The organism is Bacillus sp. R45, from assembly GCF_021729365.1.
Taxonomy (GTDB): domain Bacteria; phylum Bacillota; class Bacilli; order Bacillales; family Bacillaceae; genus Bacillus; species Bacillus velezensis.
Window position 1 is genome coordinate 1189301 of the sequence record NZ_CP091421.1, and the last position, 56372, is coordinate 1245672.

Genomic DNA, 56372 nt, shown 5'->3' on the forward strand with positions numbered 1-56372 from the left:
TGAATACGTAAAGACCCTGTCTGAAGAATACCGGGCAAATGAAGCCATTCACTTAAAAATCGGCAGCGGCACTTACGGCATTCCGCGCTGGGTCGGCAATATCGTCAATCTGTACGGCGCCCGGAAAGCGGAAGAACTGAATTTTATGTATTTCAAGCAGGGCCGTCACGTGCCGGCCGCCATTACGGTTGAAAACGGCATGCTGTCAGAAACCTCGTACAAAGAGCTTCAGGATTATATGAATGACCTGGAAGGGGTGGAAAACGCCCACAAATTTCTGCTGATTGAGGCGGAAGGCATTGCGAAGGAAAAAGACCTTCACGGAGGCGAAGACATTACGCCCGTGTCTGTGGAAATTAAATCACTTGCGGAAATTCTGCAGGATGATGCGCTGTTTCTTGAATATGACGACAGAAGCAGAAATAAACTCCGTTCCGCTTTCCGTCTCCCGCCGCTTTATACGGGAGAGGCGCAGGAATACAACAAAGCCACAGCCGATACGGCACGGAAAATAACGGAGGAGCAGGTGTTTCAGCCGGAGCGGAAAACGCTGATTAATAAGCTCAACACGTTATTTTTGCCTGAACTGGGTCTCCACGATGTACAGCTCACATTAAAAGGGCCTGATTTTCGCGATCCGCTTGAAATTGCGAAGGTGCTTACGCCATTTATTTCCGCCGGCGCGGTCTCTCCTAATGACCTCCGTGATCTGGCGGGAAGAGTGCTCGGCAAGACGCTTGAGGAATGGCCTGAAGAGTACTACAGCCGGCCGGTGCTGAAAGGGAAATAGGAGCAATCCTGAAAGGGGGTGAAAACATCTCGTGCCGAGAGAATTGAGAAATGCCGTCATCAGTTTTGTGAGCTATGTCGATAAGGCGGCGAACCAAACGGAATTCTTTTTTACAAAATCAGCCGGAGGCCTTCCGTCATTTGAAAAAAAGGTGCAGGTGTTTACAAAAAACGAATCGGATGAGCAGAAGCTTGTTTACGGCATCGTTTACGAGCCGGATGTCCCCGATGCACATGGCGATTATATGACGGCTGAAGAGATTGAAAAGGCCGCTCACGGTTTTTTGGCGGACGCCCGCAACATCGATACAAATCATAATTTTGAAGGCGGGACCGGCGAGGTGGTGGAGTCGTACGTCGCCCCGGATGACTTTGAAATCGGGAATGCTGTGATCCGGAAAGGATCTTGGGTGCTTGTCACCAAAGCTTCCGATGAAGTATGGGATCAGATTAAAGCCGGTATCATTACGGGCTACAGCATGGCGGGAACCGCTGACGTTTACGAAGAGCCGGCAGAAAAGCAAGCCGGCTTATTCGGCGCAGTCAAGCAATTTCTCGACCGTGACCGCAAATCAAGAAACCGCAAGGGAGAGGACTTGAACAAGATGAGAAAAGAAGACGTAAGAGAATCGATTGAACACGCGCTGCACCCGCTTTTAAAGCGGCTTGACAGTTTGGACCAGAACACGGAAGACAAAGACGGGGCGGCTGCGCCGTCTGATGAAGAAAAGCTGAAAACACTTGTTGAGGACATGCTGGCGCCGATTATTAAACGCATTGAAGCGCTTGAAAAAGTAAGAGGCGCATCAAAGCAGCCGGAAGAAGAGACGGGCGGCCAAGAGCCTGTTAAAAAATCGATTTGGAGCGGACTGCTTTAAGCCCAGTCAGAAGGAGGAACTGTAGAGTGAGAAATCAAGATATCATCAGAAAGGCGGAAATGTCACTTTCCGCTTTAAAAAGCGGCGGTTTAATGAACCCCGCACAAGCTTCAGCATTTATCCGCATGGTGCAGAACACGCCGACCATTTTCAGCGAATCGCGTGTGATTCAAATGGAAAATGACTCGCAGAAATTTGAAAAAATCGGTTTCGGCCAGCGTATTCTGCGTGCCGCTGAGGAAGGAAAAGCCTTAACTGACGATCAGCTGACCGTCCCGTCAACAAGTACGGTGCAGCTGAATACGAAAGAAGTCATTGCGGAAATTAATATCACCTATGACACGCTTGAAAACAATATTGAAAAAGACGGCCTGCAGCAGACGATCATGCAGATTTTGGCGGAGCGGGCGGCAGTCGATATTGAGGAGCTAGTCGTAAACGGCGATACATCTTCTTCTGATCCGTACTTGGCACAGCTTGACGGAATCCGTAAGCAGACTGTATCTCACGTCATTGACGGAAACGGGGAAGAGCTGTCCAGAGCCACATTTAAAAAAGGCTTAAAAGCCATTCCGGCAAAATATTTGCGACTGCCTCAGGAATTCAGATTTTACACATCTCAAGGCATGGAGATTGAATGGAAAGACCGTGTGGCTGACCGTCAGACCAATCTGGGAGATCTTGCGGTGCAGGGCGGTTTGTCTTCAGCATTCGGCGTTCCGGTCAAAGGAGTGTCCAATCTGCAGCCGTACTCAGTCGGAGAAGGTGATTCCCAGTACGATGCGTCTGACATCATTTTGACTCACCCGAAAAATATCATTCTCGGTTTTTCAAGAAATATCCGAATCGAAGTAGATAAAGATATTCGCAGCCGCAAATTTATTATCGTACTGACGGCTAAACTTGACAGCAAATTTGAAGAAGAAGATGCAAGCGCCAAAATCGTAAACGTTAAAGAATAAGACGGGGGTGGCAGTTATGTTAATTCAGCCGTCTGACGTTGTTTCATATTCAGTTTATGATCAAGTCAAAAACAGGCCGGAGCCGCTTCTTATACAGGACATTCTGGAGGCGGAGGCGGAGGCGGCCAGAATGGCGGGGCATTCGTTCACTGACCCTGTTTACTCACCGCTTCCCGAAAAGATTAAGCTTGCGTTATTAAAGCTTTCTCAATATTTTGCGCTGATCAACCAGAATGAAGCAGCCGCTTCCGCCTATCAATCTGAAAAGATAGGCGACTACTCGTATACGGTGGCAGGTGAAGGCGGAATCAGAAAACCGGCGGTGCACCATCTGCTCTGTGAATATATCGCGCCGGGTTATTCTCCGGTTTCTGCACACGCAAAGGTGAGACCTTTATGAGCTACGAACGGCTGCTCACTGACAGATGCGATATTTATCATGAGACGGTGTCAGTTCCGAAGGCCGGACGCTTCGGGATTCCCGCCGAAAAGCTCCAGCCTGTCTTTTCTTATCCGGAAGTGCCCGATTATGAAGACGTGCCGTGTCTGTTTGTTGAAAAACAGCAGCAGCTTATTCAGCTTGAGCCTGATCATAAGGTATATCAGCGGTTTCTCGTTCATTTTCCGAAAGAGGCCGTTGTGCGTGTCAATGACAAAATCATTTGGGAAGGACAGGCGTATATTCTGGAAATGCCGAAGAAAGCAAGACAGCACCATTGGGAGGTTATCGCTGTGAGAGATGACAGACTATGAACATAAAAAACCTTGAACAATGGAATCGGTCGCTGCAAAAGGCATCATCCGGAGAATTTGCCCGTCAGGCAGGCGAATGGCTGGAACAGTCAGGAGAGGATTTTCTCGACTTGGTACGGGAGGAGCTTATTCATTCGGGCGGGATTGATACAGAAAGCCTGCTGTCTTCTTTCCGGAAAGGAGCGCAGGATCACGTATGGATCATTGAAAACGGGGGACTGACCCTTGAAATCGGCACCAATGTAGAGTATGCCTCATTCATAAATGACGGACATTGGACCGTCTCAGATGAAAATGTCAGATGGGTGCCCGGGTATTTTCAAGGCTCCCGGTTCATCTATAATCCGTCAGCTTCAACGGGTATGGCGCTCAAAAAACAGTGGATCAGCGGAAATGGGTTTTGGGACAAAGCCCTTCTTTTGTATGAAACACTCTTCGCCGAATCGCTGGACAAGCGTTTCAATCAGTGGCTTAACACGTTGGGGGGAGATATCCGATGAATCGCGAAACCGGTTCAATCGCCGCTTTTTTGTATCAGCAGTGCGGCGTGCCCGTATATGAAAATGAACTGCCTGAACAATTTCAGGTGCCGTCACTTTACATCCCGCCCCCGTATGCTTTTGACGAGAATGACACAGTCTCCACCTTTAAGAAGACATACAGTCTGAATGTGAAGCTGTTCCATGCCGACTCGGTGCAGGCCCTCTATGCAGCCGACGGGATCGCCGATGCGGTGAGAGAATCAAGACAGCTGATTCCGCTGCTTACGGAATCAGGGGAGGATACCGGTGATTTCGTCCGCATCAGCCGTATCGAAACAAGAGTCGGAGACAAAGGCGAGGCAGTGATCACCATCCGCTGGACGAGCCGCTACTACTATCAAAAACAAACATCTCCCGCACTGCGGGATGTGGACATTAACAGCGGGGTGAAACAAAAGTGAAACAATATAAAAAGAAAAACGCCGCAACGGCGGAACGAGCGGTTCTTTATGACACGGCGGATTTAACAAAGCACGCGAAGGAGCTTTTCGGCGTAAAACCCGAGATTCTCCAGGGTGCTTTATTCGGCGTGAAGCAAAAACAAATGACAAAAGCGCAAGCCAAGTCTTACATTGAAGCATTTTTAACCAAGGAGGTCATGCAATAATGAACGGCGGAACATTTACGCAAGGAAAAGAAAAAGAACGTGCCGGAATCTATTTTAACTTTAAAACAACCGCCCAGGAGCGGGTATCGATCGGTGAACGCGGGATTGTCGCCCTTCCCGTCGCATCCGGCTGGGGGGAAGCGAAAACATTCGTTTCCATTTCAAGCGTTGAGGATTTGAATAAAAAAGTGGGGCTCAGTATTGAAGATCCATCACTGATTCTGCTTCGTGAGGCGAAAAAGAAAGCAAAAACCGTTTTGATGTACCGTCTGACAGAGGGAATCAGAGCGAGCGCAGATCTTTCGCAAGGTGTTAAAGCAACCGCTTTGTACGGGGGTTCAAAAGGAAATGACATCATCATCCGCATCAGTGAAAACGTCCTTGATCAGACCGCTTTCGATGTGACCACTTACATGGATGAAGCGGAAGTTGACAAACAAACGGTGAAAAAAGCCGAAGAATTAAAAGCAAACGGCTATGTCACATTTACGGGAACGGGCGAACTGTCGGCTTCCATCCCGCTGACAGGCACTGAGGAAGAATCCGGGGAAACGTTAAACCCGCAGGCAGGCATCCGTCTCGCGGGAGGAACTGATAAAGCACCGGTCAACTCAGACTATACGGATTTTTTAGCTGCGGCTGAAACGGAGAATTTCGATGTCATCGCTCTTCCTGTCGCGGAAAACGATCAGCTGAAAGCGACATTTGCCGCATTCATTAAACGCCTTCGCGATGCGCAGGGACAGAAAGTGCAAGGGGTGACCGCCCATTACAGCGGGGATTATGAAGGCATTATCAATGTGACTGAAGGTGTGCTGCTGGAAGACGGAACTGAGATTAAAGCTGAAGATGCGACCGCCTGGGTGGCAGGCGCAAGTGCCAGCGCCGCATTTAATCAATCCTTAACATTCGTTGAATACGAAGGCGCCGTCGATGTGCTGCACCGCTTGACTCATGATGAAGTGATCGAACGTCTTTCCAAAGGTGAATTCCTTTTCTCTTATGATGCCCGTGATAAGTCAGTCAGCGTTGAAAAAGATATCAACTCATTGGTGACATTTACGGCAGAGAAAAACAAAAAGTTCGCGAAAAACAAAATCGTCCGTGTGCTTGATGCGGTGAATAACGATTTGACACGTGAACTGAAAGCCTTAATTAAATCGAAAAAAGGCACCGGAAGCGATCTTCCTGCGACAAATGACGGCCTTCAATTCGTCAAAACGATGATTATTCAATATTTGACAACGCTCCAGGATGCGGGCGGCATCGCTAACTTTGATTCAGACAAAGACATTACAATCGGGCTGAATGAAGACCGCGACGGCTTTTTAATCGATCTCGCCGTACAGCCTGTGGATGCGGCAGAAAAATTCTACTTTAATGTGGAGGTAAACTAAGATGGCATTAAAAGCGCAAAACACGATTTCAGGAAAAGAAGGCCGTTTATTTCTCGACGGAGAAGAGATGGCGCATATTAAAACCTTTGAAGCAAACGTGGAAAAAAACAAATCAGAAGTAAACATCATGGGCCGCCGTATGACAGGACATAAAACAACAGGCGCCAACGGAACGGGCACGGCAACATTCTATAAGGTCACATCCAAATTCGCCGTCCTTATGATGGATTACGTCAAAAAAGGCAGCGACCCGTATTTTACGCTGCAAGCCGTTCTTGACGACAAATCATCAGGCCGCGGAACAGAACGCGTCACCCTGTATGACGTCAACTTTGATTCTGCAAAAATCGCCGGACTGGACGTAGACTCAGAAGCCCTCGAAGAAGAAGTGCCGTTTACCTTTGAAGATTTCGATGTGCCGGAAAAGCTTTCTGAAACGTTTTAATCAGAATCATTGTGAGTGAAACAGGCCTTTTACAGGCCTGTTTTTTTATAAAAAAAAGAGTAAGGGAGTTTTCATCATGAGCGAAAAAAACGAACAAGTATATGATCTGTCATTCTTTATGCCGGGTAAAACAGTCGAGGCTGAGGAGATCCGGGTTCCGCTTTCAAAGCGTTTTGTCGATAAAAAAGGAAACATCGTGCCTTTTATTTTTAAAGCCATTACGACTGAGCGCATTGACGAACTGGAGAAGGAAAGCACGACATATAAAAATGTGAAGGGCAGGGGCCGCGTAAAAGACTTAGACAGCCAGCGCTTCTATGCGCGGATCGCGGTTGAATCTACGATTTACCCTGATTTCCGGTCTAAGGAGCTCCGCGACGCTTACAAAACGGCAGATCCGGTCGAGGTGGCAAAACGCGTTCTTTCAGTCGGCGGTGAGTATGCAAATTGGCTGAATAAAGCGATTGAGATCAATGGTTTTGAAGATGAATTAGAAGATCTGGAGCAAGAAGCAAAAAACTGATAAAAGATGGGAATAAGGAAGCCGTGTATCTCTATTACGCGATGCATGAGCTTCATTATTCTCCATCAGAACTGAAAGAGTTATATGAAGCACCGAGACATTTTAAGGCGCTGTTGTACGGTTTAATCGGTTACAAGCTGGACATTCTTGAAAAACAAGCGAAGAAAGGGGGAGCGACATCATGGCAAAGCTGACCGCCCGTTTTGAATTGGAAGATCGGGTTTCAAAGAAAATAAGGAAAATCCAAAATGGCTTCAGAGCGCTTGAGAAATACAGGAAAATGACAAAACGCCAAAGTGAAATTGATATACGCAAAGAGAGTAAATCTGTTTTAAGAACAATTGACCGCATCCAGCGCTCTATGAAAAGAAAGCTGGGCGCACAAATGATCTCTATTTCAGCTGAAGACGGAGCCAGTGCCGTCATTCAAAAGGTGCAAGCCCAATTAGCGGGTCTGCCTGCGTCTTTAACCGTTAAAATAGGAGCAAAAGACAGCGCGACAGCGGCATTTGAGAGATTGCGGGATCTGGCTGCCGGTTTTAAAGGATTTACCGTTTCACTGTATGCGTCAGACGAAGTGACTCCTGCCATGGAACGTATCAAACGCTACATGCAATCTGCGTTAAAGAACGGGTACTCTGTCACTATACGCGTCATAGATCACGTCATGAAAACAGTCGGCCGAATTTCAGCGGGGATTGATTCGCTGACGGGGAAAAACAATGTCATTCAATTATCGTTAAACGAAAAGGTGACAGCACAGCTGGCTGCAATGCAAAAGAATATGCCGGACGTCGGAAAAGCTTCTGCATCTGCTGCTCCTGCTTCGCCGAAAAATGATTTTTCAATGCTTGACTCCATTGCAGACACCTTCATGAAAAAAGTCAATGACATCGCATCCAAATTTTATCCGGAAACAATCATAGCGGAACTGGATAAATTCGCTGCAAGCTTTATGAAGAAAGCGGACGAGATTGCGAGCAAATTCAGCCCGGAGACAATATTAGCAGAGCTGGATAAGTTCACGACCTCATTCATGGGGAAAGTTTATGAAATCGCAAGCAAATTCAGCCCGGAGACGATATTAGCAGAGCTGGACAAGTTCACGACCTCATTCATGGGAAAAGTGGACGAGATTGCAAGCAAATTCAGCCCGCAAACGATATTAGCAGAACTGGACAAGTTCACGACGTCATTCATGGGAAAAGCGGACGAGATTGCAAGCAAATTCAGCCCGGAGACGATATTAGCAGAGCTGGATAAGTTCACGACCTCATTCATGGGAAAAGTGGACGAGATTGCGAGCAAATTCAGCCCGGAGACGATATTAGCCGAGCTGGACAAGTTCACGACGTCATTCATGGGAAAAGTGGACGAGATTGCAAGCAAATTCAGCCCGGAGACGATATTAGCAGAGCTGGAAAAATTCGCTGATTCGTTTATGAAAAAGGTAGACGGGGTCGTGAGTAAATTCAGTCCGGAAGCCATATTGAAAGAACTGGATAAATTCACTGATTCATTTATGAAAAAGGTTGATGACGTTGTCAGCAAATTCAGTCCGGAGACCATATTGAAAGAGCTGGATCATTTTACTGATTCGTTTATGAAGAAAGTCGACGACGTTGTCGGTAAATTCAGTCCTGATAAGCTAATCGACCGCGCCGAACAATTTGTAAATGACACGATTGACCGAATTTCTGAGAAATTCGATTTTCTCAATCCGGATAAGATTCTGGAAAAAGTGGAGCAGTTTACTTCCTCACTGTTCGGAGGCATTGATAAAAAGTTCGGCAAGTTCAGCCCTGATGCGATCATCGAAAAAGCCGAGGCATTTGTTGATAAAATTGTCAGCAAGATTGCCAAGAAATTTGAGAAATTCAGCCCGGACAAAATCATGGAAAAAGCCGGGGAATTAATAGAAAAAATATTTTCAGGAATCGCTGAAAAATTAGGCAAACTCAATATCGGCGGATTATTAGGAGGCGGCACGAAAAAAGAAAAGAGTAAGGGGAGCCTTTCTGCCGGCGGCACCAACAGCCCAAAGCGTCCTGAGCTGACAAAGGGTCCGCAGCGCACGGGACCATCACCGAAATCTTCAGGAAGGTCAGCCAAAAAAACCGGCGGGGCTTTGGGGGGCTGCTGCTGCTGTACCGGAGTGACGAGGGGCAAAAGCAGTAAAGTCGAAGGGCGGAATAAATCTTCGAAAAGAGGTTCCTCCGTAAAGGAAAGCAAACAGGCATCCGTAAACACGCCGAAAACAAAAGGGGCAGGTAAAGGCATCGGCGGGCTTTTGAAAGGCTTAGGAGATTCAAAGGCGCTGAAAGGCGGTATGAAAGGGTTAAAAGGTGCCGCTAAAGGAATTCCCGGCATAGGTGAATTGTTATCACTTACTGATTTAGCCGGCATCAATAAAGATAATGCAGGAGAGAAGGTCGGCTCAGCAGGCGGCGGTCTTGCAGGAGCCGCGGCCGGAGCGGCAATCGGCAGCGTTGTTCCCGGAGTGGGCACATTAATCGGCGGCGCGGTAGGCGGCATCGCCGGCAGTTTAGGCGGTTCCAGCTTGGGAGAGGCCTTTGATTCAGGGGCTTTGAAAGACACATGGAATGATATTTCCGAAGCGGCGCAAAGTGCTTGGACAACAATACAAGATACTTGGGGAAGCGTTTCATCCTGGTTCATGGAAAATGTATGGACGCCGGTTTCATCAGCTGTCGCCGGAGTGGCGACAAGCATCTGGTCAAATATCGTGAATGCGTGGACGACGATTCAAGGGATTTTCAGCACGGTGTCATCCTGGTTCATGGAGAATGTATGGACGCCGGTTTCAACGGCTGTCGTCGGAGTGGCGACAAGCATCTGGTCAAATATCGTGAATGCGTGGACGACGATTCAAGGTGTCTTCAGCACAGTATCCGGCTGGTTTATGAGCACTGTCTGGGAGCCCGTAAAATCGGCTGTCGTCGGAGTAGCGACGTCCATTTGGAGTAAAATCACAGGAGCTTGGGATAAAATTAAATCTGTTTTCAGTACGGTATCCGGCTGGTTCATGGATATTGTCTGGAACCCGGTGAAAAACATGGTGGAAAAAGTCGGAAAAGGAATATCAGACGCTTTCACGACTGCTTTAGATACGGTAAAGGATATATGGAAAGGGTTAAGCGGCTGGTTTGAGAAACATATAAAAGAACCTCTTGTAAAAGTGGGAACAGCCATATCAGATGCTTTTTCTGCAGCATTCGACTGGGTGAAAAAGATTTGGGATAAAACCGGCGGCAAATTGATTTCAGGCGTAATGGACTTTGTCACAGGAGGCGGCGGAGATAAAAAGAAAAAAACGGACAAAAACGCCACGGGCGGCTACATTACAAAGCCGACCATTTCCTGGATCGGTGAAGCCGGTAAAGAATTTGTCATCCCCGTCGACAACAATCGCGGCCGCGGGAAGATGCTGCTTTCACAAGCTGCGTCTAAGCTCGGCATGCGTGTTGTCGATGATATGGGCGCGGCTTCGGCTCAGTCTTCCGCTGTGCCGGCGGGAGCGGGCGGTGTTTCTTCTTCGGCGTCTGTATCGGCCGCTGCGTCTGTGGATGCTTCCGGATTTGCGGGGACGGCTTCATCACTCGGCAAACAGTTTACTGAAGGCTTTGACAGCGGAATCAGCAATAAAGCGGTGGATATGGACGGCTGGAAGGAGAAAAACATCGGAACGCCGTTTAACGCCCTTATTTCGTCTTCGCCCGATTACGGAAAGCAAGTCGTTGCGGGCTATGCCAAAGGTCAGAATACATCGCCGACGGGCACCGATTCGTTTTTAAAAACAAAGGTGAAAACACCTTATCAATCGGCGGTTAATCAATCGTCATCATGGGGCGCCGCCACAGTGAAAGGTTATTCGGCCGGACAGAATGCAAAAGATACGGGAACGTCGCAATACGTAAGCGCACATATCAATAAACCGTTTGTTCAATCAAGAGATTCCGCGAACGGCTGGGGGTCAGGCCTGATCGGACACTTCGTATCAGGGATGACTGCAAAAGGAAGCGAAGTCAAACAGGCGGCCAAAGATATGGCCAAAAAAGTCGAGGACGCATTCAGGGAAGAGCTTGATATTCACTCTCCTTCCCGTGTCATGATGAGTCTCGGACGCTTTGCTTCAGTCGGCGTCGTCAAAGGTCTCAGCTCAGTTGACGTGAAAAAATATGCGGAAAAACAGGCAGGCTCGCTTGCAGCAGCCTTTTCCGGCATGGGTGCAGCGGGAGGAAGCGTCAAAGAATGGCTTTTGGCCGCAATGAAAGCAACCAATACGCCGATCAGCTGGCTTCCGGGATTAATGACGATCGCACAGCATGAGTCAGGCGGCAACCCTAATTCCATTAATCTATGGGACAGCAACGCCAAAGCCGGACACCCGTCACAGGGGCTTATGCAGACGATTCCGAGCACCTTTGAAGATCACAAAGCGCCGGGCATGAATGATATCAGAAATCCAATCCACAACGCCGCTGCCGCTATCGGCTATATTAAAAGCCGATACGGCTCGATCAGCAATGTCCCCGGGATTAAAAGTATGGCTCATGGCGGCCCTTACGTCGGTTATGCCAATGGGGGTCTGATTACCAAGGAGCAGATCGCCCGTGTCGGCGAAGGGAACAAACGGGAGTGGATCATCCCTGAAGAGCGGGGCATCCGCGGCCGTTATCTGCTGCAAAAAGCGGCTCAGGCGCTCGGCATGGAAGTGTCCGATCCGTCCCGGACGGAACCGGGGGCGCTTTCAGCCGGCACGGTTTCCGCAGCCGTTAAAGGCGGCCAAACCGTTCAAAAAACGGGAACAAAAGAAATTAAAATCGAATTCAGCGGCGATCAGCATTTCCATAACGGACAGGACGCCGACAGCCTCGCCGCCAAAATCAAACAGACGCTGATTGATGAACTGCAAAAAGACATTTATACCGGAGCAAAGGGGGCCGTTGCTTTTGACTAAATCTGTTTACGAATTTTGGCTGTCTCAGGGGAAGGACAAGCTCCGGCTTCCCGTTCTCCCTGAAGCGATTGATATCGCAAACAGCGTGCAGAATGATTCCGTGAAAGTCACCGGACTTGGAGAGGTGACGTTTATCGAAGAACCGGGAGCGAAAGAAATTTCGTTCTCTTCTTTTTTTCCGAAACGGTACAGCCCGATTGCCGAATATCAAAGCATTCCTTCACCGGAAAAAGCCATTTCAGCCATTGAAGCATGGATGAAATCGAAAAAACCCGTTCAGTTTTTGATTACAGGGACAAAAATCAATGTCACATGCAGCATTGAAAGCTTTAATTACAGCGAAGGTGACAATGAAATCGGCGACCGGAATTTTGATATCGTACTGAAAGAATATAAAACCGCTTCGCCAAGAAAAATCAAACAAAAGAAAAAAACGAAAGCGAAGCGCCCGTCCAAAGCTTCACCCAAAACATATACCGTCAAAAAAGGGGATACGCTTTGGGACATCGCCGGCAAGTTTTACGGAAAACACACGGAGTGGCGGAAAATCTGGAACGCGAATAAAACCGCCATGATTAAGCGCAGCAAACGGAATATCCGGCAGCCGGGGCATTGGATCTTCCCGGGGCAGAAGCTGAAGATACCGCAATGAAACGGGTGAAAAGATGATTGAACTATTTGTCATAAAAGAAACGGAGTGGCTCGAGCTTGTCACAGAAAGCGTAACGCTGGAAGGACACAGATATCAGGCGCCCCGCTCCATCGAAGCGACGATTGTCGTAAAGCAGGGCAGCCAGACGTATTACGGCGTATCAGAAGGGGATACGGTTTTGTTCAAATGGAACGGAAAAGAGCTGTTCCGCGGCATTGTTTTTGCAAGAACGCCCGATGAGCATACCGTCGCCTTCACCGCATACGATATGCTCCAATACCTTGTGAAAAACCAGGACGTTTACGTGTTTTCCAACAAGCGCGCTGATCAAATATTAAAAAGGATCGCCAGCGATTTTCAAATTCCCGTCACATCCATTGCCAACACAGGCCATACCATTAAATCACTCGTTTTTAAAAATGATACAAGCCTTTACGATATGATGCTAAAAGCGTTAAAGCAGACAAAAAGCCAGACGGGGCGCAATTATCAGCTCTATTCAGAAAAAGGCAGGCTCGGCTTGCGTGAATGGCCGGAGCCGTCTGACATATGGGTGTTGGAAACAGGAGTTAATATTATAGGGTATCAATACAGCACCTCAATTGATGACACCGCAACCCGTGTCGTCATGCGGCTGCAAAAAGACAATAAAACGATAAAGGCTTCCGCCTCAGACAGCGCCGGCATGAAAACATTCGGCGTTTTGCAGTATACCGAAACGGTTTCTGACGACATTAACGAAGCCCAGCTGAAACAGCGCGCAAAAGTGAAGCAGGCTGAGAAAAAAGGCATTAAGAAAGAGCTGAAAAATATACAGGCGATCGGTATTCCTGGGTTGGAAAGCGGATTGCCCGTCTATATTTCAATTCCGGAAATCGGGCTGAAGAAAACCTATTATGTAGATACGGACCGCCATGAATTCCAAGGAACAAAACATACCATGACGATTGACGTCACGGAGAAAAATTCACTTCCGGAGGGGATAGCCTGATGAGATTAAGTGATGCCATTAAACATTTAGCCGTCGGAGCGGTTGACGCTGAAGCGCCGGTGGAGCTGATGCCGGCCGAAGTGACCTCCGTTTCGCCGCTCGAGCTGAAACTGAAAGATCACGACAAACTTTTGATTCCGTCTAATGCACTCATTGTGCCGAAGCGGCTGAGATCCGGGGGAGAGGATCAGCTTCAGGCGGGTGATCGGGTGATGACCGCCGCTTTAACAGGAGGACAGTCTTTCTTTGTACTGGACAAAATTTAACCGGCATCCGGACGGAGATATACGGGAATATCAGCCTATTAAAGCCGCTTCATCTGCCGAAGAGGGCTTTTTTACATGAACAAATCTAAAAGGAGCGGGTGCAATGGCCCTGACACCGGAAATCGAATTTGAAGATTTGGAGGATGCGAGTGAGGCCGTTGAGACTTCACAAACCTACCGAATTGACTTTGAAAACAACCGGATTACCAATGAACTGATAAACGGACTGGACGCAATCAGACAATTCGTCTATATCGCTCTTCACACAGAACGGTATTCATATTCGGTTTTCAGCCATGATATCGGAAACGAACTTCAGGAAGTGCTTTCAGATCAGAACACGACGGATGCTTATAAAAAAATGGAGATTCCAAGACTGATAGAAGAAGCCTTGCTGTATGATGACCGTATTTTGGCCGTTACCAATTTTGAGATTGAGAAAAAAGATGATGCCTTCATCGTCTCTTTTACCGTTGAATCTGATGAGGGCATGCTTGAGATAGAGGAGGTGCTGGGTGAGGATGTTTGAAGCTCAGACGTTTGACGACATTATGGACAGAATGCTGGCGCGCGTTACGGCGGATATTGATACGAGAGAAGGCAGCGTCATTTACAATGCGCTCGCGCCTGCGGCTGCTGAGCTCGCAAAGTCTTATATTTGGCTGGATACCGTGCTGGAGCTCGTGTTTTCCGATACGGCTCAGGGTGAATTTCTGGACAGGCGTGCTGCTGAGGCGGGAATTGAACGAACACCTGCCACTAAAGCGGTCAGAGCCGGAGAATTCACAGCGGGCATCACCATTCCGCCAGGCTCCCGTTTCTTCGTTGATAACCTGTATTTTCAATATACGGGGGATGGAACGCTTGAATGTGAAACAGCCGGTGAAGCGGGCAATGCCGGCATTTCGGGGCAGAACCTGCTGCCGCTTGATACGATACCCGGGCTTGAGAAAGCAGTCATGCGCGATATATTAATTCCCGGCCGTGAGGAAGAAGATGACAACAGCTTAAGGGCGCGCTATTTTACCCGTGTCCGCCGGGAGGCAGTCAGCGCAAATAAACAGCATTATAAACAATGGGCCGAAGAGGTTGACGGCGTCGGCAGGGCAAAAATCTTCCCGCTTTGGAACGGAGACGGAACAGTGAAAGTTGTCATCACAAATGCGAATTTGGAACCGGCATCAGATATTCTGATCAAAAAAGTAAAGGATTATATTGATCCGGACGAAGGGCAGGGAGAAGGACAGGCGCCGATCGGAGCGGCAGTAACGGTGGAAAGCGCAGTATGGAAGGAAATCGAAATCTCCGCTTCCGTGCTGCCTGAGCTGAACAGCTCGATCGATGACGTAAAAGCGGAGATTGAAAAAGGCGTACTGAATTTATTCAAGAAAATGGCCTTTGAAGAAAACACCGTCCGTTTATCACAAATTAACAACATCGTTTATAACTCGGCATCCGTCAGTGACTACGCCGATATTAAAATGAACGGTGCGGCAGAAAACCTCGTGCTCAGTGACGTGGAAATTCCTAAACTCAAAGAGGTGAAAATCCTTGAGCAGACTCGATGAGATGACGGCGTACCTCCCGCCGTTTTTAACCCGATTAAAAGAGATGGCACAACTGCTTATTGCGGAAGCTCCTGAGTTTGAGCGGCAGAATAACGATATTTTCGATTTGACGGATCAGCTCTTTATCACGACGGCGACATGGGGGCTTGACCGCTGGGAAAAAATATTAAAAATACCGCGGGAATCAGGTGACACGGAGGATATGAGACGGCTCAGGCTGATCTCGAAGATGTCGAATATTCCGCCCATCACACATCAAGCGATCGAGCAGGCGCTAAACCGTTTTTTAAAACATCCGTCAGCTTATGTTCGGATGTTTCCGGGGCAGTATCGTTTTTATGCCGATATCGGGCTTGATGACCTGCAGCACATGAACGAGCTGATTGAAACGCTTGAAAAAATCAAACCCGCTCATTTGGCGTATACACTGAGAGCCGCATTAAACGAAACACTGGAAATCAAAGACCGGGTCATTCTCAACAATCGGAGATACCGAAAAGTCAGTGAACTGAAGGTCGGTTATTCCGTCACACTCAACAATAACGAGGTGGTCTTACCATGATATCAGCCGCTTACAGACAGCGTGCCGCAGCCGATCTGAAAAACAGGATCACAAAAGTGCTGTTAAACGGCAAAGAAACTCCGATTGCGGACATTTCCGTAAAAGATGCCGCAGTCACCGTTCTCACACGCAGGGAAGAAGACGTCAAACACATTGAAACCGTGCAGATGCTTGACGAAACAGGAAGCGTCATTACAGAACGAAAAACAAATTTAGATCTCAGCAATAACAGAACGCTTGATTTAAGATTTACCTTTGAGGTGGTGTAACGATGGCTTACGAAGAAAAAACAGACTGGCTTCCGGACGATCCGATTAATGAAGATGACGTCAACCGCTGGGAAAAAGGCATAAAAGACGCCCACACGGATCTGGCGGCCCATAAAAACGACATGAACAACCCGCACAAAACGACAAAGGCGCAAATCGGCCTCGGAAACGTGGACAATGTCCAGCAGGCAGCAAAGAAAGATTTTGACCGGCACAATCAAGATCTGGACCGGCATGTGACGAAAGAAGAGCGCCAGAAGTGGAATAACGGGCAATTGTCTAAAATCACAAAAGATGATGGCTCCGCTTTTATTAATATCTCTGACGGACAGGATTTTCATCAGACCGCTGCCAGCCAGAATAAGACCTTTACTTTCTCAGCAGCTGCAACCGGAATAAATACCCCGCCTAAACCGTCAGAGGGTATATACCTTTATTCTTCAAAGAATAACGGAGAGGCGGCCGCTTTCTCAGATGACGGGGGATTTTGGAGAAAAACGCTGAAAAACGGCATCTGGACGGAATGGATGCCATTTGAAACAGCTGCCGGAGCACAAGCAAAAGTAAATGAGCATGCCGACAAAACAGATCTTCATGTAACCAAGTCTGACAAAGACAAATGGAATGCAGGGCAGTTATTCAATCTGACTGACAATGACGGGAATGCTAAAACGGTAACAGAAACAAACTTAGACAATATAAAAACGTCCGGCATCTACTATATATCAGTTCAGCATACAGAAAATAAGCCTGCGGAATACGGACAATTAATTGTCATGCAAAGAACCCGCGGAGCATCACCGACTTTTGTCCAAATGTTTATAGACACAGTGACCGCCGGAAATCCCATATACGTCCGAAGTTTCAGCACTAAAGGCGTATGGTCGGAATGGAGCCAACAAGAAACAGATTCAGGCTCTCAAGCAAAAGTAGAGGCTCACGCCAATAAAAAAGACATTCATGTCACACAGGCGGATAAAGATATGTGGAACGGCGCACAGCTTTCGAAAATAACAAACGATAACGGCGGCTATCTTCTGACAATTGGTGATGATGATAACTTTCTTGAAAAAATCGTTAAAAACGGCAGGGCGTTCGGCACCTTTTATTCAACCGGCAAAGCGGCAAACAGTCCGAGCAACGCTTCAACCCGCGGCATGTTTCATTTTACCTCTCTTGACAGTGAGGGGAAAGGAACGTTTGGGTATGTCATTGCCGTCGATTATAAAAATAATATGTTCACGAACTATTTGGATCTGAACTTGGGCTGGCAGGGCTGGCGTCGCCTCGTTACTGAACTTGATACTGAGAATGTACCTTGGATAAATGTTCCTTATAAAAATGGCGCTAAATCAGGAGACAGGCCGCTTCAATACCGTAAAGTGGGAAACACCCTTCACCTGAACGGACACGTTCTTACGGATAGAGAAGTGGTATTCGGGAGTGTGCCGTCCTCTTGTGCGCCGGCCAAAGGCGTTGTGACGATGGTTGCAGCCAGCGGCACCACCGGTTACAGCAAATTTATAATCTATTCTAATGGAGATATGAAGCTGACGGGAATTATGGCCAATATAGAAAATAACGTGAACGGCTATTATATTGACCTTGTTTTGGCACTCACGTAAAGGAGCGAGAATATGAAATTAATATTTCCGTATGACAATGACAACATTTATACAGGCACTCCGGTTGAGCTTTATCCGGATTCTGAGACAGGAGATTATGTGATGCCGCCTAACGCTGCGGGCTTTCCGCCGGAAATAAACGGCGAAGGCATGTGGCGCCCATTTTTTGATGAAGAGAAACAAGAATGGGTGGAAACCGCTGACGAAGCATATAAAGAGAGCTTAAAAAAAGATACGGCTCCCGATTCAAACCAGCTTGCAGGCCTCGGCGGACAGCTGGCGAATGAGAAATTGGCCAGAAAAGCAGCCGAACAAGCGCAGCAGTCACTCGGCAGGCAATTAGCGTCTTTCAAACTGGAACTCTTAAACGTAAAAGGAGAATGAAAAAAATGAAAAAACTTAACTTTTGGGTTTACGCCTTGTTTTATGAGTGGGCCTCAACAGAAATGGTAAAACAGGCTATGGGCTATGATGACTGCTCTGCCGAAGATCTGGCTGAAGGTGTGGCCGCGAAGTATATCACGCCTGAGGAATTTCAAGAAATAACGGGTGAAACATACGAAAACTATAAAAATGCTGTGTCATAAGCCAAACGGCTTTTTTTATTTGTCATTTTTAATAAATGAGAAAAGGAGGACGGCCGATGAAAAAGCATTCATTTGAATTTCCCGCCGATCAACTTGGCAGGCCCGGCGCCGTAAAAGCTTATCGCGGTAACAAAAACGATTATGTCACACCGGTTGCTGATTTGTCCGGAATGGCAGAGCTTCTTACCAATACGCCGCTAGAAGCGATTGAAGTCTACAGCCAATTCGGACAAGACCGTTTAGGAGCCGTCTTAATAAACAGAGCACAGGGGTGGGCTTATTCGGACCGCAGCGGAACTCTTTTTATCGAAGAGAGCGAGGATAACAATTCGTGGACAGCTTCACATTCTGTCGCAGTAAAAGGCGGAGTGCAGACCGCTTCGGGGTGGGTCAGCCTGACAAAAAGATATTACCGGTTCCGTTTTGAAAATGGAAATCAAAAGCAGTCCGAATTTGTTTTATACCAATCTGTCGGTACGGGCGGTGATATGGCATTTTCATATACAGACGTGATTTTTCATGAAAATGCAGCAGAGGCGGGCGAGGGAAGCATCTTCTCAGCAGGCGCTTGGAAAAAACTTCTCGTCGAAATCACCGGCACGGCTGAGTCGGGCCATGTCGCGTTTTGGGGGAGATCCATCTCGGGAAAAAATGTGCCGATCAGAGGAATCAGGTCTGATGACGGGACATCAGCCGCCGGTACGTCAGGCACAGAAGAAGTGTGGGCATTTGATATTGCCGGCTTTAAGGAAATCGTCATGGAAATCAAGAGCATTTCCGGCGGGAGCCTTTCTGTCAAAGGCACGGCATTTTCTTAAGAATGAAGCTTCCGAAGGGAGGTGAGAACAATGTAAGAGGAGGGAGCGGAAGTGCTTCTGGATGAACAAGCGGTGCAAAAAGAATTCGCAGACATCAAAGGTGAACAAAAGGTGCTTGAACAGCGGGTAGCCGCATTAGAGCGGGTATCAGACCGGCAGGATCAGCAAATCATGACGCTGAATGAAAAACTGAACAAAATTGACGAAAACACAACATGGATTAAGCGGACCATTACAGGAGCGATCGTGACAGCAATCTGCACGGGCGTCATTGGCGGAGCCATCGCCATCATGTACAATCTGCTGCAAAAGTAAGGGGGAAACCGATATGAAATTCGCGGACAAAGGCACGGTCGTCAGGACGGTGCTTCTTTTGCTTGCTTTATTGAATCAAACTTTGCTGATGTTCGGCAAATCGCCGCTGAATATTCAGGAGGACCAGGTCAGCCAGCTTGCAGATACGCTGTATGCCGCCGGGTCGGCCGTTTTTACAATCATAACGACTGCCGCCGCCTGGTTTAAAAACAATTATGTTACAGCAAAAGGGAAAAAACAGCAGGCTTTATTAAAAATAAACAATTTATCGAAATAGGAGAGATGAGAATATGGTGAAAATCACACAGGATTTTATCCCGGCAGGAAACAATAACCGCCCAGGCTATGCAATGACACCGATTTACATTACGGTGCACAATACAGCCAATACCGCAGTCGGAGCTAACGCCAAAAGTCACGCAAGCTATGTGAAAAATCCCGATACACCGACAAGCTGGCATTTCACAGTCGATGATACGGAAATTTATCAGCATCTTCCGCTGAACGAAAACGGCTGGCATGCCGGTGACGGAAACGGGGACGGCAACCGTAAATCCATCGGTATTGAAATTTGTGAAAACGCAGACGGCAACTTTTCGCAGGCCGTGGCAAACGCCCAATGGCTCATCCGCACATTAATGACGTCGCACGGCATCCCGCTTGCGAATGTCGTTGCGCACAAGCATTGGTCAGGAAAGCTTTGTCCGAGAAGACTGCTGGATACATGGGATGAGTTTAAAGCGGGAATCGGTTCTGAGGAAAGACAGACGTATACCGTCCAAAAAGGAGATACGCTGTCGGCGATCGCGCGGAAATTCGGCGTCAGCGTGGCCGATCTGCAGAAATGGAATAACATCGCTGACCCGAACTTGATTAAAGTCGGACAAGTGCTGATCGTCAGCCCGCCGGTTGAAGCACTGTATTCTCTTCCGGACGAGGTGATCAAGCTGACAGAGCCGTACACGTCCGGTGAAAAGGTATACCAAGTGCAGAACGCGCTCGCCGCGCTTTATTTCTATCCTGAAAAAGGAGCTGTCAATAACGGCATTGACGGTATCTACGGTCCGAAAACGGCAGATGCCGTGGCCCGCTTCCAATCTGTAAACGGACTGACGTCTGACGGCGTCTACGGTCCCGCTGTAAAAGCGAAAATTCTGATGCAGCTTTAACAAAAAAAAGCTGAGTCCCGTTCACATTGCGGGATTCAGCCTTTTTTCTTTTTTAACCGGTTCAATAACCCGAGATTCCTCGCCCGCATCCTCAGCGAATAAGCGGAAAGCCCGAAGCGTCCGTAATCCACAAACTTTACGCGTCTGACAATTTTCTTCACATCATCACCTGTCGCATCTCTTTGTTGGTTTTATTATATGAAAGATATGGAAAAAAGGAATAAGGACAAGAGCCGTGTCTCCTGTCCTTAGTGTAATCAAGCTTTTTTTTGTTTATACTTGTCAATCAGCCGCTCGTTTTCTTTGAAAATTCTGGCGGTATGAGGGCTGACCTGGTAACTTGCGATACTTGTCATTGAACGTTTTTTAAACATTTTGAACGGTTTCGCTCTTTGTTCCGGCTGCCCGTTTTGAAATGCCTGCTCCATTTAACCGTCACCTTCCTCTTCTATTGGCAGCATTAAATCATAAATGCTCGTTAGCGATGTGAAAAGCAAATAATCGAATTCCGTCAACAGGTTTTCCGACGTGAGTTTGATCACGTAATGGCGGTCCTGGACTGTAAACGGAATAAGCACAAGCCTGCCTTTTTGATCATAGTAGACGTCTTTACGGTTAAGACGGGACTGAACGTCCGCCGCATCAGGCATATGCTCCGTCAAGCGGTCCTTATCCGATTGTGCGGAATAGTCGCACAAGGAAGCCGTGACATTCATTTTTTCTCCATAAGCGGCCAGCAGTCTGCTGATGCCTTCCGCATAAGCTTCTGTACTTCCATAATATACATGGATCGGTTCATTTTTCAACAGATATTGATAGGTTTTCAGTTTTTCAAGATAGGAGTGAAGCATTTCGTTATTTTCTTCTAAAATTTCCCGCGTATCCGTCTCTAATTCATTGCCGGCGAGCTTTTTGATATACGCGCTCAAAAAGATAAACGCATCAATAAGGGCAAAGCAGACGGCAACAATCAAATATTGTCTCCATGCGGCAAAGAGCGATTCGGGATCATATGTCCAATAGACCATGGCGCCTACTACAAATAGTAAATACCACGTTTTACGGATGGCAAACATTTTTTCTTTTACCTTTGCTTCATACCGCCAGGATGCGTACACATATAAAATGAGTGCGGCCGCCATCGTCCACACCATGATCTGAAAAAACAAAAGCATGAGCATCCCTCACAATTCGAAAAATGGTCTGCTATGTTCATTCTATGTCATGACATCATTTTCCTGTCACAAAAAAAACCGCTTCTGTAAAGAAGCGGATGTCATCAGAAAAAGAGATCTAAGATGAAAAAGGCGATGGCGCCGAGTGTACCTGCAATCGGCAGGGTGATGACCCATGTAATAAGCATCCGTTTAGCCGTTCCCCAGTTTACGCCTTTTACGCGGTGGGAAGCGCCCACACCGAGAATGGAAGACGAAATGACGTGCGTCGTGCTGACAGGGAGATGAATAAACGTGGCCCCGAAAATAATGGCTGCGCCGGTTAAGTCGGCAGATACGCCGTTTACCGGACGGATTTTCATAATTTTTCCGCCGACGGTTTTAATGATTTTCCAGCCGCCGATGGATGTGCCGAGACCCATTGCCAGGGCGCAAGAGAGCTGCACCCAAAAAGGAATGGCATCACTTTTATGTAAATTGGCCGTCATAAGCGCCATCGTAATGATACCCATCGCTTTTTGCGCGTCGTTTGTTCCGTGTGTATAGGATTGAATGGCAGCCGTCAAAATCTGCACTCTGCGGAAGCGTTTATTTGTTTTCGCCAGATTGCTGTCTTTAAAAATCAGCTTCACGATCGAATATACGATAAAGCCGAGAACAAAGGCGATAATCGGCGATAAAATAAGTGCTTCGATAATCTTAATGAACCCTTTATAATTAAGCGTCGCAAAACCTGACGCTGCAATGGCCGCTCCGGCGATCGCTCCGATAATCGCATGTGAAGAGCTGCTCGGAATGCCGAAATACCATGTGATCAAGTTCCAGGCGATTGCGGCGAGTAGAGCCGCCAGAATGACAACTGACCCGTTGTCTAATGTATAAGGATTCACAATGTCCTTCGTAATGGTTTTCGCCACACCGGTAAATGTCATCGCTCCGAGAAAGTTCATGATGGCGGCCATGACGATTGCGTGCCGCGGCTTCAGCGCTTTTGTCGAAACTGAGGTGGCGATTGCGTTTGCGGTATCGTGAAATCCGTTAATGAAGTCAAATACCAAAGCGCATATGACAATTAATATCGTTAAAAGTAATAGAGTATCCATTATAACCCCTCGTTACGCGTTTTTCATAATAATGGTTTCAAGGTTATTGGCAACGCTTTGGCAAGAGTCGGCAATTTCCTCAAGCGTTTCGTAAATCTCGCGGTACTGAATCACTTTAATCGGATCGGTTTCTGTGCCGAACAGATTTTTTAATGATTTACGGTGCAGGTTATCACAGCTGTGCTCGTATTCCTTAATTTTAATGGCGTGAGGGTGAATGTCCTTCAATCGGTTTTCTGCAAGCAGCTCAATCGTGATTAAAATTTCCTTCGCGCACTCTCTGATGTATCCGCTGAACTTATCGATATGCTCATCTGAAGAAGTGATCGAGAAAATCTCCATCATTGCTGAAAAATGTTCGATTCCGTCAAGCACGTCATCGAGGCTGTTTGTCAGCTCAAGGATGTCTTCACGTTCAATGGGAGTGATAAAAGCTTTGTTCAGCTCTTTAATCATGACATGAACATGATTATCTCCTTTTGTTTCAAACTCTTTTAACGTATCGGCAAATTCCTTTAAAGTCGTCTGGTTTGTCACTTTAAAGTTGACAAAGTATTCTGCGGTTTCGTCTATGTTTTTTGCGATTTCTGTTAAAAGGAGTGAGAACTTATCTTTTTTTCTTTTTATCATTAAAAACCCTCCATTGTTTGAATGAGACAATGCACACATCAAATTATTATATAGCCTTTTGTCGAAAAAAAACAGATAAAGTCGAAAAAAACGCCTCTTGATTTTTTCGTAAAAACGTGTCTCATCCTGTTTTTCTTATGTTACCCACTTCGCCAAAAAAACGTAACATACTTCGAATTCAGACATCTTGCTTAAAAAGTATAACAAAAGATGTGAATTTGCTGTCAACTTTTGCACGTGATTTTGCCAGAAAAAAAACGGCTCCCGTAAAAGGAACCGTTTTTGTCAGTTTTTTCTGCCGTTTTTCAGCCAAAAATAAAGCGGCAGCCCGGCGAGGCCGATCAAGAGGGACAGCGCGCAGCTCAGTGTATCTGTAATGATCGTGCTGATCAGCACAAACAGTGAACCCGCGATGGCCAAAACAGGAATGATCGGATACAAAGGCACGCTGTAGGCGCGCGGTTTTCCGCCGCTTTTTTTTCTGAGGATAAACACGGCGAAAAAAGCCATGACGTAAAAAATATAAATCATGAAAATAGAGATCTCAGACAGCTTATCGGGATTGCTGGCGATCATGAAAATAATGGCCAGCGCGATCTGAAATGACACGGCAATCCACGGGGTGCGGAATGTCGGATGCACCCGCGAAATCTGTCCGGCAAACGGCAGCTGTTTCCGTTCCGCCATCGCAAACGAGACACGCGGAAAAGCGAGAATCTTTCCGTTTAAACAGCCGAAGATGCTGACGATGATTCCGACGCTGATCAATTTTCCCCCGATGTCGCCAAACAGCATTCCGGCAGCGGTGCCGGTCGCATTTTCACCGAGTTTGACGATGTCGCTCGCAGGAAGAATGTGCAGCAGCGCAAAGTTAATGAAAAGATAAATGGCGGTGACGACCAAGAGTCCGCCCGTCATCGCTCTCGGGAGTAGCTTTTCCGGATTTTTCATTTCGCCGCCGAGTGCCGCAAGCAGAATCCATCCGTCATAAGCAAACAAGGTGGCCAGTATGGCGGCGCCGAAATTCATTTCCGACATGCTGCTTGTGACGGCTGTGAAAATATGCTGATCGCCTTTCCAAAGGCCGAACACGATCATGCAGATAATCGGAATCAATTTGCCGACAGTCGTAATTCCCTGTACGATGCCGCCATATTTCGTTCCGATAATGTTAATGATGCTTAAAAATAAAACGGCTGAAATCCCGATTAATTTAGACCAGCCGGAATCCCAATTGAACAAGTGCGCCATCAAAGAGCCGAAATACAAGCCGATTGCTCCGATAATGGCGGGGCCGTAAATGATAATTTGAACCCATCCGCACAAAAAGCCCCAAAATTCGCCGTACACTTCTTCCAGATATGTATAAAGTCCGCCCGTTTTCGGAATCTGAGTGCCGATTTCCGCAACGGTCAAGCCGCCGGCAAGCGTCAAAATGCCTCCTAACAGCCACGCGATAAGCGCGGTTTTCGCATCACCGGAGTAGGCAAGCACGGCGCCTGGTTTCATAAATACGCCGGAACCGATGATGGTGCCGATAACAAGTGAGAGGGCGATGGTAAGGCCGATCTCTTTTTTAAGTCCGTTCTCTTCAATCTGCATATCCTTTCCCTCCAGATGTAAAATCGTTATGCTGAAAAAACTATTTTCCATATTGTAAACCCTAATTGCTGAAACACGAATAAAATAAATTTTCTGATTTTGGTGTTTTGCCTAAAAGATAAAGGTTTATGCTTTTGAGAAGGAAAAAATACTGTTTTAAAAGCGAACATTAATGGTTTTTTAATATCAAAAGTTCGTTATTTTGAGAGCGGCAGTCTGCAGACCGTCTGTGAAGCAGATGGGTTGACTTTACGATCCGGATAACATAAATTGTATATATAAAATATCTCGAAATCGAGATAATTGACTGGAGGATAACATAATGAAAGTTAATGGAATACACCATGTATCAGCATTGACGGCTGATGCGCAGAAAAATTTAGATTTTTATCGAAATATCCTGGGGCTGAAGCTTGTGAAAAAATCGGTAAACCAGGATGAACCGACGATGTATCACTTATTTTACGGTGATGAATCAGCCAATCCGGGATCGGAATTGACGTTTTTCGAGATTCCGCGGATCGCGCCGTTCCATGCGGGGACAAACAGTATTTCTTCAATCGGCCTGCGTGTTCCGGATGCACAAGCGCTTCAATATTGGAAAAAACGATTTGAAAAGCATCAGGTCTCTCACGGTGAGATCGTGAAAATAGCGGGCAGGGACACACTCGCTTTTCAGGATCATGAAGGACAGCGGCTTGTGCTGACAGCTGACGAAAAAGGAAAAGACATCGGTGAAGCGGTGAAGCAAAGCGGCGTACCGGAAGAATATTCTTTCCGCGGTCTTGGTCCCGTTGAATTGACCGTCCCGTATGCAGAACCGACGCTGCGTGTGTTAACCGATGTGCTGGGCTTCACTGAAATCGGGAAAGAAACACATGAAGACCGGGGCGCGGTTACGGTGCTCGAATCCGGAAACGGTGGCGCGCGTACAGAAGTCCATCTCATTGAAAGAAACGATCTTCCGCGCGAGCGTCCTGGAAAAGGCAGTGTGCACCATGTGGCCTTCCGTGTTCAGAATGAGGAGGAGCTTGCTTTATGGCACCGCATCATTACGAAAGAAGGTTTCAGCAACTCAGGCATTGTAGAGCGTTATTATTTCAAAGCGCTGTACTTCCGGGAACCGAACGGAGTTCTGTTTGAATTGTCAACGGACGGTCCGGGATTTATGGTTGATGAAAAACCTGAAGAGCTAGGCAAAACGGTTGCGCTCCCGCCTTATCTCGAACACCGCCGTTCTGAAATAGAAGCGCGGCTGAAACCGATTCAGTAAATCAGAAATAATGACAGATGCCTTCCGGCTTGACGGGGGCATCTTTTTTTTGCTTTTTTACCCGTTTTGTCATTCTTTTTACCTATTTGTAAACGGCAAAATAATTGTCTTTGTTTATTAATAAATTTTTCACATTTGGTTGTTACACTTGTTCAAAGTTAAACAAAAGGAGTGAAAACACAGGTGAAAATGAAAAAACGCGAGATAGACGCGGTCTTAATCCTCATTTTACTCGCTTCCGCATTCTTGAATATGTACAACATCTGGAATGACGATACGGTGAATCCTTATTACACCGCAGCGGTAACGAGTATGCTTCAAAGCTTTCATAATTTCTTTTACGCTTCATTTGACGCAGCCGGATTTATCACGGTAGATAAACCGCCTGTTACATACCAGATTCAAACGATCAGCGCGCTGATATTCGGTATGCACGGGTGGAGTGTCATCCTGCCTCAGGCATTGGCGGGGGTAGGTTCAGTTCTATTCATGTACTTATTAATAAAGCCGACGTTCGGAAAAACGGCGGCGCGCATCGCTTCGTTTGTCATGGCGTGTACACCGATTGCTGTAGCCGTAGCGCGCACAAACAATGTCGATGCTTTACTGGTCTTTTTCCTCTTGTTCGCCACATGGCTTCTCTTTAAAGCGATTCGAAAAGGAAAACTGATCTGGCTTTTGGCGGCATTTTTTGTCGTCGGAGTAGGCTTTAACACAAAAATGCTTCAGGCTTATATGATCTTACCGGCCTTCTTGCTGTTCTATATGATGGCGGCAAATACCGCGATTAAGAAAAAAATCATTTCACTGGTAAGCGCGCTGGCCGTATTAGCAGCCGTTTCATTGTCATGGCCGCTCATTGTTGACAATATTCCTGCCGGCAAAAGGCCATATGTCGGAAGCAGCCAGACAAACTCCGTATTGGAATTGGCTTTCGGATATAACGGGATTCAGCGGCTGACGGGGCAAAGTTCCGGCGGCGGCCAGGGCGGGCCCGACGGAAACGCATCGAAAGAGATGTATTCTTCCGGCGGTTCTTCACAAATGCAAAAACCGCCCGGCCAGTCAGCAAGCGGAGACAAATCACAAACCGGCAGTATGACGGCACCTCCATCTAACGGACAAATGCCAAGCGGCGGTCAAGGAGGCCCTCCAAGCGGCGGAGACGGCGGCAAAGGCGGTCCTGGCGGAGGAAAAAGCGGTACAGGCACCGGCTCGAAAATGCAGTCAGGGTCAGGAATGTTCGGTACGGGAACACCCGGTCCGCTGAGACTCTTCCAACAAGAATTATCTGATCAGATCAGCTGGCTCCTGCCGTTTGCGATTTTTGGACTGGCCGGTTTATTGATCGCCGGAGCGAGAGAAAGAAGAAGATTATCAGCAGAACAGAAGGAAACGATCTTTTGGGCAGCGTGGCTTGTGCCGATTGCCGGATTCTTCAGTGTGGCGGAATTTTTCCACCATTATTATCTCATTATGCTGGCGCCTCCGATTGCTGCTCTTACCGGTGCGGGATGGGTCGCCCTCGTTCATCTGTACCGCAAGCAGGCGGGATGGAAAACTTGGCTATTGCCGGCCGCTATTCTTGTGACAACCGGATTTGAGCTGTTTATCCTTAGAAACTACAATGATCAAATCGGCGCAGGCTGGAGCATCGGAGCAGGCGTTCTCGGCGCAGTGGCGGCAATCGCCCTGTTCGTATTCAAACAGCGCCAAAAACCGCTCAGTTACTATGTTTCACTTGCAGCCCTTCTCGTCTTGATGGTGATGCCGATTTATTGGGCGAGCACACCGCTTCTGTACGGAGGCAACAGCTCATTGCCTGAAACAGGCCCTCAGCTTGCGTCAGCAGGCGGAAAAGGCATGGGAATGGATAACGCATCTGTCAATACAAAACTGATCAACTATTTAGAAAAACATAACGCCGGAGCGGATTATCTATTTGCTGCAACCGATTCCAACACAGCGGCGCCTTACATTATAAAAACGAAAAAAGCGGTCATGGCGATCGGCGGATTCAGCGGGTCTGACCCGGCCATTACGCTGACTCAATTTAAAAAGCTCGTAAAAGAAGGGAAAGTAAAATACTTCTTAACATCCGGAATGGGCAAAGGCGGAAACAACGATATTGTTGAATGGGTTGAGAAAAACGGAAAGAAAGTATCTTCAGACAAATGGCAATCAAGCACAGATCAGAAAACGAAAAATCATGATGCAGCTGATACAAAAAGCAGCAAGGCCGCGGGTAAAAACAGCCGAATGAGCGGCGGGCCGGGCGGAATGAATCAGTCAGCTTCACTATACGAACTTCAATCTGATGAATAGGAGGAAAAAACATGAGCAGACATATTCAATATTCAATAGTCGTCCCGGTTTATAACGAGGAACTCGTCATTCAGACAACCTATCAGCGCCTGAAAGAAGTCATGGATCAAACAAAAGAGCATTATGAATTGATCTTTGTCAATGATGGAAGCAAAGACCGCAGTATTGAGATTTTAAGAGAGCAAAGTCTGATTGATCCGAGAGTGAAAATTATTGATTTTTCCAGAAACTTCGGACATCAGATCGCGATCACAGCGGGCATGGATTATGCAGAGGGGAATGCAATCGCCGTCATTGACGCCGATTTGCAGGACCCTCCTGAATTAATCCTTGATATGATTGAACAGTGGAAAGAAGGCTACGATGTGGTGTACGCCGTCAGAACGAAACGAAAGGGAGAAACCTTTTTCAAGAAACAGACGGCCTCTCTGTTTTACCGGCTGCTGCGGAGCGTGACTGATATTGATATTCCGCTCGACACCGGGGATTTCCGCCTGCTGGACAGAAAAGTCTGTGATGAGATGAAAAGATTAAAAGAAAAAAATCCTTTTGTCAGAGGACTCGTCAGCTGGGTCGGCTTTAAGCAGACTGCTGTAGAATATGAACGAGATGAGCGGCTTGCGGGGGAAACGAAATACCCGCTTAAAAAAATGCTGAAGCTTTCCATGGACGGGATCACAACGTTCTCTCATAAACCGCTCAAGGCGGCAAGCTATGCGGGAATGCTCATGTCCGGAGCGGGTTTTCTCTATATGTTTATCGTTTTATACATGAAGCTTTTTACAGACAGCACCATTACGGGCTGGTCCTCTCTGATTGTGATACAGCTGTTATTCAGCGGCATCGTTCTATTAATGCTCGGAATGATCGGCGAATATATCGGAAGAATTTATGACGAAGCAAAAGACCGTCCGCTCTATATCGTGCAAAAAGCGTACGGCATGAAAAACGAAAAGATTTATCGGGACCAGCATATGTCTTAACAAACACCCTGTCCGGCCAGCGGACAGGGTGCTTTTATGTAAAATAAAAGCCGCGGGATGACAGAATGTCCCGCGGCTTTTTTTATTCATCTCCGGCCGGTCTGGTTGTGCAGAGAACGCATGATCAGTCCGGTTCCCGAAAGGTTCAGTAAAATGCTTGCACCAAGCGTCATTCCCCAAGCAGCATTTTGCTGAGGAAGCTGAATGCTCAGCTGGAGCAAGATCAGGCCGGTAACGACCAGCAAAAGTCCGGTTTGTTTCATGTGTATGTATCCTCCTTTGTACACTGAGTCATACGGCTGATCCAGGCCTAAAGTTTCATCTGTATATAAAAAATCCAAGGCGGCTGCCTTGGATTTTTGTTAAGAAGATGTTTCTTCTTTTTGAGTCAGTTTCATTTTTTTCGTCATTTCCTTGCCGTTTCTGATAATCTTCACGTCAACGGTGCTGCCGACTTTCGTATTTTTGTAGAGAATATTGCGAAGTTCGCTGCCCGTGTCAGTTTCTTTCCCTTTTAAGCTGATAATGATGTCTTCTGCTTTTAATCCGGCTTTGGCTGCAGGTGATCCCTGCGCCACTTCACGAATATAAACGCCTTTATTCAGCTGTTTGCCGAAGAGGCCGAGTGTGCCTTCCTGATAGTTTTGCGGCACTTGTTCCAAGTCGATCATGCTCACGCCGATATAAGGGCGCTCCACCTGTCCTTTCGTGAGAAGCTCTTCGGCAATCGGTTTTACATCGTTGCTCGGAATCGCAAAGCCGATGCCTTCTACATCATTTTCACTGATTTTCATGCTGTTGATGCCGATGATTTTGCCGTCTGTATTCAAGAGCGGTCCGCCGCTGTTTCCGGGATTGATGGCGGCATCGGTTTGGATGACGTTGATGCTTGACTCACCGGCTGACGTAGAGATCGAGACGGTTCTGTTTAAGCCGCTCACGATGCCCTGTGTGACGGTGCGGGAAAGGTCTTTTCCGAGCGGATCACCGATGGCGATGACGGATTCTCCCGTTCTGAGAGCGGATGAACTGCCGAAGCTTGCCGTTTTTGTTACGTGTTTATCACTGATTTCTAATACGGCCAAGTCCGTCAGCGAATCACGGCCGACGAGTTTAGCTGTTACATCGGTGCCGTCATATAATGACACTTTAAGGGAAGAGGCGCCTTCGACCACGTGGTTATTCGTAATGATATACGCTTTGCCGTTTGCTTTCTTAAAAATAACGCCTGAACCCGATCCCGTTTCCGCATCATCACCCGATGCATTAGAGTTTGAATCCGAGCTTGATCCGAATCCGAATAAATCGGAACTGCTTTGCTGCTTCTGCAGATTGGTGATTCCGACGATCGCCGGTGAAATGTCTTCCACCATATTCGAAATGCTGCTTGAATTTGCCGATGAGCTGTTTGCCGATTTGCCGCTGTCTGATTCAGAAGATGTCTGCTTGGCGGTTACCGATGACGTTTCCTGAGCGGGAGCCGGATTGGAAGTATCTTGAGTCTGATGGTCTCCAAGCGGCGTAAATGTATAGATGCCGAGGGCGAGCCCTCCGCCGATCACTCCGCCGAGAAGCGGTCTGAACCAGCCGAAGCTTCGTTTTTTCTTGTCCTCGTCCGGCGCGGAATATCCGGCCGGCTGCGGGTTTTCTTTTACTAAAAGGACTTCCTGTTCTTTTTGGTCTGTCCGATTTTCATCACGATAGTTATCCATCATGTTCACTCCGTTTCTCTATTTCATCATAGCATGATTTGCCTATTATTACTGACTCCATCTTAAACAAAAAGTGTGGGATAATAATGAAAAGATTGTGGGAAATTGTGAAAAAGACGAAATCGGACGGCGGCGCTTTATATTGACAATTTCCATCGGATTTGAAATAATAAATGGGATATTATGTTCAATCCTTCACATGAAAAGATATAAAAAATTCTGTCAAGCTAATGGGGGAAATCTGTTAGCTTTTTCACTTTGTCAAATAGTTAAAAAAGGAGCTGTCAAATGAAAGAAAAACATCACTGGATCATTTCTCTGCTTGCTGTGCTGGCTGTCGGGCCGGGGCTGATGTCGAATACCGCTCTTTCGGCTGTCCAAAGCCTTGTCCGGCAGACGGTCGGCGGGGAAAACTTTGACTCTTTTCATCCGATTATTATCGGTAATATGGCATTTGCCTTATTCGTGCCGGCGGGGCCGTATTTAAGAAAAAGATTCGGCTCCCGGCCTGTCTATATGATTTCGATGGCCGCGGGTGTCATCGGAGCGCTGCTTGCTGCTGTGACAAATGATATTTATCCGCTCGCCGCGGGCCGTTTTTTACAGGGAGCTGCGGCGGGCACTATGCTGATGATTATGATTCCGATGCTGGTGCTTTCGTTTCCGATTGAACGCCGGAATTACGCCTTATTTGTGTTAATCGGCGGATTTTACGGGTCCGTCATTATGGGGACCGTTTTAGGCACGGCGGCGGCAAGCGCCGGCCATTGGCATTGGCTGTTCGGCATTTTTGGCCTGCTGTCTTTTTTCGGCCTCATTTTCAGTTATATGTGGCTGCGGGATGACGCTCATAAAAATACTGAAAAATCTCCATTTGACGGCATCGGTTTTCTGTTAGCGGGTGGATCAGCCGTGCTGACCGCCTATACTTTTATTCATCTGCCGAAATGGGGCTTTTCATCATGGCAGACATTGGCGGGATTTGGAGGAAGCATCGTCATTCTGCTGATCCTGCTGATTATGCAGTACAGAAACGAACATGCGCTGATTTCGATTAAACTTATGCTGATTCCAAAGCCGATTTTGGGTGTTTTCATGATCGCTGCGGGCAGTATTTCCATAGCGGTCAGTCTTTCTGCATTTCACGGGGAGCTTCAGACCGCATATCACATGTCACAAACTCAACTGATATTCTTATATGCGAGCCTTTTGGGAGGCGTGGCCATCGCCGCTGTTATCAGTGCATTAGCATATGATAAAGTCGGTCCGGGCATGCTCGGCATAACAGGCTCTGTTATACTGGTGTTCGTGAATTTCCAATGGATGACGGCGGGTCATCATATACCGTTTATTCTATTTGCGGCGCTTTTCGTGATGCTGGCGGCCGGGACAGGGCTTATCGTAGCAGCCGGACTGATGGGCGCCGCGTTGGGCGGACCGCTTCCGGAACTGGTGAAACGCATGACGGCCGTTCAGTTTTTAAGGCTGTTCATTTATATGGGCGCACCTGTTTTAATAGGGTATTTTACGAAAAGAGATGCTTCCGGCATGCTTCGGGGGGCGCGCGGCACACAATCGCCGCATGACCTGCTGATGGGGACATACAGCGATTTGTTTCTTATTGCTTTCATCTTAAGCTTGCTTTTAGTGTGTTTATCATTTGTCATGAATGCGACCGGCATGGGACATAAGCTGGCGCATAAACCGCATGCCGTCCGTAAGCAGGCGGCTGAAGAGCCTTCGCTGCAGGCTCCTGGACCGATCAGGCATCAGGTCATTCCCGATCGCGAATACAGAAGTGCGGTCAGACAGTTTCGGGGTCACCCTATAAACAAAAACGGTATGTAACTTTTTCTATCAGCAAACCCTTTTCCCGGTGAAAAGGGTTTGTTTTTTCCCATAATGGCAGAATGGTATATTGCATGTTTCATCCTTTTTTAATATAATTTGTTAGAATATTCATAATTTAATATCGAAATTTTAAGTAAAAAAGGAGGCATTACATGAAACTGTATCTATCTGTGGATATGGAAGGGATTTCCGGACTGCCTGATGAAACATTTGTCAATTCCCGCATGCACAATTATGAGCGCGGCAGGGTTCTGATGACCGAAGAAGCAAACTGGTGCATCGCAGAAGCGTTTAATAACGGATGCACGGAAGTGACCGTGAATGACAGCCACTCAAAGATGAATAATCTGCTCGCGGAAAAACTTCACCCTGAGGCAGAGCTGATTACGGGGGATGTCAAGCCGTTTTCCATGATGCAGGGGCTTGATGAATCGTATTCAGGTGTGATGTTTATCGGCTATCATGCGAGAGCGTCGATGCCGGGCGTCATGTCGCACAGCATGATATTCGGCGTCCGCCACTTTTACATAAATGATAAGCCTGTCGGTGAACTGGGGTTAAATGCCTATCTCGCCGGATTTTACGATGTCCCGGTCATCATGGCTGCCGGAGATGATTGCGCCGCAAAAGAGGCGGAGGAGCTGATCCCGAATGTGACGACTGCCGCCGTCAAACAAACCATTTCAAGAACCGCGGTCAAATGCCTGTCCCCTCAAAAAGCCGGACGGCTCCTGACGGAAAAAACAGCCTATGCGCTCAAAAATAAAGATAAGGTCAAACCGCTGACTCCGCCTGAAAAACCTGTATTAGGCATTGAATTTGCCAATTACGGACAGGCTGAATGGGCCCATTTAATGCCGGGCACAGAAATCATCCCGGGAACGACAATCGTTCAATTTCAGGCAAAAGACATGCCGGAAGCCTATCAGGCCATGCTCGTCATGACAGAACTCGCTATGAGAACAACATTCTGTTAAAGGGGTGAACGGCATTGCTGCGGTATTTTATCAAACGTTTTATCGCCATGATGATGACCGTCCTCGTCATCACCACTCTGACATTTGTCATGATGAAAGTGATACCCGGCTCGCCTTTTAACGAAGAGCGGGGCACAAACGAAGCGGTCCAGCGAAATCTTGAATCCTACTACCATCTGAACGAACCTCTTATCACTCAATACGCCATCTATCTAAAATCCATTCTTACCTTTGATTTCGGTCCTTCAATCAAAAAACCGTCAGACAGTGTAAACGCCATGCTTGAACGCGGATTTCCCGTCTCCTTCGAGCTTGGGATAACGGCGATCATCATCGCTGTGATTTCCGGACTCGCGCTCGGCATAACGGCCGCTCTCAGGCGCGGCGGCTTTCTCGATTATGCGGCCATGAGCCTTGCGGTGCTCGGGATTTCCATTCCGAATTTTATAATGGCTACGCTGCTGATTCAGCAATTTGCGGTTCATCTGAAATGGTTTCCGGCAGCTACCTGGACGAGTCCCGTTCACATGGTTCTGCCGACTGTTGCGCTTGCCGTCGGTCCCATGGCCATTATCGCGCGGCTGACAAGATCAAGCATGGCCGAAGTGCTGACTCAGGATTACATCCGCACGGCAAAAGCAAAGGGGCTTTCTCCCGTCAAAATTGTGATCAAACACGCATTGAAAAACGCACTTATGCCTGTTGTGACAGTACTCGGGACGCTTGCCGCAAGTATTTTAACGGGCAGTTTCGTCATCGAGAAAATTTTTGCCATACCGGGAATGGGCAAATATTTCGTAGAAAGCATCAATCAGCGCGATTACCCGGTCATCATGGGAACGACCGTATTTTACAGTGTGATTCTGATCGTCCTGCTGTTTCTGGTTGATTTGGCATACGGCCTGTTAGACCCGCGCATAAAACTTCATAAGAAAGGGTGATCCTGATGAATCTCCCGCAAGAAACGGTAAAACACACAGAAGTGCCTGATGACTGGTTTCAGCCGGGCGCGGAAAGAAAGGGTGAAACCGAGTCGGTCAAGCGTCCGAGCCTGTCTTACAGTCAGGATGCGTGGCGGCGGCTTAAAAAGAACAAATTGGCGATGGCCGGACTTGTGATATTATGCTGCCTGTTTCTAGCGGCTGTGTTCGGCCCGCTGATATCACCGCACAGCGTGACAAGGCAGACGCTCGCCGAGCAGAATCTTCCGCCGTCTTTTTCACACTGGTTCGGAACCGATGAACTTGGCCGGGACGTGTTTACAAGAACGTGGTACGGAGCGAGGATCTCTTTATTTGTCGGTGTGATGGCGGCGCTGATCGACTTTTTGATCGGCGTTATCTACGGAGGCGTCGCCGGCTACAAAGGGGGCCGGACAGACAGCGCCATGATGAGAATCATCGAGGTTCTCTACGGTTTGCCTTATCTGCTCGTTGTCATTTTGTTAATGGTGCTGATGGGGCCGGGGCTCAGTTCCATTATCGTCGCTCTGACAGTGACGGGATGGGTCGGCATGGCGCGGATTGTGAGAGGGCAGGTGCTGAGGATGAAGCATGATGAACACGTATTGGCATCGAAAACATTTGGAGCGAAAACATTTCGGATCATTAAGAAAAATCTGCTGCCGAATACGATGGGAGCCATTATTGTCCAAATGACGCTGACGGTGCCGGCGGCGATTTTTGCGGAATCATTTTTAAGTTTTCTCGGACTCGGCATTCAGGCGCCGTTTGCAAGCTGGGGAGTCATGGCAAACGACGGGCTGCCGGCGATTTTATCAGGCCATTGGTGGCGGCTGTTTTTTCCCGCTTTTTTCATTTCCTTAACGATGTACGCGTTTAACGTGCTTGGAGACGGCTTGCAGGACGCGTTAGACCCGAAACTGAGGAGGTAGGAAAAATGGCGCAGCAAGTTCTTTCCGTTCAAAATCTGCATGTTACTTTTTCAACATACGGAGGCACTGTAAAAGCCGTCAGAGGCGTCAGCTTCGATTTATATAAAGGTGAAACGTTTGCGATCGTCGGTGAATCGGGATGCGGAAAAAGCGTGACGTCACAAGCCGTGATGGGTCTTCTTCCGAAACATTCGGCAAAGATTGAATCCGGAAGCATACAATTTAAACAGAAAGACCTTTGCCGAATGTCGGATCGGGAAATGCGGGGAATCCGGGGGCGCGATATTTCTATGATCTTTCAGGACCCGATGACGGCGCTCAATCCGACTTTGACCATAGGGGATCAGCTCTCAGAAGCGCTGTTGGAACACCGCGCCATGACAAGAAAACAAGCTGAATCCGAGGTTCTCGCCATGCTGGATCTGGTCGGTATCCCGGACTCGAAATCCCGCCTGAAGCAGTACCCCCACCAATTAAGCGGGGGCATGCGGCAGCGGATCGTGATCGCGATGGCTCTGATCTGCGAGCCGGAAATTATGATCGCCGATGAACCGACAACGGCTCTTGATGTGACAATTCAAGCACAAATCCTTGAATTATTTAAGAAGATTCAAAGAAAAACAGGCGTGTCTATTATTCTGATCACCCATGATCTCGGCGTCGTCGCTCAGACCGCCGACAGAGTCGCCGTTATGTATGCGGGGAAAATCGCCGAAATCGGCACGAGGCATGATATTTTTTACCGTCCGGCTCATCCATACACAAAGGGGCTGCTTCGTTCAGTGCCGCGGCTGGATATGGAAGATAGTGAGCTTTCGCCGATTGACGGGACGCCGCCTGATTTATTTGATCCGCCGCCGGGCTGCCCGTTTGCCGCCCGCTGCCCGGACAGGATGATCGTCTGTGAAAAGGTATACCCGGCAACAACCGTGAAATCCAAAAGCCATATCGTCAACTGCTGGCTTCAGGATCACCGTGCAGAGCGGCTGAAGCAGCAGCTGACTGCAGCAGAGGAAAAAGGGGGATTGAAATGAAAAAGAGATGGGCGATTGGTGTGATTGCTGTTGTTTCGTTTGCTCTGATGGGCTGTACAGCCAATGAACAGGCGGGGACAGAACCCGGCAAAGCAAAAGAACAGGGGGGAGAGACGGTGCTGCGGCTCAATAACGAAAATGAGCCGACCTCACTTGATCCGCCGATCGGATTTAATAATGTTTCCTGGCAGCCGTTGAATAACATCATGGAAGGATTGACGAGGCTCGGAAAAGATAATAAGCCCGAACCGGCCATGGCGGAAAGCTGGAAGGTGTCCGCTGATAAGCTGACATATACCTTCAATATCCGAGATAACGCCGAATGGACAAATGGCGATCCCGTCACGGCGGAAGACTTCGTGTACGCCTGGAAGCGGATGCTCGATCCGAAAACGGGCGCATCTTCCGCTTTTCTCGGCTATATGATCAAAGGCGGAGAAGAATTTAACAGCGGAAAAGGCAAACAAGAAGACGTGAAAGTCACGGCAAAGGATAAAAAAACGCTTGTCGTCACATTGGCGGCCCCGCAGGATTATTTTTTGAGCGTCGTGTCCAATCCGGCGTATTTCCCGATTAATGAGAAGGTCGCCAAGGCTGATCCGAAATGGTTCACTGAAGCAAAAACTTTTGTCGGCAACGGGCCGTTCAAACTGACGGAATGGAAGCATGACGACAGCATGACGATGGTCAAAAACGAGACGTATTGGGATAAAAAGACGGTAAAACTGGATAAAGTGACATGGGCGATGGTCAGTGACCGGAATACCGACTATCAGATGTTCCAGTCGGGGGATTTGGATACCGCCTTTGTGCCGGCAGAGCTGAGCGAGCAGCTGATGGGAGGAAAAAATGTCCGCACGTGGGATCAGGCCGGACTCTATTTCTATCGTTTTAACGTTAAAATGGAGCCGTTTCAAAATGAAAAGATCAGAAAAGCGTTCGCGGCAGCGATTGACCAGAAAGAAATCACGGATTATGTGACCAAAAACAGTGAAAAGCCGGCACATGCCTTTGTATCCCCGGGATTTACTCAGCCTGACGGGAAAGATTTCCGCGAAGCGGGCGGCAGTTTACTAACTCCGGATGAATCAGAAGCCAAAAAACTGCTAGAAAAAGGCATGGCAGAAGAGCATTATGACAAGCTGCCCGCCGTTACATTGACATACAGCACAAAACCGGAGCATAAGAAAATAGCGGAAGCGATTCAGCAGAAGCTCAAAAGTGTGCTCGGTATAGACGTTAAACTCGCCAATATGGAATGGAACGTCTTTTTAGAAGAGCAGAAAGGACTGAAGTTCCAGTTCTCTCAAAGCTCATTTTTACCGGATTACGCAGATCCGATCAGTTTTCTTGAGGCTTTCCAAACGGATAATTCCATGAACCGCACCGGCTGGGGCAGCGCGGCATACGACGGCTGCATCAAGCAGGCAAAACAGGAAGCCGATGCCAAAAAACGTTTTGCGCTCATGCATAAAGCGGAAAAGCTGCTCATGAACGAGGCTCCGATCATTCCGATTTACTTTTACAATCAGGTGCATCTGCAGAACAGCGGCGTGAAGGGCATTGTCCGGCACCCCGTCGGTTACATTGATCTGAAATGGGCGGAAAAGTCCTGATCTTACAGCGGAAACATATGCCGCTCTTTTGCCGTTAAAGGAGCGGCGTGTTTCACTTTTCAATCCGGAAAGGAGATTGAAAAAGTCATGAACCATAAACCGAAAGCACTGCAAAAAGGCGACACGGTCGGTGTGATTGCGCCCGCAAGCCCGCCTGAGAGCGGGACGCTGCAAACCGCGCTGCTGTTTTTAGAGAATGAGCTTGGCCTTCAAGTGAAACTCGGCCGGGCGCTGAAGACCCGTCACGGCTATTTGGCGGGAGAAGACCGGGCGCGCCTCGATGATCTCCATGATATGTTTAGTGATCAGAATGTCAAAGCGGTGATATGCGCGTGCGGAGGATTCGGCACGGGCCGCATTGCCGCCGACATCGATTTCGGCTTAATCCGCCGCAATCCGAAAATTTTCTGGGGATACAGCGATATTACGTTTTTACATACCGCCATTCATCAAAATACGGGGCTCGTCACATTTCACGGCCCGATGCTGAGCACGGATGTCGGGCTTGAAGATGCTGATCCTCTGACAAAAGCGTCGTATCATCAGCTTTTTACAGAAACGGAATTCACCTATACGGAGGACATTTCTCCGCTGGAGGTGCTGACAGGCGGAAGGGCCGAGGGAGAGCTTGCGGGCGGCAATCTGTCGCTCATTACGTCCACACTCGGCACGCCGTTTGAAATTGATACGAAAGACAAATTGCTGTTTATCGAGGATATTGATGAGGAGCCGTACCAAATCGACAGAATGCTGAATCAATTAAAGATGGCCGGAAAACTGTCAGACGCAGCCGGAATCCTGGTCTGTGATTTTCACCAATGCGAACCGAAGCATAAAGAAAAGTCGCTTACTTTAGAGCAAGTGCTGAACGATTACATTGTCAAATCAGGGAAGCCCGCGCTCAAAGGCTTTAAAATCGGCCATTGTTCACCGAGCTTCGCCGTTCCGATCGGAGCCCGCGCGGTTATGGATACGGCGGCCAAAGCGGTAACGATTGAATCGGGGGTTTCCGGAAGGGAGTGATCAGGCGTGAGGATTACAGATATTCAAACGGGACGGATGTCCGTGCCGCTGAAAAAGCCGTTTAAGACCGCTTTGCGCACGGTTTACAATGCTGAATCGGTCATTGTGAAGCTCACATTTGACAACGGTCTGACCGGCTGGGGCGAAGCGCCGCCGACGGTTGTCATTACAGGCGACAGCACGGACGGTATTGAAAGCGCCGTCCGCGATGTGCTGAAGCCCGCTCTCTTGGGGCGGAGCCTTTCCGGCATAGAAGCTGTTTTGTATGATATCAGCCGGCTGTTGGAAAGAAATCAAAGCGCAAAAGCCGCGGTGGATATGGCTGTATATGACGGATGGGCGCAAATGCACGGACAGCCGCTTTACCGGCTTCTCGGAGGCTATCGGAATACACTGGAAACAGATTTTACCGTCAGCGTCAATTCTCCTGAGGAGATGGCGGGGGATGCAGACCGCTATGTGAACAAAGGATTTCATATTTTAAAGATAAAAGTCGGCATAGGTGACATATCGGACGATGTTGCCCGGATTCAGGCGATCAGATCACGTGTCGGCGGAAACGTCAAACTGAGATTGGACGCCAACCAAGGCTGGACGCCGAAAGAAGCCGTGACTGCGATCCGAAAGATGGAAGACGCCGGCCTCGGCATTGAGCTAGTCGAGCAGCCTGTTCATAAAGACGATATCGCCGGGCTGAAGCAGGTCACCGATGCCGTAGACACGCCGATTATGGCGGATGAGAGCGTCTTTACTCCCCGTCAGGCCTTTTGCGTGCTGCAGACGAGAAGCGCCGATTTAATCAATATTAAGCTGATGAAAGCGGGCGGCATAAAGCAGGCGGAAACAATCAATGCGATGGCCGAAACGTGCGGCGTGGAATGCATGGTCGGCAGCATGATTGAGACCAAGCTCGGCATCACCGCCGCGGCTCATTTTGCCGCGGGCAAACGGAATGTGACAAGGTTTGATTTTGATGCGCCGCTTATGCTGAAAGATGATTTGATTAAAGGCGGCATCACATACAGCGGCAGTCAGATTACGATTCCCGATGAACCGGGTCTCGGCATTACCGGGGTGTCGAAACAAGAGGAGGCGAAAAGATGAGAGCAGCCGTTACAGCGGCGGCAGCCAACGTATGGACGATGCCGTCATCTCCCCGTTCGTATGATGCGCCGGTGCTTGAAAACCCGCCGCAGATCAGAAAATGGTTAGCGTCTATGGGATATGAAGAGCGGCTGCAATTATGCACAGACAACCTTGTCCAAACGCAAGCGCTTTTCGGGGAAGAGGTGATCATTCTCAAAGAGGAAGGGGAATGGGCTTTTGTCGCCGTTCCCGGCCAGCCCTCAAACAAGGATGCGCGCGGATATCCGGGCTGGATAAAAAAAAGCCAGCTTTCAAAAGACGGCTTTTTTTCATCTTCGCCCGCCGTATGGATTACCAAACCGACAGCTTTTTTATATCACACTAACGGCGAACCGGACTTGGAAGTAAGTTTCTTAACGCGTCTTCCGGCATCAGGACGTGAGAAAGGCTTTTTTCGGGTTGTGACGCCTCTCGGAGAACGGTTCGTAAATGAAGCTGACGCAGACGAGTGCCGGCATACGGAAGGACGGGCGGCCGATGTCATCGAAACGGGCATGATGTTTCTCGGGCTTCCGTATTTATGGGGAGGACTGAGCGGTTTCGGGTTTGACTGTTCCGGGTTTATGTATTCGATATTTAAAGCAAACGGCTATACCCTTCCCCGTGATGCAAAGGACCAAGCAAAAGCCGGGTGCGGCGCGGCGGTAAACGATATCCGGCCGGCTGACCTTTTGTTTTTCGCCTATGAAGAAGGAAAAGGCGCGATTCACCATGTCGGTTTGGCGCTGGGAGACGGCCGAATGCTGCACTCCCCGAAAACGGGAAAAACAATCGAAGTGCTGTCCTTGGAAGGAACGATCTATGAAAAAGAATTATGCACCGTACGCCGCTGTATAAGCGAAAAGGGGGAATAGAAAATGACGGCATCTCCGCTCCTTGAAGTCAGCGGGCTGAAAATGCATTTTGACGCAGGAAGAAAGAAAGCCGTAAAAGCAGTCGACGGTGTCAGCTTTCACATTAAAAGAGGGGAAACATTCGGACTTGTCGGAGAATCGGGATGCGGTAAATCGACGCTCGGAAGAGTTATTCTCCGTCTGTATGACCCGACGGCCGGTTCGGTATCATATGAAGGGACGGATATACACCGTGCCGCGGCCGAACAGCGGTCGGTCTTCTTCCGCAAGCTGCAGATGATTTTCCAAGACCCTTACGCCTCGTTAAATCCGCGTCTGACTGTAAGGGAAATTATTATGGAGCCGATGGAAATCCACAATCTTTACAATACAAGAAAAGCCCGTATGATGATGGCGGATGAACTGCTTGAAGCTGTCGGGCTCCATCCGGATTTCGGCAGCCGGTATCCCCACGAATTCAGCGGCGGACAGAGGCAAAGAATCGGGATTGCCAGAGCGCTCTCTCTGCATCCCGAATTTATCGTGGCGGATGAGCCGATTTCCGCGCTGGATGTGTCGGTACAGGCTCAGGTCGTCAACCTTTTAAAAAGGCTTCAGAAAGAGAAAGGGCTGACATTTTTATTTATCGCCCACGATTTATCAATGGTCAAGCATATCAGCGACCGGATCGGCGTGATGTATTTGGGCCGCATGATGGAAATAACAGAAAGCGCTGCGCTTTACCGGGAACCGCTTCACCCTTATACGAAGGCGCTTTTATCCTCAATCCCGATTCCTGATCCGCTTCTTGAGGACAAGCGTGAACGGATTATTCTGAAAGGGGAGCTGCCGAGCCCCCTTAACCCGCCGAGCGGCTGTGTATTCAGGACGCGGTGTCCTGAAGCGATGGAGCTCTGCGGTAAGATAACGCCTGAGCTTGAAGAAGTGAAGGCGGGGCGTTTTGTCGCCTGCCATTTATACAAAAAAGAAAGCTGACAATATAAAGTCAGCTTTCTTTTTGATTAAACCTGATGCAGAAATGACACGCAGACCGGATACGGAACCGGAATGTCGGATTGAAGCAGAGTCAATTTGCCTGTTTCCGGATCACGTTCAAACAAAACCAGATTTCCCGTTTCTTCGTTTGACGCGACAAGGAATGTCTCGGAAGGGTCAAACGCGAAATCACGCGGCCAGTTGCCTTCTGTCGGCACCCATTCAATAAGAGACAATTCACCGGAATATTGGTTGATCTTAAAGATGGCGATGCTGTCATGTCCGCGGTTGGCGGCATAAAGAAATCTGCCGTCTTTAGATATGCGGATTGCGCTGCCTTGCGATTTGTCCGTAAAGCCTTCAGGCAAAGCGGAAATGACCTGCAGCTCTCTGAATTCACCTAAGGTCGGGTTGTATTCAAGCGCGATGACTTCATTGCTGATTTCCGTCATGACATAGGCGTATTTTTCCGCCGGATGGAAAACGATGTGGCGCGGCCCTGAACCCGGTGCGAAAGAGTGAGTTTTCACCTCTGTGAGCGAACCGTTTTTCATTTGGTACGTATACAGCGTATCCGTCCCTAAATCGACGGCTGCAATGTAGTTATGCTCTGGTGTATAGCCAGCGAAATGGGTATGCGGCTTCTCTTGTCTTTCATGAGGACCTGTTCCCGTATGAGCGGCTTCGGCAGCCGGCTCCTGCAGACTTCCGTCCTCATTGACGGGAAAGGCGTGCACTTTTCCGCTGTGGTAATTAGCGGTTAACACATATTCATGTTTATCATCAATGCTGACGTGGCATGGAGACGGGCCTTCAATCAGCTGGTGGTTTACAAACGTTAATTCCCCGCTGTTCTGATGAATCTGATAGGCTGCGACGCCGCCTTTTCCGTCTGCTTTTTCAATGGAATACAGCATGCTGTTATCAGAATTCGGAGTGACGTATGTCGGGTTGCCGAGCTTTGCTGCCAGCTTCGGCCGGCTGAGTCTTTTCGCTTCTGTATCAAGTTCAAAACAATAAATGCCTTCGCTTCCGCCTTTTGTATATGTTCCCGTGTATCCTATGTACTTAGCCATTCGGTTTCCCCCTTTAGAGTCTTGTCTTCTCTATATTAACGTATCTTGAAGGAAACTGCCTTGTAAATGTTTAAGATGTTCTGACAAGCGGCAAGGTGCAGCAGCGGAAGGAACCGCCTGATTTGATAATTTCGGAAAACTCGGTTTCAATGACCGTATAACCCCTTTTTCTGAGCTCGCGGTTCGTATGACGGTGCTGCGGCAGGCTGATAATTGTCTGATTGCCGATTGACAGGATATTCGGGCCGAGCGTGAATTGCTCTTCTTCAGGCACTTCTATCATCTCAAAACGTTCGGCGAGAAGATCAATTTCTTTCTGCCGCAAGCCATTTTTGCAGTATAGCGCTTCCGTTTCCGAGATCATATTAAATACACAGTCCAAATGTAAGAAATCCTCCTTGAGAGGGATCGGCACAACAGTCATCTCCGGCAGCGCCTCCCGCAGCTCGCGGACAGCCGCTTTATCCGTACGCTTGCTCAGCCCGGCGTAAACGGTGCCGTCTGCGATCAAGATGTCGCCGCCTTCAATGTTCGCTTTTTTCAGTCGCGTATAAGGGATTTTCTTATCGTCAAGCAGGTCTTGAAACACTTTTTCTTCTCCCTGCCGGACTGAAGCCGCCATGTTTGAAATAAACGCTGTCTCGCCTAAGACAAATCCGATATCCCGGGTGAATACCTGCTCAGGCAAAGCGGGATCGGCAGGCAGCAGGACGACTTCAATCTGATGAGATCTTAAAATGTCAATAAACTCACTATGCTGTTTGAGGGCAACGGGAATGTTAATATTTTCTTGTTTGAAATGTTTCTGCGTTCCGTTAATAATATCCTTGATGGTCATGTGTTCCGGCCGGCATAAGATGACTGTCTGCAAAGCATCAAACTCACTGCGGCAAGCCGGTTTCCGCGTGGATTTGGGAATGGATACGTCCATGTGATATCCTCCTATCGGTATTCAATGTGCGTTTATTATTCCCGGATGTGATGAATAATGAAACATACCTGATAGAATATCTAACCAACTTAATATTTAAAATTTTAGACAAAACGATCAAAGTATTGTTTAATAGGGTACAGATGAAATGTCAAAACGACCAGACACCAAAGGGGAGTTTAAATAATATGAAGTTTCCAGAATCAAGATTTTGCAAAGAAACAAGGGTTGTCAAGACAAGCAGGGTTTTTCCGCTTGATACGAATAATCACAATACGCTGTTTGGCGGAAAGCTGATGAGCTATATTGATGATATCGCTTCAATTTCCGCGGCCCGCCACTGCCGATGTGAAACAGTCACGGCCTCAATGGATTCTGTGGATTTTTTGCGCCCGATCGGCCAACAGGATTCCGTATGCCTTGAATCCTACGTCACATGGGTCGGCACATCGTCTATGGAGGTGTTTGTCAAAGTCATTAAAGAACATCTGATGACGGGTGAACGCGAGCTTGCGGCAACGTCGTTTCTGACATTCGTCGCGCTCGATTCAAACGGGAAATCGGTGCCCGTTCCGCGGATCGTGCCGGAAACCGAGGAAGAAATCATGCTTCACAATACGGCCGTTCAGCGCGCCGGAGAACGAAAAAACCGCTTAAAACACAGCAAGGCCCTGGCCGAGGCGCTCGGAACAGATAAACCTTGGTAATCGTCAAACCGCTTTTTTTAAAAGCGGTTTTTTTATGCTGAAAAAGGACTTTTCCTGCCGGGTCCATAATTTATTACAGGGAAAGGAGACGTGGCGTGCATGATGAAACATAAGTCTTCCGGCACCATCCTGACAACCGGGCGTATCCGTCTGCGGACTATGCGGGATGACGATGAAGACAATTTGTACGGGCTGTTTACCGACAGAGAGGTCATGAAATATTATCCTTCTCTTAAAAGCAGACGGGAAACGAAGGAATGGATTGCCTGGAACAAACGATTGGCCGCAGGATACGGCGTCAGTCTTTGGATCGCAGAGGATAAAGTGACGGGCGCATTTCTCGGTCAATGCGGAATCGTTCCGCAGACGGTAAACGGAAACACTTTGATGGAAATCGGCTATATGTTTGCCCGCTGCCGCTGGGGCTGCGGCTATGCGACAGAGGCGGCGAACGCCTGTCTGGACTACGGTTTTCATACGCAGCAATACGGACGCATAGCGGCGCTGATTGATCCGGAAAATGCTGCCTCCGTCCGCGTCGCGGAAAAAATCGGCATGGTGCCCGGTGAGACCGTTACCAAATGGGAGAGGCGGCTGACGGTATTTGACATCACATCTGACGTTGAACGTTTCGGCGAAATGTAGTATGATACGAACAGACATGTTTTCTAGGGTTCCGCATGTTCATACATGGCCTGGTCCGAGAGAAAACACATATGCGGACATATCCCGCATATGCACACGGAGGGAAAAAAGCCCGGGAGAGTCAATCTCATGTGAGACGACTATTCCGGGCTTTTTGTATTGCCCGGAAACAGAAAGGATGAAGAACATGAAATGGGGTTTAGTGGTCATAGCGGCCGTATTTGAAGTGGTATGGGTCACCGGCCTGAAACATGCTGATTCGGCACTGACGTGGGGCGGCACGATTACGGGAATCATCATCAGTTTTTATCTATTAATCAAGGCGACGGACAGCCTGCCCGTAGGAACGGTATATGCGGTCTTTACCGGACTCGGGACAGCGGGCACCGTGCTCAGTGAAATCCTGCTTTTCAAAGAACAGGCCGATCCGGTAAAAATCGTGCTGATCGGCGTTTTGCTGATCGGTGTCATCGGATTAAAGCTGGTCACACAGGATAAGCCTGAGACGAAGGAGGAGAAGGCGTAATGCATTGGATAAGTCTGATAGCCGCGGGTCTTTGTGAAATGCTCGGGGTCATTTTAATGAATCAATTTCAAAAAGAAAAGAAAGTCAAGTGGATTCTCTTCATAATCGTCGGCTTTGCGGCTTCTTTTTCCCTGCTTTCTTATGCGATGGAGACGATTGCGATGGGCACGGCCTATGCGATCTGGACCGGTATCGGCACGGCGGGCGGCGCTTTAGCCGGCATTCTTTTCTACGGCGAGCAGAAGGATGCGAAGCGCATCTTTTTCATTGCGCTTATTTTGTGCGCAGCCGTAGGGCTGAAAATTCTTTCGTAAATTGATTTTTATCAAATTTTCAGTATAATCTATAATAAGTTACGAATTATGAAGATACGAGGGATTAAAACAGATGAATTCATATATGACACAGCGGCTGAAAGAATACCGCCGCGGTAATGAGGAAAAAGGGCGCCTGCTTGTCAGCTGCCCCGATCAGCCGGGAATTGTATCGGCTGTTTCCGCGTTTTTGTTTGAACACGGCGCGAATATTATTGAATCAAATCAATATACGACTGACCCTGAAGGCGGACGTTTTTTTCTCAGGATCGAATTCGACTGCAAGGGCATTCGTGAGAAAAAGGAGGATTTACAGCAGGCGTTCGCCTCAATCGCCCAGACATTCGGCATGACATGGAGCCTCTCTCTGGCAAGTGAGCTGAAGCGAGTGGCGATCTTTGTATCCAAAGAGCTGCACTGCCTTCATGAACTGATTTGGGAATGGCAAAGCGGCAATATGATGGCCGAAATTGCGGTCGTCATCAGCAACCATGAAGAGGCGAAAGAAGTGGTCGAGCCGCTGAATATTCCGTTCCATTACATGAAAGCTAACAAAGACATCCGCGCTGAAGTGGAGCGGCGCCAGCTTGAACTGCTGGAGCAGTATAAGATTGATGTGATCGTTCTTGCCCGCTACATGCAGATTTTGACGTCTGATTTTGTATCTGCCCATCCGAATCGGATTATTAACATCCACCATTCATTTCTGCCGGCCTTTATCGGCGCTAATCCGTATAAACGGGCTTATGAGCGCGGAGTGAAATTAATCGGCGCGACCTCTCACTATGTGACGGACGACCTTGACGAAGGGCCGATTATTGAACAGGATATTGAACGCGTCGATCACAGAGATCACGCAGAGGATCTGAAGAATATCGGCAGAACGATTGAGCGGAGCGTGTTGGCAAGAGCCGTAAAATGGCATCTGGAAGACCGTGTCATCGTTCACGGAAACAAAACGATCGTATTTAATTAATGACGGTCCGCCGGGGAGGCGGGCTGTTTTTTATGGATGAAAATGTCTTGACAAGAACCTGTTTTCTTTGCATAATATAAAAAAATCATTGAGCGTTGAAGAGGATCAGTACGCAGAACTTTCTGTGACAGAGAGCAAAATGGCCCGCTGAAACATTTTGCCGCATGAAACCTGCCGAACCTGCCTTGGAGTCCTGAGGGGAAAACTCAGGCGCGATACCTGGCGTTACAGGAAAGCGGGACGCGTGAAAAACGCGTTCAAACAAGGTGGTACCACGGAAAGCCCATTTCGTCCTTATTTTTCAGGACGGAATGGGCTTTTTTTATTGACGAGAGCCGGTTTGGATTGATTGCCACGGAGGAGAAACGATGAAAAAACAAAGAATTGTTGTGAAAATCGGGAGCAGCTCGCTCACCAACAGTAACGGAAGTATTGATGAAGCAAAAATCAAGGAACATACGGAAGCCATTTCTTTATTAAAAGAAAACGGGCATGAAGTGATCCTCATTACCTCAGGCGCGGTGGCAGCGGGTTTTTCCGCTCTCGGCTATCCGTCGCGACCCGTTACGATAAAAGGAAAACAGGCAGCTGCCGCAGTCGGCCAGACGCTTTTAATGCAGCAATATATGGACCATTTAAAAGGATACGGTCTGACGCCGGCACAAATTTTATTAACAAGAAATGATTTCTCAAAAAGAGAGCGGTACAGAAATGCCTATGCCACTGTAATGGAACTGTTGGAGCGCGGCGTCGTGCCGATTATTAATGAGAATGATTCCACATCAGTCGAAGAGCTGACGTTCGGTGATAACGACATGCTGTCGGCGCTTGTAAGCGGTTTGATTCATGCAGACCAATTAATGATTCTCACAGACATTAACGGGCTGTACGATGCCAATCCGAATGAAAACCCGGACGCAAAGCGGTTTGACTATCTGAATGACATCACACCTGAATTGCTCGGATATGCCGGGTCAGCAGGCTCAAAGGTCGGCACCGGAGGCATGAAGTCAAAACTTCTCGCCGCTCAGACCGCATTGTCGCTCGGGGTGAAGGTGTTTATCGGAACCGGCTCCGGACGTGAAAAACTGATGGTGATTTTAAACGGAAAAGGCGACGGCACTTATATCGGCGATAAAGACCTGTCCTCAGTGAATAATACACGGCAATGGATCATGTTTCATTCTCCGATATCAGGGGAAATCATCATTGATGGGGGAGCGGAGCAGGCGATGATCCATAACGGGTCAAGTCTCCTCCCGGCCGGCGTCGCCGATGTCTGCGGCAGTTTTCCGAAAGGAGCCGTAGTGGAAGTCAGAGGGCCCGGCGGCATTATCGGCAAAGGGCAGACGCAGTACTCATCCGATGAAATTTTAGAAGCCAAAGGGAAGCGGAGCGACCAGCTTTCAGGAACGAAGCAGGTGGAAGTGATTCACAGAGATGATTGGGTGAATTTATTTGACGAGGGGGAACACGAATGAGTGAAGTATTGCAAAAAGCAGCTTTGGCAAAAGAAGCGGCTGCCGAAATGGTCATGAAAACGACGGCTGAAAAAAATGAAGCGCTCCAATGTATTGCAGACGGACTCAGAAATGAACGCCGGCTTATTTTAACAGAGAATCAGAAAGATATTGAAGCGGGACGGAACAGAGGACTGACAGCTGACATTATTGACAGGCTGACGCTTGATGAAAAACGCCTGCTCGATATCGCGGACGCCGTGGAACTGCTAATCGGTCTTGAAGATCCCGTCGGTGAATCATTGGAGACCATTCAAAAAGAGAATGGATTATCTATTGAAAAGATCCGCGTGCCCCTCGGAGTAGTGGGCATGATCTATGAGGCCAGACCGAACGTTACCGTAGACGCGGCCACACTCTGCCTGAAAACCGGAAACGCGGTTGTGCTCAGAGGAAGTTCTTCCGCCATCCACAGCAACATAGCGCTTGTCAATGTGATGAAACGCGCACTGGGGCTGTCAAAGCTTCCGATTGATGCCGTTCAGCTCATCGAAGATACAAGCAAAGAAACCGCCAAACAGCTCTTTACATTAAATGACGGGCTGGATGTATTGATCCCGCGCGGCGGTAAAAATTTAATTGATCTTGTGGTCAGGGAATCAACCGTACCCGTTTTAGAAACCGGAGCGGGCAATTGCCACGTGTACATAGATGAGTCAGCAGATCCCCTTATGGCAAGCGAGGTCGTCATCAACGCCAAAACACAGCGTCCTTCGGTCTGCAATGCGATTGAATCTCTTCTGATTCATGAAAAATGGGCCGAAGAACACGGACGAAAGCTGCTGAATCAGCTGACAGAAAAAGGGGTTGAGCTCCGAGGAGACCAGGTGATTTGCGGACTGGAGCCTCAAGCGAAACAAGCAGAAGAAGCCGATTGGGGAGCGGAGTACCTGGCGCCGATTCTCAGTGTAAAAACGGTGCAGGACGTACAGGAGGCGGTCCGCCACATTCAGCAGTACGGCACAAACCATTCAGAAGCCATTCTGACGGAGAACGCCGAGCATGCGGCTTACTTCCAGACCGCCGTTGACGCCGCCGCCGTGTATCATAATGCTTCAACCCGGTTTACGGACGGTTTTGAATTCGGATACGGAGCCGAGATCGGCATCAGCACGCAAAAGCTTCACGCGAGAGGGCCGATGGGACTTCCGGCGTTAACATCTACAAAAATCATCATCAAAGGAAACGGACAAATCCGGGTATAATCTTTTAAGCTTATCCTTCAAAAAGGGTAAGCTTTTTTTATGCGGAAAGATTGACGGTTTCCATTATATTTCGTAAAATTAAATTGTACACAATATAATAGAGGTGAATTTATATGACAAAACCATTATTTACTGCAACCGTTTCAGCCGCAGGCGGACGTGAAGGGAAAGTCACGTCTTCTGACGGGGTGCTGAATCTTGATGTTGCCATGCCGGGAACGCCAAGAGCAAAAAAGCTCGAACAAGCCACAAACCCTGAACAGCTGTTTGCCGCAGGATATTCAGCCTGCTTTGACAGCGCTCTTCAACTCGTAGCAAGAAAAGAGCGTCTGAGTATTGAAACAGAGGTCACTGCGCATGTCAGTCTGCTGAAAGATGAAAGCGACCAAGGATATAAACTCGGCGTCACCCTTGAGGTCAAAGCTTCCGGCATTGAGAAACAGGAGCTTGAAGCCCTTATCCAAAAAGCGCACGGTGTGTGCCCGTATTCAAAAGCGACAGCGGGAAATATTGAAGTGAAGCTTCTGGCAGCAGAATAAAAATAAGGATGCCCATTCGGGGCATCCTTATTTTTTGCCGTGCAGCGTTTTCAAAACCTCATAAAGCGACTGTTTTACCTGCTTTAATTCCTCTTTTGACAGTCCCGTCTGTTCCAGCATGGCAATGGGGATATCCGCCGCTGTATTCTGCAAGGCCCGTCCTTCATCTGTGAGCCTGATCGTCACGGATCGCTCGTCTTCAGCCGACCGCTTTCTCATGATGATTCCGTGCTGCTCCATCCGTTTCAGCATCGGTGTCAGCGTTCCGGAATCCAGGTGCAAAAGCTCACCCATCCGTTTCACATTCAGTTCTTCGTGCTCCCATAATAAAAGCAGCGCCAAATACTGGGGATAAGTTACGTTGAGCTTATCAAGCAGCGGTTTGTACCGTTTCGTCATTTCCCTTGAGCTTGCGTACAGCAAAAAACAAAGCTGATTCTCCAGTTTCATATGTTCAAAATCTTTTTCTGCCATTACTTCTTTCACCAACTCTTTTTTGTTAACGTTACCCCTATTGTAGCCGAAAAACGGCCCATTTCCTATTGCAATCATGTTTAAAAATATGAGCAGGGGCAATATATACAGTAAGTACAATGAGGAGGCTGATAATAATGGCATTATTTACTTCAAAAGCGACCGCAGTCGGCGGACGAGCAGGACATATTAAATCCGAAGACGGGGTGCTGGACTTTGACATCATCATGCCGAATGCAAAAAAAGACGGAGAAACCGGCACAAACCCTGAACAGCTCTTTGCGGCAGGATATGCTGCCTGCTTCGGGGGAGCGCTTGAACTCGCCGCCCAAAAACAAAAAATCGACATGACCTCTGAAATTGAAGGACAGGTCAGCCTTTTAAAAGATGAGAGTGACGGGGGTTACAAAATCGGCGTAACGCTCGTCATTGATACAAAAGATCTTGATAAAGAAACGGCGGAGAAGCTGGTGCACGCCGCTCACGAGTTCTGTCCGTATTCAAAAGCAACAAGAGGAAATGTAGACGTCAAACTTGAATTGAAATAAAGAAACGAACGAATATCCCGGATTTCATATCCGGGATATTTTATTAACGAAAACATCAGTAATGATCTCTTCTCTCCCGGAATAAGAATACGATATAGCACTTTTGCATAATGACACCAAGAGAAAAGAGGGAGAAATCGATGACTCTTCCAAACATACCGAACATCACCCCCGACATTACACTCTCCAGATGTGAGACCCTGAACCTCCTTCTTTCATCCGTGGCTATGGAAGAAATCGGACTATCCCATATTCTGCAGGCGGAAGCGGAAAGGATTCAAATGTTTCTCAGCGCTTCCGGCGATCCCTCCTTAGGGGAATTATCATCAATCAATAGAAGCACTGAACGGCTCCTGCGCACCGTCATGAAATCACAACTCCTTTTGCAGACGAAGCTTGAAGACATTATCTACTTACAGGATGCTGAAGCCTGTATAGACCCGGACGATCCAAGTAATCCGAGTGATCCAGGCGATCCTGATGACCCGTGGAATCCGGACGACCCAAGTAATCCGAGTGATCCCGGTGATCCTGATGACCCGTGGAATCCGGACGACCCAAGTAATCCGAGTGATCCGGGCGATCCTGATGACCCGTGGAATCCGGACGATCCCAGTGATCCGGAAGATCCGTGTGACGACCTGTTTTACGGCCGTATTGGCTGCTGTGAGTGCGGGGATTGTGAGGACTGCGATTGGAAGAAAAAAGGCGGGGAGCGTTCATAAAAAAAGAGACGGGTGAAGCATATGCCGTATCCGAGCATCTCAAAAGCGAAACAGACATCTTTTGAAGCCTTGCATTGTCTCACGATGGCGCTGTTAAATATATTATCTGTGACCGTGGATAAAAGAAGGGGTTCAAATTACAAAGAAGAAATCAGGCTGTTCTCCGCATTGTGCCGCTGGCAGATGGAAACAGGCGGCCGGCTGTTTTTAATGATCAGCTTGGAAGAAGAACAGAAGCAGATGTATGCGCGGCACTTTCATGAAATGAAGACAGTGACGGAACGAACGAAAAAATTCATTTGTGAAAGCCCGCGCGAATTCCGGGCGCATCCCATTACGAAGCGGGCTGTCAGGCAGCTTCAGGAATGGGATGCAGAATCAACTGCCGAACCTGCCGTCAGATGGGTGCGGCCTGTCATCATAACGATGAACGGCACTCCTGGACGGCCTTGGTTCAATCAACAACTCCAAAATCGGGAAAGGTGAGAAAATGAGCGGAAATGCTGAATGTAAACTGACTCTTTGCATGATTGTGAAAAACGAGGAGAGATATATCTCCCGTTGTTTATCAAGTGTACAAGACATTGCTGATGAGATCGTCATCGCAGACACCGGATCACAAGATAATACAAAAGATATATGCAAAAGCTTTCAGGCAAGAGTGTTTGGTTTCGAATGGGAGAATGATTTCGCAAAGGCCAGAAATTACGCCCTGCAGCATGCCGAAGGGGATTGGATATTAGTGCTTGACGCGGATGAAGAGCTCGATCAGGAGACGGGCCGTTTTTTAACTTCGCTGCTTCATGACGGATTACCGAGCCGGGGACTTTTGAAAATCATCAATTATACGGGGAAGCAGCTCGATGAAAACGAAGCGTTTGAAAGCATGCAGCCGAGGCTGTTCCGCAATCATAAAGGCCTTCTGTATCAAGGCAGAATTCACGAGAATATCTCGGCTCCCAATGAGGAAGAAAACAATGCTTTTTTCACGCTCCCATGTGTGATTCATCACTACGGCTACTTGGAGCAGGAAGAAAAAATCAAACAAAAACATAAACGGAATATCAGCATATTAAATGAAGAACTTTCAGAGGAAAATCCTGATCCGTGGCTAGTCTATCATCTGGCAAGTGAATGTTACAGAATAAAAGACTATGAAAAAGCATTACATCTTGTCAACGGCTCAATATTTCAATTTTTAAGTGAGAAACGAATGCCTCCGTCTCTTCTGTATTTTCTAAAATATACAATATTGCTTGAGCTCAAGCGATATGAAGAAGCCGAACAAGGGATTCAAAAAGTGCTCAAGCTTTATCCTGATTACAGCAATCTTCATTATTATAAAGGCCTTGTATTATATCATTTGGAAAAGTACAGAGCGGCAATCAAAGCATTTGAAGCCGGAACGCAGGTTGAAGGAGAAAACGCTGATCACTTCATTTTAAAAGGTGCCGCCGATTTCAGAGCTTTTTATTATATGGCGAAATGCCATGCTGCATTAAACCATGATATGACGGCCATCGCTTACGCCAAAAAATCCGTAAAATTCAATCCGCAATTTAAACCCGCGCAAGAACTTCTGTCTCAATTAAAAAAGGATCAGCGGACAAACGCCTGATCCTTTTTTTGCATGTTCCATTAAGATAATCGAATAATGTTTAAAGCTGCGCCGGCACTTCCTCTAAGCAATGTGGCCGCACCCAATAATCCGAACAGCTGGAGCTGAATGGTGCTGCCTGCTGTCAAAGTCACAATAAAGGAGTTATTGAAGCTTGCCAAAGACGCGACCGGGGCAATAATCGAACTTGCAGCCGGAGTGCCGTTGATTAAGATGCGCGAACTTACTAGCAGGCCGGCCGTTAAATTAATATGGTAGGAAATATAGTACCGTCCTGCCGGAGCAACGGTGAATACAGTATTTGCGGCATTAGCGGTAATATCCGCTGAGAGGTTTTGTTCATTCGGTAAGGAAATGTCCGTGCCGCCGACAATAACTGCGACAACACCGCCGCCCGTATTGCTCGCATAGCCGGAAGTGGCTGTCAGACTTGTTCCGGTGCTTCCCGGAGGCCCTGTAATGCCGGTAGCCCCGGTAACTCCGGTCGGTCCTGTGGAGCCAGTAGCGCCGGTGCTTCCCGCCGCAGCTAAAAGTGTATAGTCAGCTGAGGTTTCAGGGGTTCCCGACGGGCTGTTTACGTTTGCGACATAAGAGCTGCCGTTATACAAGACAACCTGTCCGGTCGTGTAAGTAGGGGCGATCAGCGGATTAAAAGCAACAATCCCTTGAAGACCCGCACCCGTGACCCCCGTCGGCCCGGTCGGTCCTGTTGGCCCCGTCGCTCCGGCTGGTCCCGTCGGCCCCGTGGCACCAGTCGGTCCCGCCAGTGTAGGGATATTTGAGATACTGTCCAATTTTGAACCGAGAAGGAGCTCCTGTTTCATTAAGCTGTCAAGCGTATCCCGGACGCTCTCATTCAGGTTAAGAATATCCGCAAGACTTGACGGGGGTCCTGTTAATCCGGGGATCGTTCCGAGCGCGTATTGGATTTTTTCCCCTTCCGCATTCAGAATATGTGCCATTCCCAGCTCTTCCATAGCAATTGACGAAAGAAGAAGGTTAATGGTATCGTCTCTGGACAGTGTAACGACAGGGGTGATATTGGGCATATTAGGCTGTGACACAATGTCCCTCCTTATGAGTTGGCTGAAAATCATTTTATTGCGAACAAAGTTCCCCCAAAATGAGCGTAAGCAGTACTGTATCATTATATTCACTGATTCTGTCCAAGTTTCTGAACGAATTCTCTTCATTAATTTCATCATATATGAAGGAAATACTTTAAATATAGAGAAAATACATCGCACAGCATTCACAAAATCGGTCAAAATGACAGCGGGACATGTGATCGTCTATAAAGCGATGGCTATATATCTTGTGCGTTTCCTGCAAAAACGCTCTTTTTCATTTCAAGTTTTCTGTATAAAAGGGCGAGAAGCATGGACGGTATCGTACAAACAATCATTCCGATAAAGGCATACCGGGGTTCAATTTCATATAAAAAACCTCCGAAAATAGTAAATACCGCAGTGCTCCAGCTGAGAGCAAGCGCTGAATATATACCTTGGGCTTTCGGGATTTGCGCGGGTGAAATATTTTTAATTAAGTATTTCATAAATGCATAGTGTCCCATCGCGAATGAACAGGCATGCAGCGTCTGCGCAAGACAGAAAATGATGACATGCGGAAAGGCAAATACGAGTATCCAGCGTACGGTAGCACCAAGCGCCGCCAGGGCGAGCAAAGAGCCTGCCGT

General features: G+C 48.0%; 65 protein-coding genes, 1 riboswitch and 1 other annotated feature (2 of these 67 running past the window's edge). Of the genes, 52 read left to right on the forward strand and 13 right to left on the reverse strand.

The features are described from left to right. The 27 genes from L3V45_RS06205 to L3V45_RS06335 form a co-directional block, all read left to right on the forward strand. Positions 1-790 carry the 3' portion of a phage portal protein gene (locus L3V45_RS06205; protein WP_099762611.1) on the forward strand. 590 nt of this gene lie to the left of the window's left edge, so the window shows 790 of its 1380 coding nt (coding positions 591-1380); the start codon falls outside the window, past its left edge; the stop codon is at positions 788-790. Positions 791-821: 31 nt separating this feature from the next. Next, complete coding sequence (locus L3V45_RS06210; protein WP_015417286.1) at positions 822-1667, forward strand: XkdF-like putative serine protease domain-containing protein; 846 nt, start codon at positions 822-824, stop codon at positions 1665-1667. A 26-nt stretch (positions 1668-1693) separates the two neighbouring features. Continuing rightward, entirely contained in the window at positions 1694-2629 is a 936-nt protein-coding gene (locus L3V45_RS06215; RefSeq protein WP_003154848.1) for a phage major capsid protein, read from the forward strand. A 16-nt stretch (positions 2630-2645) separates the two neighbouring features. Continuing rightward, positions 2646-3029, forward strand: a complete 384-nt coding sequence (gene yqbG / locus L3V45_RS06220) for a protein YqbG (RefSeq protein ID WP_003154846.1) — start codon at positions 2646-2648, stop codon at positions 3027-3029. Beyond that, positions 3026-3382 (forward strand): DUF3599 family protein, encoded by a 357-nt coding sequence (locus tag L3V45_RS06225; protein WP_003154844.1) that lies wholly within the window; start codon positions 3026-3028, stop codon positions 3380-3382. The genes yqbG and L3V45_RS06225 overlap by 4 nt, the downstream gene beginning before the upstream one ends. After that, positions 3379-3882 (forward strand): HK97 gp10 family phage protein, encoded by a 504-nt coding sequence (locus tag L3V45_RS06230; RefSeq protein ID WP_044053124.1) that lies wholly within the window; start codon positions 3379-3381, stop codon positions 3880-3882. The genes L3V45_RS06225 and L3V45_RS06230 overlap by 4 nt, the downstream gene beginning before the upstream one ends. Continuing rightward, positions 3879-4325, forward strand: coding sequence for a hypothetical protein (locus tag L3V45_RS06235; RefSeq protein ID WP_014304848.1), 447 nt, complete (start codon positions 3879-3881; stop codon positions 4323-4325). The genes L3V45_RS06230 and L3V45_RS06235 overlap by 4 nt, the downstream gene beginning before the upstream one ends. Continuing rightward, positions 4322-4531, forward strand: coding sequence for a YqzN/YkzM domain-containing protein (locus tag L3V45_RS06240; protein WP_003154839.1), 210 nt, complete (start codon positions 4322-4324; stop codon positions 4529-4531). The genes L3V45_RS06235 and L3V45_RS06240 overlap by 4 nt, the downstream gene beginning before the upstream one ends. Then, positions 4531-5928 (forward strand): phage tail sheath family protein, encoded by a 1398-nt coding sequence (locus L3V45_RS06245; RefSeq protein ID WP_044053125.1) that lies wholly within the window; start codon positions 4531-4533, stop codon positions 5926-5928. Before L3V45_RS06240 ends, L3V45_RS06245 begins: the two co-directional genes overlap by 1 nt. 1 nt (position 5929) lies before the next feature. Then, a complete protein-coding gene (locus tag L3V45_RS06250; protein WP_003154837.1) occupies positions 5930-6373 on the forward strand; it encodes a phage tail tube protein in 444 nt (147 codons plus the stop codon). A gap of 76 nt (positions 6374-6449) precedes the next feature. Beyond that, a complete protein-coding gene (locus L3V45_RS06255) occupies positions 6450-6896 on the forward strand; it encodes a phage tail assembly chaperone (RefSeq protein ID WP_003154836.1) in 447 nt (148 codons plus the stop codon). 41 nt (positions 6897-6937) lie between these two features. Further along, on the forward strand, positions 6938-7090 hold the full coding sequence (locus L3V45_RS06260; protein WP_015239684.1) for a hypothetical protein: 153 nt from the start codon (positions 6938-6940) through the stop codon (positions 7088-7090). Further along, a complete protein-coding gene (locus tag L3V45_RS06265; protein WP_236837298.1) occupies positions 7078-11877 on the forward strand; it encodes a transglycosylase SLT domain-containing protein in 4800 nt (1599 codons plus the stop codon). Before L3V45_RS06260 ends, L3V45_RS06265 begins: the two co-directional genes overlap by 13 nt. Continuing rightward, complete coding sequence (locus L3V45_RS06270; protein WP_046559517.1) at positions 11870-12529, forward strand: LysM peptidoglycan-binding domain-containing protein; 660 nt, start codon at positions 11870-11872, stop codon at positions 12527-12529. Before L3V45_RS06265 ends, L3V45_RS06270 begins: the two co-directional genes overlap by 8 nt. Before the next feature lie 13 nt (positions 12530-12542). After that, the gene (locus L3V45_RS06275; protein ID WP_236837299.1) at positions 12543-13520 is read left to right on the forward strand and encodes an XkdQ/YqbQ family protein; all 978 of its coding nucleotides are present in this window, start codon (positions 12543-12545) and stop codon (positions 13518-13520) included. After that, positions 13520-13786 (forward strand): DUF2577 family protein, encoded by a 267-nt coding sequence (locus tag L3V45_RS06280; protein ID WP_236837300.1) that lies wholly within the window; start codon positions 13520-13522, stop codon positions 13784-13786. Before L3V45_RS06275 ends, L3V45_RS06280 begins: the two co-directional genes overlap by 1 nt. 103 nt (positions 13787-13889) lie before the next feature. Then, on the forward strand, positions 13890-14315 hold the full coding sequence (locus L3V45_RS06285) for a DUF2634 domain-containing protein (RefSeq protein ID WP_236837301.1): 426 nt from the start codon (positions 13890-13892) through the stop codon (positions 14313-14315). Continuing rightward, entirely contained in the window at positions 14308-15354 is a 1047-nt protein-coding gene (locus L3V45_RS06290) for a baseplate J/gp47 family protein (protein ID WP_003154824.1), read from the forward strand. The genes L3V45_RS06285 and L3V45_RS06290 overlap by 8 nt, the downstream gene beginning before the upstream one ends. Beyond that, positions 15338-15916, forward strand: a complete 579-nt coding sequence (locus tag L3V45_RS06295) for a putative phage tail protein (protein ID WP_236837302.1) — start codon at positions 15338-15340, stop codon at positions 15914-15916. Before L3V45_RS06290 ends, L3V45_RS06295 begins: the two co-directional genes overlap by 17 nt. Then, positions 15913-16185 (forward strand): hypothetical protein, encoded by a 273-nt coding sequence (locus tag L3V45_RS06300; protein ID WP_003154822.1) that lies wholly within the window; start codon positions 15913-15915, stop codon positions 16183-16185. Before L3V45_RS06295 ends, L3V45_RS06300 begins: the two co-directional genes overlap by 4 nt. 2 nt (positions 16186-16187) lie before the next feature. Next, the gene (locus L3V45_RS06305; RefSeq protein ID WP_003154821.1) at positions 16188-17810 is read left to right on the forward strand and encodes a pyocin knob domain-containing protein; all 1623 of its coding nucleotides are present in this window, start codon (positions 16188-16190) and stop codon (positions 17808-17810) included. A 12-nt stretch (positions 17811-17822) separates the two neighbouring features. Then, the gene (locus tag L3V45_RS06310; protein WP_236837303.1) at positions 17823-18194 is read left to right on the forward strand and encodes an XkdW family protein; all 372 of its coding nucleotides are present in this window, start codon (positions 17823-17825) and stop codon (positions 18192-18194) included. A gap of 5 nt (positions 18195-18199) precedes the next feature. Beyond that, positions 18200-18397 carry an XkdX family protein gene (locus L3V45_RS06315; RefSeq protein ID WP_003154819.1) on the forward strand — a complete coding sequence of 66 codons (198 nt, stop codon included), beginning with the start codon at positions 18200-18202 and terminating at the stop codon, positions 18395-18397. Positions 18398-18453: 56 nt separating this feature from the next. After that, the gene (locus tag L3V45_RS06320) at positions 18454-19215 is read left to right on the forward strand and encodes a hypothetical protein (RefSeq protein ID WP_024085194.1); all 762 of its coding nucleotides are present in this window, start codon (positions 18454-18456) and stop codon (positions 19213-19215) included. Positions 19216-19266: 51 nt separating this feature from the next. Next, a complete protein-coding gene (locus L3V45_RS06325) occupies positions 19267-19530 on the forward strand; it encodes a hemolysin XhlA family protein (protein WP_032866112.1) in 264 nt (87 codons plus the stop codon). A gap of 13 nt (positions 19531-19543) precedes the next feature. Beyond that, a complete protein-coding gene (locus L3V45_RS06330) occupies positions 19544-19807 on the forward strand; it encodes a phage holin (RefSeq protein ID WP_003154813.1) in 264 nt (87 codons plus the stop codon). Positions 19808-19820: 13 nt separating this feature from the next. After that, on the forward strand, positions 19821-20699 hold the full coding sequence (locus tag L3V45_RS06335) for an N-acetylmuramoyl-L-alanine amidase (protein WP_024085195.1): 879 nt from the start codon (positions 19821-19823) through the stop codon (positions 20697-20699). Between the two features lie 35 nt (positions 20700-20734). Here L3V45_RS06335 and L3V45_RS06340 read toward each other — a convergent pair whose 3' ends face one another. The 6 genes from L3V45_RS06340 to L3V45_RS06365 form a co-directional block, all read right to left on the reverse strand. Then, the gene (locus L3V45_RS06340; RefSeq protein WP_003154809.1) at positions 20735-20860 is read right to left on the reverse strand and encodes a hypothetical protein; all 126 of its coding nucleotides are present in this window, start codon (positions 20858-20860) and stop codon (positions 20735-20737) included. A gap of 96 nt (positions 20861-20956) precedes the next feature. Then, complete coding sequence (locus L3V45_RS06345) at positions 20957-21127, reverse strand: type II toxin-antitoxin system SpoIISB family antitoxin (RefSeq protein ID WP_003154807.1); 171 nt, start codon at positions 21125-21127, stop codon at positions 20957-20959. Then, a complete protein-coding gene (locus L3V45_RS06350; RefSeq protein WP_003154806.1) occupies positions 21128-21874 on the reverse strand; it encodes a type II toxin-antitoxin system SpoIISA family toxin in 747 nt (248 codons plus the stop codon). Positions 21875-21978: 104 nt separating this feature from the next. Beyond that, entirely contained in the window at positions 21979-22977 is a 999-nt protein-coding gene (locus tag L3V45_RS06355) for an inorganic phosphate transporter (protein ID WP_003154805.1), read from the reverse strand. Between the two features lie 12 nt (positions 22978-22989). Further along, the gene (locus tag L3V45_RS06360; protein ID WP_003154804.1) at positions 22990-23607 is read right to left on the reverse strand and encodes a DUF47 domain-containing protein; all 618 of its coding nucleotides are present in this window, start codon (positions 23605-23607) and stop codon (positions 22990-22992) included. A 285-nt stretch (positions 23608-23892) separates the two neighbouring features. Continuing rightward, a complete protein-coding gene (locus L3V45_RS06365; protein ID WP_046559522.1) occupies positions 23893-25209 on the reverse strand; it encodes an APC family permease in 1317 nt (438 codons plus the stop codon). A gap of 322 nt (positions 25210-25531) precedes the next feature. Here L3V45_RS06365 and L3V45_RS06370 point away from each other — a divergent pair, with 322 nt between their 5' ends. From L3V45_RS06370 to L3V45_RS06380, 3 genes are all read left to right on the forward strand, one after another. After that, on the forward strand, positions 25532-26482 hold the full coding sequence (locus L3V45_RS06370; protein ID WP_236837304.1) for a ring-cleaving dioxygenase: 951 nt from the start codon (positions 25532-25534) through the stop codon (positions 26480-26482). 183 nt (positions 26483-26665) lie between these two features. Then, a complete protein-coding gene (locus L3V45_RS06375; protein ID WP_236837305.1) occupies positions 26666-28807 on the forward strand; it encodes a glycosyltransferase family 39 protein in 2142 nt (713 codons plus the stop codon). A gap of 11 nt (positions 28808-28818) precedes the next feature. Then, positions 28819-29790, forward strand: coding sequence for a glycosyltransferase family 2 protein (locus tag L3V45_RS06380; RefSeq protein ID WP_003154790.1), 972 nt, complete (start codon positions 28819-28821; stop codon positions 29788-29790). A gap of 86 nt (positions 29791-29876) precedes the next feature. Here L3V45_RS06380 and L3V45_RS06385 read toward each other — a convergent pair whose 3' ends face one another. Continuing rightward, positions 29877-30053, reverse strand: a complete 177-nt coding sequence (locus tag L3V45_RS06385; RefSeq protein WP_162861730.1) for a hypothetical protein — start codon at positions 30051-30053, stop codon at positions 29877-29879. A gap of 99 nt (positions 30054-30152) precedes the next feature. Further along, on the reverse strand, positions 30153-31502 hold the full coding sequence (gene htrA / locus L3V45_RS06390; RefSeq protein ID WP_003154786.1) for a serine protease HtrA: 1350 nt from the start codon (positions 31500-31502) through the stop codon (positions 30153-30155). 288 nt (positions 31503-31790) lie between these two features. Here htrA and L3V45_RS06395 point away from each other — a divergent pair, with 288 nt between their 5' ends. The 10 genes from L3V45_RS06395 to L3V45_RS06440 all read left to right on the forward strand — a co-directional run bounded on the left by L3V45_RS06395 (position 31791) and on the right by L3V45_RS06440 (position 42872). Next, positions 31791-33350, forward strand: coding sequence for an MFS transporter (locus tag L3V45_RS06395; RefSeq protein ID WP_236837306.1), 1560 nt, complete (start codon positions 31791-31793; stop codon positions 33348-33350). A gap of 155 nt (positions 33351-33505) precedes the next feature. Continuing rightward, positions 33506-34330: a M55 family metallopeptidase gene (locus L3V45_RS06400; RefSeq protein WP_015388348.1), complete on the forward strand. Its 825-nt coding sequence runs from the start codon at positions 33506-33508 to the stop codon at positions 34328-34330. A 14-nt stretch (positions 34331-34344) separates the two neighbouring features. Continuing rightward, a complete protein-coding gene (locus tag L3V45_RS06405; RefSeq protein ID WP_014304864.1) occupies positions 34345-35271 on the forward strand; it encodes an ABC transporter permease in 927 nt (308 codons plus the stop codon). A gap of 5 nt (positions 35272-35276) precedes the next feature. After that, the gene (locus tag L3V45_RS06410) at positions 35277-36224 is read left to right on the forward strand and encodes an ABC transporter permease (protein WP_024085201.1); all 948 of its coding nucleotides are present in this window, start codon (positions 35277-35279) and stop codon (positions 36222-36224) included. A gap of 5 nt (positions 36225-36229) precedes the next feature. After that, positions 36230-37258 (forward strand): ABC transporter ATP-binding protein, encoded by a 1029-nt coding sequence (locus tag L3V45_RS06415; protein WP_015388346.1) that lies wholly within the window; start codon positions 36230-36232, stop codon positions 37256-37258. Then, complete coding sequence (locus L3V45_RS06420; RefSeq protein WP_003154780.1) at positions 37255-38874, forward strand: peptide ABC transporter substrate-binding protein; 1620 nt, start codon at positions 37255-37257, stop codon at positions 38872-38874. The genes L3V45_RS06415 and L3V45_RS06420 overlap by 4 nt, the downstream gene beginning before the upstream one ends. A gap of 87 nt (positions 38875-38961) precedes the next feature. After that, on the forward strand, positions 38962-39897 hold the full coding sequence (locus L3V45_RS06425) for a S66 peptidase family protein (RefSeq protein ID WP_007407244.1): 936 nt from the start codon (positions 38962-38964) through the stop codon (positions 39895-39897). A 36-nt stretch (positions 39898-39933) separates the two neighbouring features. Next, the gene (locus L3V45_RS06430) at positions 39934-41001 is read left to right on the forward strand and encodes a dipeptide epimerase (protein ID WP_178091949.1); all 1068 of its coding nucleotides are present in this window, start codon (positions 39934-39936) and stop codon (positions 40999-41001) included. Next, positions 40998-41897, forward strand: coding sequence for a C40 family peptidase (locus L3V45_RS06435; protein WP_069473364.1), 900 nt, complete (start codon positions 40998-41000; stop codon positions 41895-41897). Before L3V45_RS06430 ends, L3V45_RS06435 begins: the two co-directional genes overlap by 4 nt. A gap of 3 nt (positions 41898-41900) precedes the next feature. Next, positions 41901-42872 carry an ABC transporter ATP-binding protein gene (locus L3V45_RS06440; protein ID WP_003154776.1) on the forward strand — a complete coding sequence of 324 codons (972 nt, stop codon included), beginning with the start codon at positions 41901-41903 and terminating at the stop codon, positions 42870-42872. 26 nt (positions 42873-42898) lie between these two features. Here L3V45_RS06440 and L3V45_RS06445 read toward each other — a convergent pair whose 3' ends face one another. Then, positions 42899-43948, reverse strand: coding sequence for a lactonase family protein (locus L3V45_RS06445; protein WP_014304870.1), 1050 nt, complete (start codon positions 43946-43948; stop codon positions 42899-42901). 70 nt (positions 43949-44018) lie between these two features. Beyond that, the gene (locus L3V45_RS06450; protein ID WP_003154774.1) at positions 44019-44879 is read right to left on the reverse strand and encodes a dimethylarginine dimethylaminohydrolase family protein; all 861 of its coding nucleotides are present in this window, start codon (positions 44877-44879) and stop codon (positions 44019-44021) included. Positions 44880-45067: 188 nt separating this feature from the next. Here L3V45_RS06450 and L3V45_RS06455 point away from each other — a divergent pair, with 188 nt between their 5' ends. The 8 genes from L3V45_RS06455 (at position 45068) to L3V45_RS06490 (ending at position 51311) form a co-directional block, all read left to right on the forward strand. After that, positions 45068-45586, forward strand: a complete 519-nt coding sequence (locus L3V45_RS06455; RefSeq protein WP_236837307.1) for an acyl-CoA thioesterase — start codon at positions 45068-45070, stop codon at positions 45584-45586. Positions 45587-45685: 99 nt separating this feature from the next. Further along, positions 45686-46231, forward strand: a complete 546-nt coding sequence (locus L3V45_RS06460; protein ID WP_014304873.1) for a GNAT family N-acetyltransferase — start codon at positions 45686-45688, stop codon at positions 46229-46231. A 12-nt stretch (positions 46232-46243) separates the two neighbouring features. Then, positions 46244-46352, forward strand: a riboswitch (guanidine-I (ykkC/yxkD leader). A gap of 66 nt (positions 46353-46418) precedes the next feature. Beyond that, positions 46419-46757 carry a DMT family transporter gene (locus L3V45_RS06465; RefSeq protein ID WP_003154767.1) on the forward strand — a complete coding sequence of 113 codons (339 nt, stop codon included), beginning with the start codon at positions 46419-46421 and terminating at the stop codon, positions 46755-46757. Beyond that, positions 46757-47071 (forward strand): DMT family transporter, encoded by a 315-nt coding sequence (locus tag L3V45_RS06470; protein ID WP_003154765.1) that lies wholly within the window; start codon positions 46757-46759, stop codon positions 47069-47071. The genes L3V45_RS06465 and L3V45_RS06470 overlap by 1 nt, the downstream gene beginning before the upstream one ends. Positions 47072-47144: 73 nt before the next feature. Continuing rightward, positions 47145-48047: a formyltetrahydrofolate deformylase gene (gene purU, locus L3V45_RS06475; protein ID WP_003154764.1), complete on the forward strand. Its 903-nt coding sequence runs from the start codon at positions 47145-47147 to the stop codon at positions 48045-48047. 86 nt (positions 48048-48133) lie between these two features. Beyond that, positions 48134-48346 (forward strand) — a binding site (T-box leader). A 69-nt stretch (positions 48347-48415) separates the two neighbouring features. Further along, positions 48416-49528: a glutamate 5-kinase gene (proB, locus tag L3V45_RS06480; RefSeq protein WP_236837308.1), complete on the forward strand. Its 1113-nt coding sequence runs from the start codon at positions 48416-48418 to the stop codon at positions 49526-49528. After that, a complete protein-coding gene (gene proA, locus L3V45_RS06485; protein WP_025851754.1) occupies positions 49525-50772 on the forward strand; it encodes a glutamate-5-semialdehyde dehydrogenase in 1248 nt (415 codons plus the stop codon). Before proB ends, proA begins: the two co-directional genes overlap by 4 nt. Before the next feature lie 113 nt (positions 50773-50885). Then, entirely contained in the window at positions 50886-51311 is a 426-nt protein-coding gene (locus tag L3V45_RS06490) for an organic hydroperoxide resistance protein (protein ID WP_014304876.1), read from the forward strand. A gap of 27 nt (positions 51312-51338) precedes the next feature. Here L3V45_RS06490 and L3V45_RS06495 read toward each other — a convergent pair whose 3' ends face one another. Continuing rightward, positions 51339-51785: a MarR family winged helix-turn-helix transcriptional regulator gene (locus L3V45_RS06495; protein ID WP_014304877.1), complete on the reverse strand. Its 447-nt coding sequence runs from the start codon at positions 51783-51785 to the stop codon at positions 51339-51341. Between the two features lie 137 nt (positions 51786-51922). On the opposite strand from L3V45_RS06495, the gene L3V45_RS06500 reads away from it, so the two are divergent. The 4 genes from L3V45_RS06500 to L3V45_RS06515 all read left to right on the forward strand — a co-directional run bounded on the left by L3V45_RS06500 (position 51923) and on the right by L3V45_RS06515 (position 54676). Then, entirely contained in the window at positions 51923-52333 is a 411-nt protein-coding gene (locus L3V45_RS06500) for an organic hydroperoxide resistance protein OhrB (RefSeq protein WP_003154758.1), read from the forward strand. Positions 52334-52473: 140 nt separating this feature from the next. Continuing rightward, positions 52474-53058 carry an alpha-helical endospore appendage domain-containing protein gene (locus L3V45_RS06505; protein ID WP_025851750.1) on the forward strand — a complete coding sequence of 195 codons (585 nt, stop codon included), beginning with the start codon at positions 52474-52476 and terminating at the stop codon, positions 53056-53058. A 21-nt stretch (positions 53059-53079) separates the two neighbouring features. Continuing rightward, positions 53080-53544 carry a hypothetical protein gene (locus L3V45_RS06510; RefSeq protein WP_003154756.1) on the forward strand — a complete coding sequence of 155 codons (465 nt, stop codon included), beginning with the start codon at positions 53080-53082 and terminating at the stop codon, positions 53542-53544. A 4-nt stretch (positions 53545-53548) separates the two neighbouring features. Then, positions 53549-54676 carry a glycosyltransferase gene (locus L3V45_RS06515; protein WP_236837309.1) on the forward strand — a complete coding sequence of 376 codons (1128 nt, stop codon included), beginning with the start codon at positions 53549-53551 and terminating at the stop codon, positions 54674-54676. 20 nt (positions 54677-54696) lie between these two features. Here L3V45_RS06515 and L3V45_RS06520 read toward each other — a convergent pair whose 3' ends face one another. Both L3V45_RS06520 and L3V45_RS06525 read right to left on the reverse strand, forming a co-directional pair. Then, complete coding sequence (locus L3V45_RS06520; protein ID WP_088005370.1) at positions 54697-55740, reverse strand: BclA C-terminal domain-containing protein; 1044 nt, start codon at positions 55738-55740, stop codon at positions 54697-54699. Positions 55741-55982: 242 nt separating this feature from the next. Then, positions 55983-56372, reverse strand: partial view of an MFS transporter gene (locus L3V45_RS06525; protein ID WP_236837310.1) — the 3' portion only. 795 nt of this gene lie beyond the right edge of the window; the window shows 390 of its 1185 coding nt (coding positions 796-1185); its start codon lies off the right edge, out of view; its stop codon occupies positions 55983-55985.

What these genes read in the sequence shown, in the direction of transcription:
- yqbG (WP_003154846.1), top strand. Translation starts at nt 2,646, where the DNA reads ATGTTAATTCAGCCGTCTGACGTTGTTTCATATTCAGTTTATGATCAA.
- L3V45_RS06225 (WP_003154844.1), top strand. Translation starts at nt 3,026, where the DNA reads ATGAGCTACGAACGGCTGCTCACTGACAGATGCGATATTTATCATGAG.
- L3V45_RS06230 (WP_044053124.1), top strand. Translation starts at nt 3,379, where the DNA reads ATGAACATAAAAAACCTTGAACAATGGAATCGGTCGCTGCAAAAGGCA.
- L3V45_RS06235 (WP_014304848.1), top strand. Translation starts at nt 3,879, where the DNA reads ATGAATCGCGAAACCGGTTCAATCGCCGCTTTTTTGTATCAGCAGTGC.
- L3V45_RS06245 (WP_044053125.1), top strand. Translation starts at nt 4,531, where the DNA reads ATGAACGGCGGAACATTTACGCAAGGAAAAGAAAAAGAACGTGCCGGA.
- L3V45_RS06250 (WP_003154837.1), top strand. Translation starts at nt 5,930, where the DNA reads ATGGCATTAAAAGCGCAAAACACGATTTCAGGAAAAGAAGGCCGTTTA.
- L3V45_RS06255 (WP_003154836.1), top strand. Translation starts at nt 6,450, where the DNA reads ATGAGCGAAAAAAACGAACAAGTATATGATCTGTCATTCTTTATGCCG.
- L3V45_RS06260 (WP_015239684.1), top strand. Translation starts at nt 6,938, where the DNA reads ATGCATGAGCTTCATTATTCTCCATCAGAACTGAAAGAGTTATATGAA.
- L3V45_RS06265 (WP_236837298.1), top strand. Translation starts at nt 7,078, where the DNA reads ATGGCAAAGCTGACCGCCCGTTTTGAATTGGAAGATCGGGTTTCAAAG.
- L3V45_RS06275 (WP_236837299.1), top strand. Translation starts at nt 12,543, where the DNA reads ATGATTGAACTATTTGTCATAAAAGAAACGGAGTGGCTCGAGCTTGTC.
- L3V45_RS06280 (WP_236837300.1), top strand. Translation starts at nt 13,520, where the DNA reads ATGAGATTAAGTGATGCCATTAAACATTTAGCCGTCGGAGCGGTTGAC.
- L3V45_RS06285 (WP_236837301.1), top strand. Translation starts at nt 13,890, where the DNA reads ATGGCCCTGACACCGGAAATCGAATTTGAAGATTTGGAGGATGCGAGT.
- L3V45_RS06290 (WP_003154824.1), top strand. Translation starts at nt 14,308, where the DNA reads ATGTTTGAAGCTCAGACGTTTGACGACATTATGGACAGAATGCTGGCG.
- L3V45_RS06300 (WP_003154822.1), top strand. Translation starts at nt 15,913, where the DNA reads ATGATATCAGCCGCTTACAGACAGCGTGCCGCAGCCGATCTGAAAAAC.
- L3V45_RS06305 (WP_003154821.1), top strand. Translation starts at nt 16,188, where the DNA reads ATGGCTTACGAAGAAAAAACAGACTGGCTTCCGGACGATCCGATTAAT.
- L3V45_RS06310 (WP_236837303.1), top strand. Translation starts at nt 17,823, where the DNA reads ATGAAATTAATATTTCCGTATGACAATGACAACATTTATACAGGCACT.
- L3V45_RS06315 (WP_003154819.1), top strand. Translation starts at nt 18,200, where the DNA reads ATGAAAAAACTTAACTTTTGGGTTTACGCCTTGTTTTATGAGTGGGCC.
- L3V45_RS06320 (WP_024085194.1), top strand. Translation starts at nt 18,454, where the DNA reads ATGAAAAAGCATTCATTTGAATTTCCCGCCGATCAACTTGGCAGGCCC.
- L3V45_RS06330 (WP_003154813.1), top strand. Translation starts at nt 19,544, where the DNA reads ATGAAATTCGCGGACAAAGGCACGGTCGTCAGGACGGTGCTTCTTTTG.
- L3V45_RS06335 (WP_024085195.1), top strand. Translation starts at nt 19,821, where the DNA reads ATGGTGAAAATCACACAGGATTTTATCCCGGCAGGAAACAATAACCGC.
- L3V45_RS06345 (WP_003154807.1), bottom strand. Translation starts at nt 21,127, where the DNA reads ATGGAGCAGGCATTTCAAAACGGGCAGCCGGAACAAAGAGCGAAACCG.
- L3V45_RS06350 (WP_003154806.1), bottom strand. Translation starts at nt 21,874, where the DNA reads ATGCTTTTGTTTTTTCAGATCATGGTGTGGACGATGGCGGCCGCACTC.
- L3V45_RS06355 (WP_003154805.1), bottom strand. Translation starts at nt 22,977, where the DNA reads ATGGATACTCTATTACTTTTAACGATATTAATTGTCATATGCGCTTTG.
- L3V45_RS06360 (WP_003154804.1), bottom strand. Translation starts at nt 23,607, where the DNA reads ATGATAAAAAGAAAAAAAGATAAGTTCTCACTCCTTTTAACAGAAATC.
- L3V45_RS06365 (WP_046559522.1), bottom strand. Translation starts at nt 25,209, where the DNA reads ATGCAGATTGAAGAGAACGGACTTAAAAAAGAGATCGGCCTTACCATC.
- L3V45_RS06370 (WP_236837304.1), top strand. Translation starts at nt 25,532, where the DNA reads ATGAAAGTTAATGGAATACACCATGTATCAGCATTGACGGCTGATGCG.
- L3V45_RS06380 (WP_003154790.1), top strand. Translation starts at nt 28,819, where the DNA reads ATGAGCAGACATATTCAATATTCAATAGTCGTCCCGGTTTATAACGAG.
- L3V45_RS06385 (WP_162861730.1), bottom strand. Translation starts at nt 30,053, where the DNA reads ATGAAACAAACCGGACTTTTGCTGGTCGTTACCGGCCTGATCTTGCTC.
- htrA (WP_003154786.1), bottom strand. Translation starts at nt 31,502, where the DNA reads ATGGATAACTATCGTGATGAAAATCGGACAGACCAAAAAGAACAGGAA.
- L3V45_RS06395 (WP_236837306.1), top strand. Translation starts at nt 31,791, where the DNA reads ATGAAAGAAAAACATCACTGGATCATTTCTCTGCTTGCTGTGCTGGCT.
- L3V45_RS06400 (WP_015388348.1), top strand. Translation starts at nt 33,506, where the DNA reads ATGAAACTGTATCTATCTGTGGATATGGAAGGGATTTCCGGACTGCCT.
- L3V45_RS06410 (WP_024085201.1), top strand. Translation starts at nt 35,277, where the DNA reads ATGAATCTCCCGCAAGAAACGGTAAAACACACAGAAGTGCCTGATGAC.
- L3V45_RS06415 (WP_015388346.1), top strand. Translation starts at nt 36,230, where the DNA reads ATGGCGCAGCAAGTTCTTTCCGTTCAAAATCTGCATGTTACTTTTTCA.
- L3V45_RS06420 (WP_003154780.1), top strand. Translation starts at nt 37,255, where the DNA reads ATGAAAAAGAGATGGGCGATTGGTGTGATTGCTGTTGTTTCGTTTGCT.
- L3V45_RS06425 (WP_007407244.1), top strand. Translation starts at nt 38,962, where the DNA reads ATGAACCATAAACCGAAAGCACTGCAAAAAGGCGACACGGTCGGTGTG.
- L3V45_RS06430 (WP_178091949.1), top strand. Translation starts at nt 39,934, where the DNA reads ATGTCCGTGCCGCTGAAAAAGCCGTTTAAGACCGCTTTGCGCACGGTT.
- L3V45_RS06435 (WP_069473364.1), top strand. Translation starts at nt 40,998, where the DNA reads ATGAGAGCAGCCGTTACAGCGGCGGCAGCCAACGTATGGACGATGCCG.
- L3V45_RS06440 (WP_003154776.1), top strand. Translation starts at nt 41,901, where the DNA reads ATGACGGCATCTCCGCTCCTTGAAGTCAGCGGGCTGAAAATGCATTTT.
- L3V45_RS06445 (WP_014304870.1), bottom strand. Translation starts at nt 43,948, where the DNA reads ATGGCTAAGTACATAGGATACACGGGAACATATACAAAAGGCGGAAGC.
- L3V45_RS06450 (WP_003154774.1), bottom strand. Translation starts at nt 44,879, where the DNA reads ATGGACGTATCCATTCCCAAATCCACGCGGAAACCGGCTTGCCGCAGT.
- L3V45_RS06455 (WP_236837307.1), top strand. Translation starts at nt 45,068, where the DNA reads ATGAAGTTTCCAGAATCAAGATTTTGCAAAGAAACAAGGGTTGTCAAG.
- L3V45_RS06460 (WP_014304873.1), top strand. Translation starts at nt 45,686, where the DNA reads ATGATGAAACATAAGTCTTCCGGCACCATCCTGACAACCGGGCGTATC.
- L3V45_RS06465 (WP_003154767.1), top strand. Translation starts at nt 46,419, where the DNA reads ATGAAATGGGGTTTAGTGGTCATAGCGGCCGTATTTGAAGTGGTATGG.
- L3V45_RS06470 (WP_003154765.1), top strand. Translation starts at nt 46,757, where the DNA reads ATGCATTGGATAAGTCTGATAGCCGCGGGTCTTTGTGAAATGCTCGGG.
- purU (WP_003154764.1), top strand. Translation starts at nt 47,145, where the DNA reads ATGAATTCATATATGACACAGCGGCTGAAAGAATACCGCCGCGGTAAT.
- proB (WP_236837308.1), top strand. Translation starts at nt 48,416, where the DNA reads ATGAAAAAACAAAGAATTGTTGTGAAAATCGGGAGCAGCTCGCTCACC.
- proA (WP_025851754.1), top strand. Translation starts at nt 49,525, where the DNA reads ATGAGTGAAGTATTGCAAAAAGCAGCTTTGGCAAAAGAAGCGGCTGCC.
- L3V45_RS06490 (WP_014304876.1), top strand. Translation starts at nt 50,886, where the DNA reads ATGACAAAACCATTATTTACTGCAACCGTTTCAGCCGCAGGCGGACGT.
- L3V45_RS06495 (WP_014304877.1), bottom strand. Translation starts at nt 51,785, where the DNA reads ATGGCAGAAAAAGATTTTGAACATATGAAACTGGAGAATCAGCTTTGT.
- L3V45_RS06500 (WP_003154758.1), top strand. Translation starts at nt 51,923, where the DNA reads ATGGCATTATTTACTTCAAAAGCGACCGCAGTCGGCGGACGAGCAGGA.
- L3V45_RS06505 (WP_025851750.1), top strand. Translation starts at nt 52,474, where the DNA reads ATGACTCTTCCAAACATACCGAACATCACCCCCGACATTACACTCTCC.
- L3V45_RS06510 (WP_003154756.1), top strand. Translation starts at nt 53,080, where the DNA reads ATGCCGTATCCGAGCATCTCAAAAGCGAAACAGACATCTTTTGAAGCC.
- L3V45_RS06515 (WP_236837309.1), top strand. Translation starts at nt 53,549, where the DNA reads ATGAGCGGAAATGCTGAATGTAAACTGACTCTTTGCATGATTGTGAAA.